The organism is Lysinibacillus sp. FJAT-14745, assembly GCF_001275675.1.
Taxonomy (GTDB): domain Bacteria; phylum Bacillota; class Bacilli; order Bacillales_A; family Planococcaceae; genus Lysinibacillus.
Genome location: NZ_LITM01000005.1, coordinates 1 through 46487, shown reverse-complemented (window position 1 = coordinate 46487; position 46487 = coordinate 1). Strand labels below are relative to the sequence as shown.

At 37.7% G+C, this 46487-nt stretch carries 44 protein-coding genes, 5 pseudogenes and 1 riboswitch; of the genes and pseudogenes, 40 read left to right on the top strand and 9 right to left on the bottom strand.

The window, feature by feature from the left end; all coding sequences use genetic code 11:
* Positions 1 to 258 precede the first annotated feature (258 nt).
* The 3 pseudogenes from AMS59_RS24125 to AMS59_RS24120 all read left to right on the top strand — a co-directional run.
* A pseudogene (locus AMS59_RS24125) lies at positions 259 to 378 on the top strand (MerR family DNA-binding transcriptional regulator); the annotation flags it as partial.
* Positions 379 to 402: 24 nt separating this feature from the next.
* Positions 403 to 768: pseudogene (locus tag AMS59_RS07570) on the top strand (RNA-guided endonuclease InsQ/TnpB family protein); the annotation flags it as partial.
* 189 nt (positions 769 to 957) lie between these two features.
* Positions 958 to 1203: pseudogene (locus AMS59_RS24120) on the top strand (S-ribosylhomocysteine lyase); the annotation flags it as partial.
* Between the two features lie 198 nt (positions 1204 to 1401).
* On the opposite strand, the gene AMS59_RS07565 reads toward AMS59_RS24120, so the two are convergent.
* Positions 1402 to 2373, bottom strand: a complete 972-nt coding sequence (locus tag AMS59_RS07565) for an alpha/beta hydrolase (RefSeq protein ID WP_053483151.1) — start codon at positions 2371 to 2373, stop codon at positions 1402 to 1404.
* 256 nt (positions 2374 to 2629) lie between these two features.
* Between AMS59_RS07565 and AMS59_RS07560 the strand changes: the two genes are divergently transcribed.
* The 10 genes from AMS59_RS07560 (at position 2630) to AMS59_RS07515 (ending at position 12990) form a co-directional block, all read left to right on the top strand.
* Positions 2630 to 3814 carry an acetyl-CoA C-acetyltransferase gene (locus AMS59_RS07560; protein ID WP_053483150.1) on the top strand — a complete coding sequence of 395 codons (1185 nt, stop codon included), beginning with the start codon at positions 2630 to 2632 and terminating at the stop codon, positions 3812 to 3814.
* Positions 3815 to 3837: 23 nt separating this feature from the next.
* The gene (locus AMS59_RS07555; protein ID WP_053483149.1) at positions 3838 to 4104 is read left to right on the top strand and encodes a YqkE family protein; all 267 of its coding nucleotides are present in this window, start codon (positions 3838 to 3840) and stop codon (positions 4102 to 4104) included.
* A 478-nt stretch (positions 4105 to 4582) separates the two neighbouring features.
* Positions 4583 to 5677, top strand: a complete 1095-nt coding sequence (locus tag AMS59_RS07550; RefSeq protein WP_053483148.1) for a sugar ABC transporter substrate-binding protein — start codon at positions 4583 to 4585, stop codon at positions 5675 to 5677.
* A 316-nt stretch (positions 5678 to 5993) separates the two neighbouring features.
* Positions 5994 to 7517: a sugar ABC transporter ATP-binding protein gene (locus tag AMS59_RS07545; protein WP_369814313.1), complete on the top strand. Its 1524-nt coding sequence runs from the start codon at positions 5994 to 5996 to the stop codon at positions 7515 to 7517.
* On the top strand, positions 7504 to 8478 hold the full coding sequence (locus AMS59_RS07540) for an ABC transporter permease (protein ID WP_234007706.1): 975 nt from the start codon (positions 7504 to 7506) through the stop codon (positions 8476 to 8478). Before AMS59_RS07545 ends, AMS59_RS07540 begins: the two co-directional genes overlap by 14 nt.
* A gap of 12 nt (positions 8479 to 8490) precedes the next feature.
* On the top strand, positions 8491 to 9684 hold the full coding sequence (mtnK, locus tag AMS59_RS07535; RefSeq protein WP_082337424.1) for an S-methyl-5-thioribose kinase: 1194 nt from the start codon (positions 8491 to 8493) through the stop codon (positions 9682 to 9684).
* On the top strand, positions 9684 to 10718 hold the full coding sequence (gene mtnA / locus AMS59_RS07530) for an S-methyl-5-thioribose-1-phosphate isomerase (RefSeq protein WP_053483145.1): 1035 nt from the start codon (positions 9684 to 9686) through the stop codon (positions 10716 to 10718). Before mtnK ends, mtnA begins: the two co-directional genes overlap by 1 nt.
* Positions 10719 to 10738: 20 nt before the next feature.
* Positions 10739 to 11527 (top strand): DeoR/GlpR family DNA-binding transcription regulator, encoded by a 789-nt coding sequence (locus AMS59_RS07525; RefSeq protein ID WP_053483144.1) that lies wholly within the window; start codon positions 10739 to 10741, stop codon positions 11525 to 11527.
* A 44-nt stretch (positions 11528 to 11571) separates the two neighbouring features.
* Positions 11572 to 12225: an L-fuculose-phosphate aldolase gene (locus tag AMS59_RS07520; RefSeq protein ID WP_053483143.1), complete on the top strand. Its 654-nt coding sequence runs from the start codon at positions 11572 to 11574 to the stop codon at positions 12223 to 12225.
* Between the two features lie 261 nt (positions 12226 to 12486).
* Positions 12487 to 12990, top strand: a complete 504-nt coding sequence (locus AMS59_RS07515) for a GNAT family N-acetyltransferase (protein WP_053483142.1) — start codon at positions 12487 to 12489, stop codon at positions 12988 to 12990.
* A gap of 224 nt (positions 12991 to 13214) precedes the next feature.
* Here the strand turns inward: AMS59_RS07515 and AMS59_RS07510 are convergent, their stop codons facing one another.
* From AMS59_RS07510 to AMS59_RS07495, 4 genes and pseudogenes are all read right to left on the bottom strand, one after another.
* On the bottom strand, positions 13215 to 14333 hold the full coding sequence (locus tag AMS59_RS07510) for a hypothetical protein (protein ID WP_053483141.1): 1119 nt from the start codon (positions 14331 to 14333) through the stop codon (positions 13215 to 13217).
* Positions 14334 to 15264: 931 nt separating this feature from the next.
* On the bottom strand, positions 15265 to 15897 hold the full coding sequence (locus AMS59_RS07505; protein ID WP_053483140.1) for a type 1 glutamine amidotransferase family protein: 633 nt from the start codon (positions 15895 to 15897) through the stop codon (positions 15265 to 15267).
* Between the two features lie 77 nt (positions 15898 to 15974).
* Entirely contained in the window at positions 15975 to 16937 is a 963-nt protein-coding gene (locus tag AMS59_RS07500) for a YafY family protein (protein ID WP_053483139.1), read from the bottom strand.
* A gap of 60 nt (positions 16938 to 16997) precedes the next feature.
* Positions 16998 to 17483, bottom strand: a pseudogene (locus tag AMS59_RS07495) (recombinase family protein); the annotation flags it as partial.
* Between AMS59_RS07495 and AMS59_RS24930 the strand changes: the two are divergent.
* A pseudogene (locus tag AMS59_RS24930) lies at positions 17484 to 17640 on the top strand (Tn3 family transposase); the annotation flags it as partial.
* Positions 17641 to 17752: 112 nt separating this feature from the next.
* Here the strand turns inward: AMS59_RS24930 and AMS59_RS07490 are convergent.
* Positions 17753 to 18223 (bottom strand): VanZ family protein, encoded by a 471-nt coding sequence (locus AMS59_RS07490; RefSeq protein WP_053483137.1) that lies wholly within the window; start codon positions 18221 to 18223, stop codon positions 17753 to 17755.
* Positions 18220 to 19119 carry an aldo/keto reductase gene (locus tag AMS59_RS07485; protein WP_053483136.1) on the bottom strand — a complete coding sequence of 300 codons (900 nt, stop codon included), beginning with the start codon at positions 19117 to 19119 and terminating at the stop codon, positions 18220 to 18222. Before AMS59_RS07485 ends, AMS59_RS07490 begins: the two co-directional genes overlap by 4 nt.
* 76 nt (positions 19120 to 19195) lie before the next feature.
* Between AMS59_RS07485 and AMS59_RS07480 the strand changes: the two genes are divergently transcribed.
* The 6 genes from AMS59_RS07480 to AMS59_RS07455 all read left to right on the top strand — a co-directional run bounded on the left by AMS59_RS07480 (position 19196) and on the right by AMS59_RS07455 (position 25052).
* Positions 19196 to 19732, top strand: a complete 537-nt coding sequence (locus AMS59_RS07480; RefSeq protein WP_053483135.1) for an NUDIX domain-containing protein — start codon at positions 19196 to 19198, stop codon at positions 19730 to 19732.
* A 73-nt stretch (positions 19733 to 19805) separates the two neighbouring features.
* A complete protein-coding gene (locus tag AMS59_RS07475; RefSeq protein WP_053483134.1) occupies positions 19806 to 20318 on the top strand; it encodes a hypothetical protein in 513 nt (170 codons plus the stop codon).
* A gap of 192 nt (positions 20319 to 20510) precedes the next feature.
* Complete coding sequence (locus AMS59_RS07470; RefSeq protein WP_004232171.1) at positions 20511 to 20975, top strand: Fur family transcriptional regulator; 465 nt, start codon at positions 20511 to 20513, stop codon at positions 20973 to 20975.
* A gap of 638 nt (positions 20976 to 21613) precedes the next feature.
* On the top strand, positions 21614 to 22516 hold the full coding sequence (xerD, locus tag AMS59_RS07465) for a site-specific tyrosine recombinase XerD (RefSeq protein ID WP_053483133.1): 903 nt from the start codon (positions 21614 to 21616) through the stop codon (positions 22514 to 22516).
* Positions 22517 to 22605: 89 nt separating this feature from the next.
* A complete protein-coding gene (gene deoB / locus AMS59_RS07460; protein ID WP_053483132.1) occupies positions 22606 to 23787 on the top strand; it encodes a phosphopentomutase in 1182 nt (393 codons plus the stop codon).
* A 14-nt stretch (positions 23788 to 23801) separates the two neighbouring features.
* Complete coding sequence (locus AMS59_RS07455; protein ID WP_053483131.1) at positions 23802 to 25052, top strand: thymidine phosphorylase; 1251 nt, start codon at positions 23802 to 23804, stop codon at positions 25050 to 25052.
* A gap of 255 nt (positions 25053 to 25307) precedes the next feature.
* Here the strand turns inward: AMS59_RS07455 and AMS59_RS24925 are convergent, their stop codons facing one another.
* On the bottom strand, positions 25308 to 25643 hold the full coding sequence (locus AMS59_RS24925; protein WP_156304581.1) for a hypothetical protein: 336 nt from the start codon (positions 25641 to 25643) through the stop codon (positions 25308 to 25310).
* A gap of 534 nt (positions 25644 to 26177) precedes the next feature.
* Between AMS59_RS24925 and spoIIAA the strand changes: the two genes are divergently transcribed.
* The 6 genes from spoIIAA (at position 26178) to AMS59_RS07420 (ending at position 31365) form a co-directional block, all read left to right on the top strand.
* On the top strand, positions 26178 to 26531 hold the full coding sequence (gene spoIIAA / locus AMS59_RS07445; protein WP_053483129.1) for an anti-sigma F factor antagonist: 354 nt from the start codon (positions 26178 to 26180) through the stop codon (positions 26529 to 26531).
* Positions 26524 to 26964: an anti-sigma F factor gene (gene spoIIAB, locus AMS59_RS07440; protein ID WP_053483128.1), complete on the top strand. Its 441-nt coding sequence runs from the start codon at positions 26524 to 26526 to the stop codon at positions 26962 to 26964. The genes spoIIAA and spoIIAB overlap by 8 nt, the downstream gene beginning before the upstream one ends.
* 10 nt (positions 26965 to 26974) lie before the next feature.
* Positions 26975 to 27766 carry an RNA polymerase sporulation sigma factor SigF gene (sigF, locus tag AMS59_RS07435; protein WP_053483127.1) on the top strand — a complete coding sequence of 264 codons (792 nt, stop codon included), beginning with the start codon at positions 26975 to 26977 and terminating at the stop codon, positions 27764 to 27766.
* A gap of 15 nt (positions 27767 to 27781) precedes the next feature.
* A complete protein-coding gene (locus tag AMS59_RS07430) occupies positions 27782 to 29224 on the top strand; it encodes a spore germination protein (protein WP_053483126.1) in 1443 nt (480 codons plus the stop codon).
* A gap of 247 nt (positions 29225 to 29471) precedes the next feature.
* Positions 29472 to 30791 (top strand): diaminopimelate decarboxylase, encoded by a 1320-nt coding sequence (gene lysA, locus AMS59_RS07425; protein WP_053483125.1) that lies wholly within the window; start codon positions 29472 to 29474, stop codon positions 30789 to 30791.
* Between the two features lie 199 nt (positions 30792 to 30990).
* A complete protein-coding gene (locus tag AMS59_RS07420; RefSeq protein WP_053483124.1) occupies positions 30991 to 31365 on the top strand; it encodes a GNAT family N-acetyltransferase in 375 nt (124 codons plus the stop codon).
* Here the strand turns inward: AMS59_RS07420 and AMS59_RS07415 are convergent.
* Complete coding sequence (locus AMS59_RS07415) at positions 31359 to 31865, bottom strand: DUF309 domain-containing protein (RefSeq protein ID WP_053483123.1); 507 nt, start codon at positions 31863 to 31865, stop codon at positions 31359 to 31361. The genes AMS59_RS07420 and AMS59_RS07415 overlap by 7 nt on opposite strands.
* Positions 31866 to 31920: 55 nt before the next feature.
* Here AMS59_RS07415 and AMS59_RS07410 point away from each other — a divergent pair, with 55 nt between their 5' ends.
* The 14 genes from AMS59_RS07410 to AMS59_RS07350 all read left to right on the top strand — a co-directional run bounded on the left by AMS59_RS07410 (position 31921) and on the right by AMS59_RS07350 (position 46274).
* Entirely contained in the window at positions 31921 to 32700 is a 780-nt protein-coding gene (locus AMS59_RS07410) for a segregation/condensation protein A (RefSeq protein ID WP_053483122.1), read from the top strand.
* A complete protein-coding gene (gene scpB / locus AMS59_RS07405) occupies positions 32672 to 33265 on the top strand; it encodes an SMC-Scp complex subunit ScpB (RefSeq protein ID WP_053483121.1) in 594 nt (197 codons plus the stop codon). The genes AMS59_RS07410 and scpB overlap by 29 nt, the downstream gene beginning before the upstream one ends.
* 91 nt (positions 33266 to 33356) lie before the next feature.
* Complete coding sequence (locus tag AMS59_RS07400) at positions 33357 to 34427, top strand: D-alanyl-D-alanine carboxypeptidase family protein (protein ID WP_053483120.1); 1071 nt, start codon at positions 33357 to 33359, stop codon at positions 34425 to 34427.
* Positions 34428 to 34465: 38 nt separating this feature from the next.
* Positions 34466 to 34993 (top strand): hypothetical protein, encoded by a 528-nt coding sequence (locus AMS59_RS07395; RefSeq protein WP_234007705.1) that lies wholly within the window; start codon positions 34466 to 34468, stop codon positions 34991 to 34993.
* Positions 34994 to 35178: 185 nt separating this feature from the next.
* Entirely contained in the window at positions 35179 to 35304 is a 126-nt protein-coding gene (locus tag AMS59_RS26915) for a hypothetical protein (protein WP_156304580.1), read from the top strand.
* A 603-nt stretch (positions 35305 to 35907) separates the two neighbouring features.
* Positions 35908 to 36639, top strand: a complete 732-nt coding sequence (locus AMS59_RS07390; protein WP_053483118.1) for a pseudouridine synthase — start codon at positions 35908 to 35910, stop codon at positions 36637 to 36639.
* A gap of 350 nt (positions 36640 to 36989) precedes the next feature.
* Positions 36990 to 37523, top strand: coding sequence for a thiol-disulfide oxidoreductase ResA (gene resA, locus AMS59_RS07385; protein WP_053483117.1), 534 nt, complete (start codon positions 36990 to 36992; stop codon positions 37521 to 37523).
* Positions 37524 to 37536: 13 nt separating this feature from the next.
* Entirely contained in the window at positions 37537 to 39201 is a 1665-nt protein-coding gene (locus AMS59_RS07380; RefSeq protein WP_053483116.1) for a cytochrome c biogenesis protein ResB, read from the top strand.
* Positions 39198 to 40385 (top strand): c-type cytochrome biogenesis protein CcsB, encoded by a 1188-nt coding sequence (gene ccsB / locus AMS59_RS07375; RefSeq protein WP_053483115.1) that lies wholly within the window; start codon positions 39198 to 39200, stop codon positions 40383 to 40385. Before AMS59_RS07380 ends, ccsB begins: the two co-directional genes overlap by 4 nt.
* A gap of 165 nt (positions 40386 to 40550) precedes the next feature.
* Entirely contained in the window at positions 40551 to 41267 is a 717-nt protein-coding gene (locus AMS59_RS07370) for a response regulator transcription factor (RefSeq protein WP_049668637.1), read from the top strand.
* Positions 41260 to 43035, top strand: a complete 1776-nt coding sequence (locus tag AMS59_RS07365; RefSeq protein WP_053483114.1) for an ATP-binding protein — start codon at positions 41260 to 41262, stop codon at positions 43033 to 43035. The genes AMS59_RS07370 and AMS59_RS07365 overlap by 8 nt, the downstream gene beginning before the upstream one ends.
* An 83-nt stretch (positions 43036 to 43118) precedes the next feature.
* Positions 43119 to 43652: an RNA polymerase sigma factor SigX gene (gene sigX / locus AMS59_RS07360; protein ID WP_053483113.1), complete on the top strand. Its 534-nt coding sequence runs from the start codon at positions 43119 to 43121 to the stop codon at positions 43650 to 43652.
* Positions 43649 to 44953, top strand: coding sequence for a hypothetical protein (locus AMS59_RS07355; protein ID WP_053483112.1), 1305 nt, complete (start codon positions 43649 to 43651; stop codon positions 44951 to 44953). The genes sigX and AMS59_RS07355 overlap by 4 nt, the downstream gene beginning before the upstream one ends.
* A gap of 316 nt (positions 44954 to 45269) precedes the next feature.
* Positions 45270 to 45467: riboswitch (FMN riboswitch) on the top strand.
* 222 nt (positions 45468 to 45689) lie between these two features.
* Complete coding sequence (locus tag AMS59_RS07350; RefSeq protein ID WP_053483111.1) at positions 45690 to 46274, top strand: ECF transporter S component; 585 nt, start codon at positions 45690 to 45692, stop codon at positions 46272 to 46274.
* Positions 46275 to 46487: the final 213 nt, after the last annotated feature.

The following is a 46487-nucleotide window of genomic DNA, read 5'->3' as shown; positions in this document are numbered from 1 at the left end:
GACTATCTCCTTGAGGGAGAGTAAAACCGCAAGCGAATGGCGGAAGAAAAATGTGGCTCTTATTAGAAGATAAGATGGAGATATAGTCTGCGCTTATGTGAAAGCATAAGAGGTCTACTCGTGAGAGAAAGACTGCATGAAGGGTTGCGCCTTCGTGTGAACAAGAAAATATATACAACTATAAAAATGTTAACAACCTCTCTAAATAGGGTAATGTGATTTTATCCTAGTGAAAGAGAGGTGGTACGCATGGAATGAATGTCCATTGGGGAATTTGCTAAACGTGTTGGTGTAAATGTTGTAACGCTAAGAAGAATGGACGCAAAGGGCGAGTTAATGCATACCCATGTATCTTCTAGTTGTACGAGAGATTACTCAAAAACAAAACACTGAAATCCGTAACGACTTAACAACATCCGAACAAATCATTTACATCAGTGTTCTAATGAGATTGTGAAAACCAAGCCATCTCGTATTGTCATGGAACATTTACATGTAAAAGGGTTGATGAAAAATAAACATCTGGCGAAGGCTGTAGCTGGGCAAAAATTCTATGAATTCAAACGGCAAATTCACTACAAATGTGAAAAGTATGGAATTGAATTTGTGGAAGCTGACAGATGGTTTCCGTCATCAAAAACTTGTTCTAGTTGTGGACAAATCAAATCCGATTTGAGACTGAAAGACAGACTATTTATCTGCTCTTGTGGATTAAAGCTGGATAGAGATTTGAACGCAAGCATTAACTTAGCAAATTATTCAATCTAAGGGGCTTAACTAGAAACTAAACCTTAGATGTGTACGCAACGATACTGCGGAATTTAAGCCTTTGGAGAGTCATACAAAATGGCAGTAGCTTTTTGCGAAACCAGACTCGGAGAATAAGGAAGACACAAATACGAAAATCGGAAGATATAAGTTGTGTCACAGTAGAGATGTCTACATTTTTTAAGAAATGTATATGTTTTTCGTATCGGGTGCCAAACTGGCTTCTATGTATCGCTAATAAATCACAATGATTATGAAGACTTATTAAATATTTTAGAAAAAACATTTACCGATGTAACAAAGGCCACTGCAGTCCCAGCCTGCAATGAAGTGCAGTGCGGCTGGGCAGCTAGCCATAGTCTAGAAGGTGCACAAGCGTTAGCCAAAGAATTTTTAGCCAAACGTGATGAATGGCATATCGTTTTTGCAGAATAAAATAATTTAAAAACCTTGCGTGCTGAACTGCCCCCAAATGTTAGACACCATCTAACAATTAGGAGACAGTTCGTATAGCAAGGTTTTTCATAGTGTCTATGAGAGTTACTGCCACTTTGCTTTTCCACAGATCATTTTGAGGAAGAGCCATACTTTATTTAAATGACACTTATTGACACATTAGTGTTTTCATTTGTCCTAAAAATGAAATGGAATAACATTGGACGAAGAAGATTCACGATTAATTTTTTGGTAGATGAAATTTTCTAAAAAGTCATGGATTAAATCCTCATATTCAGCCATATTTTCATTAAAGGACTGTGCATGAGCACCGTTATCGAATAGCTTCAGCTTCTTAGGACCAGTTTTTTTATTGTATAAATCCAGTGACATGGAAGCTGGGATAAATGTGTCAGGAATACTATGGATAAAGAGCACTGGCTTATTAATATTTGTCACAGCTTCAGAAGGTGTCACACTTTTAAAGGAATAACCGTCTCTCAAGCGGACAAAGAAATCCGCAAAACGAATTGGAATAATCGATCCGTATTTAAATTCTGTCTTCGCAATTTGTTTCAGCAGCATTGAGAAATCAGAGAACGCACAATCAGAAATATAGAAATCCGCACCATCCTCTACAGTTCCTGCATATAGTAACATTGTTGCGGCTCCCATCGATTCACCATGAATACCAAGAATGGCGTCTTCACCAATCATTGCCTTGATAGTTTTGACTACTGCGTCAAGGTCATTTTTTTCATAATAGCCGTAGCTAGTCGTTTTCCCACCTGTCTCGCCATGTCTACGATGGTCAAAAATAACGGAATTGTAGCCAAGTCTTTCAAAAAGTTGAGCATATTTGACGGAGTTGATTTTATTTTCTGTTACGCCATGGCAAATAATGATGGTATTATTTGTTTCCAATGGCTGAAACATAATGCCGCGGATCGTATAGTCATTAGGAGAGTCAATATTTAATTCACATTTTAAATTTTTATTGTACCAAGCTTCGTCAAAACGTTTAGCCGTGGTTTCACGTTCACGAACAAATTCAGGATCCTTTTGCTTAATGTACATTAATTTATTGGAGAGCGCGAAGCCGAACAGACCAGTTGCTGCTGCGGCAATCGTCGTCGTTATACCAGAAAATAAAAGCATTTTCTTTTTCATTATTAGCACCTCCACGTCCTGTTTCTTTTGTTGTCTAGGCATACAAACGACATCATTCGTATGTATGCGCTTTTCTTATTTGTAATGTTCCCAACTGAGATTGTTTAAAACACGTCAACATTTTACAATATCTTTGGCAAAACTGCGATTATTTCTATTATCGAAAATCGTCAAAATATTTGTTAAAATAGATATATCTGCTAGTAGCATATGCATGCAGTGTTCATTTTTGAACGGTGAAAAGGGGAGAATGTTTATGACGAAAGAGGTAGTAATAGTAAGTGCTGTACGAACAGCTATTGGTTCATTCCAAGGAACTTTAAAGGATGTACCAGCGACAAAATTAGGTAGTATTGTTATTAAAGATGCATTAGCACGTGCTGGTGTAGCAGGCGAACAAGTCGACGAGGTCATTATGGGGAATGTCTTATCGGCTGGACTTGGTCAAAATCCTGCTCGTCAAGCAGCAATTGCAGCAGGCTTACCACATGAAGTATCTGCATTAACGATTAATAAAGTTTGTGGCTCAGGTCTAAAAGCAGTTCACTTAGCGACACAAGCCATTTTAGCTGGTGATGCGGATATTGTCGTTGCAGGTGGCTTTGAAAATATGAGCCAAGCACCGTATGTCTTAAAAAATGCACGAGAAGGCTTCCGCATGGGGGATCAAAAAGTAGTCGATACGATGATTCATGACGGACTATGGTGTGCCTTCAATGACTATCATATGGGCGTTACAGCTGAAAATTTATGTGATGTCTATGAGATTTCTCGAGAGGAGCAAGATGCCTTTGCAGCACGTTCACAACAGCGTGCAGAAGCGGCAATGGCAGCAGGGAAGTTTAGCGATGAAATCGTAGCGGTGGAAATTCCTCAACGTAAGGGCGATCCTATTGTTTTTGATAAAGATGAATTCCCGCGTCAAGGCGTTACAGCGGAATCTCTATCAAAACTACGTCCTGCCTTTAAAAAGGATGGCTCCGTAACAGCAGCAAACGCATCAGGCATTAACGATGGTGCAGCGGCTGTCGTTGTCATGTCGAAAGAAAAAGCGGACGAGTTAGGCATTCGACCAATGGCATTAATTACAGCGAACGCAAGCGCGGGTGTTGACCCAGCTATTATGGGAACTGGCCCAGTAACGGCCGTAAAGAAAGCATTGGCAAAGGCTGATGTGACGTTAGATAATATAGATTTAATTGAAGCAAATGAAGCTTTTGCAGCTCAATCTATCGCTGTAGATCGCGAACTAGGCTTTAATCATGATAAACTAAATGTGAACGGGGGCGCAATTGCCCTTGGCCACCCAATTGGTGCAAGTGGAGCACGTATTTTAGTAACGCTTTTACATGAGATGGAAAAGCGTGATGCAAAAACAGGTCTCGCAACACTATGTATCGGTGGTGGGCAAGGTGTGGCAACAGTTGTCAAGCGCCCTTGAAGTGAATAAGAAGGTGAATTGCAATGGGAAAGAAACGAAAACAGCAACAACGCGTGGATAGTAGCGTAACAGCTAGTCTACCAAAGCAGGAGGCAGTTACATTAGCCGATCAGTTAGGCGGTGACGTGCTTGCCAAATTAAAAGCGGCCAAGCAAGATTTAACAGCGAAAGAGCAGGCCGCAGAAGAAGAGCGCCAAGCAAAGCAAGCCTTTGAGCGCAAACAACGCGAAAAAAACAAATCGTTTGAAGAACTATTAAACGAATACGGCGATAAAGGCTCAAAATTTTAAAGAGAAACAGTGAATCCAAATGCGGGTTCACTGTTTTTTATGTTTTATCGGAAAGATTCCGAGATTTATCGGAACAATTTTATGTTTTATCGGAAAGATTCTAAGATTTATCGGAATGATTTTTGTTTTTATCGGAACAATTAGAAAAAGAAATAATTGTTGCCAAATACTATTTTTAAAAACAGTTTTTCTATTATTTAATTTAAGAATCGTGAAAATTACCAAATAGATCTGTATTACTCACGAGGATAAAAGAGTTGATTTAATATATTCTTCTGTATTGTGAAATAATAAACGTTTTGATTAATAATTTAGTTTGAAACAAACAAAATATAATTATCGATGAAAAAAATTAACTAAAAAATGATTTAATTTAACATTTTAAGTTGACAGAAAATGTTCTGAATAATATGATTATTATGAAATTAACGCTTAATCGAGAGTTTTATATCATTTTTAATAGAAAAGGGGGATTATCATGAAAAGATTTGGAGTCTCGTTGATGATGCTTGTGGTAGTACTTGTTTTGACAGCTTGTAGTAACAATAGCGGGAATAACGCTAGAAGTGACACAAACGAAAATATTGAAGGTGTTCCTGAAGGTGTACAAAACGGTAAAAAAATCGCTGTATTACGTAATCTAGCATCAGACGATCATACGAAACAATTTTTAGATGGTGCACGTAAGGAAGGCGAAGCTTTGGGGTTCAAAGTGGATACGCAGATAGTTGAAAATAATGATGCTAAGTTCCAAGAATTAGTTTCGCAAATTATACAGCAAGATTATGACGGTATTATTATTTCACACGGTAAGGAAGATTATTCATATGACATGATTAAGCCTGCTGTTGATAAAGGGATTAAAGTGACATTATTTGATACTGTCGCTAAAAAGAATGGTCAGAGTTTAGATGGTGTTACTGCTACATTCCAAGATGATTATGAGTTAGCACGTTTATCACTTCAAAAAATTGCGGATTTAAGTAAGGAGCCTGTAAAGGTTATTAAACTATGGTTTGGAGGTTTATCTCCTTTAGATAGACGTCAGGAAATATATAAAGAGTTCGAGGATAAAGGTGAAATTGTTACTTTAGAAACAATTGGACCAACTAATTTCCAAGATATTCAAGGTGACATTGCTGCAAAAGTGAATGCAGTTTTAGCAAAGTATCCAGAAGGTACAGTAGATGCCATTTGGGGCTCATGGGATGAGTTAGCAAAAGGGGCTTATAAATCATTAATAGATAACAATCGTTCAGACATTAAATTGGTTTCAATCGATGTATCAAATCAAGATATTAACTTAATGAAAGAAAATAATAGTCAATGGATTTCGACAGCCGCTGTAGACCCAGCACTAATAGGTCGTATGAATATGCGTTTAATGGCGAAAAAATTAGCGGGTGAAGAAACTCCTGCAGAGTATGATTTAGCTGCAAAGTTAATTAAACAAAGTGATTTAAAAGATAACACAACGATGCTCAATCTAAATGAAATTATTGATGGCTGGGGTGTATCTAATGATTTTGATGAGGAATGGATGAAAACATTACGTGAACACTATTCAAAATAATAGAAAGATGACGTCTTGTTTTCAACTTCTTTCAGCAAATGTCTATTAGCGAAAGCAAAGCGTCAGCTACAGAAGTCTCCCACCTCTATAGGTGGGGAGATGAGGCTGAAAGAAGTTAAAGCCTCCGGCGGATGTCACGGAATCGGAAAGGAGTTCAATAAAGGATGTTAGCCTAAAACCATCGCATCCATGCGATAATGGCTAACTGACCTGCATCACGCAGGCCTAAGCACAAAGCCGATTCAGGACGCAATTATGCCGAGGTATAATTGAATAAGACGTTTTCTTTTACATTAATGTGAAAGGGGTGTTAGTTTTGAAAGCCAAGACGGTGATTGAGATGAAAAAAATTTCAATTGAATTTCCCGGTGTGAAAGCCTTAAGTGATGTCGATTTCCAATTAGAATCAGGCACGATTCACGCTGTCATTGGTGCTAATGGGGCTGGTAAATCGACTCTAATGAAAATTCTTTCAGGAGCCTATCCGCATTATACGGGTGATATTTTTATCAACGGTGAACTAGTTTCTATTACTGATGCGAAAAAATCAAAGGAATTAGGTATAGATATTGTTTATCAAGAAGTAGATACAGCGTTAATACCCTATTTAAGTGTTGCGGAGAACATTATGCTAGATCAACTGATATTCGATAAAAAGTCAATTATCAATTGGCGAAAAATCCGTCAATGTGCAAAGGATGTGTTAGATCGGATTGGTATTGAGTTAAATATTGAAAAAAAGGTGCAGGATATCTCTTTAGCGGACAAACAAATGGTGTTAATAGCACGAGCATTAATTCATGAGAGAAAATTTCTTATATTAGATGAACCTACCGCCCCTTTAAGCCAAGCAGAAACGGAGAAATTGTTTTCTATAGTCCGAGATTTAGTTAAAAATCATCATCTTGGAATTGTCTTTATCTCTCACCGGCTACCAGAGCTATTTGAGATCTGCGAAAAAATCACCATTATGAAAGACGGTAGAATCGTAAAAGAAAGCTTAATTGAAAAGATTACTCAAAATCAAGTTATCGAGCAAATGCTTGGTAAAACTTTCGATTTAGTTCATCACAAAAAATTAAAAGAAAAAGGACAAATAGCTTTACAGGTCAACCATCTTGTCGACGATTCAGGATTAGTTAATGACGTATCTTTTCATGTCAATAAACATGAGATTATTGGTCTTGCTGGTTTGGTAGGAGCTGGGAAAACAGAATTATGCAAAGCGATATTTGGCATGTCTAATATTAAAGCTGGTTCCATTGAATTGTATGGAAAACCTATTAAAAACCTAACTCCCTACCATGCTGTTAAAAACCATTTCGGTTTAATTCCTGAAGAACGCCGGAAAGAAGGGATATTTGTTGAAGAGCCGATATTCAAAAATTTATCGATAGCCAATTTACAGCCATTCACACGTTTAGGTAGTTTTATTAAACAAGAGAAAGAACGAGAGGCTGCTCGATTGATGATTCAAAAAATAGGTGCTAAAACACCGAACGAACATCAAAAGGTGGCGAATCTTTCTGGTGGTAATCAACAGAAAATCGCAATTGGTAAATGGTTAATGACCGATGCAGAAATTCTTCTGTTTGACGAACCTACAAAAGGTGTCGATGTCGGAGCTAAAAGCGATATTTTTAATTTAATTGATGAGCAGGCAAAAGAAGGAAAGAGCGTTATCTATGCGACGAGTGAGTTAAGTGAAATTTTGTTAATTACTGATCGAATCTACGTGATGTACGACGGGAAAATTGTGAAAGAGTTAGTCACTAGCGAAACGACAGAAGATGAAGTTATGTTCTATGCTACTGGAGGCGAAGCGTATGCAAGAGCGTAAAAATAATCAAACGCTATTATTTATAAAGGATTGGGCCATTGTATTAGCTGTTATTTTATTGATTATTGTTTTCACTGTTTCTATCCCTAATTTTATGCAGACAAATAATGTCTTAAATATTTTAAGAAGTATTTCAATCGTTACGATTATAGCAGTTGGATTAACAGTTTCTTTATCTGTTAATGGTTTTGATTTATCGATTGGTTCGACAGCTACATTGGCGAACTCAGTTGTTGTATCTATGTTTGTATGGTTTAACATGCCAACAGGTGTATCCATTTTGGTTGCTATTTTAGCCGTACTTTGTGTAGCACTATTTAATGCGTTTTTAATCGTTAAAGTGAAAATACCCGATTTGTTTGCTACATTAGCAACTATGTTTATTGTTGAAGGTGTTGCGATGACCTATACAGGGGGTGGTTCAATCTCTGTTGGGATGCCTCGTTTAGATGGGACACCAACAGAAGGGAGAATTTCGGATTTCTTCTTATTGTTAAGTAAGACACCTTGGATCATTTTAATCATGTTGGTCATCGTTATGTTAGTACATGTATTTTTAACATATACCAAACATGGACGTTTTTTATACGCTGTTGGCGGCAATGAAGAAGCAGCAAAATTATCAGGAATTTCTGTCAACCGTTATAAAATGTTAGCTTATATTTTTTCAGCAGTTTTAGCCGGGATTGGTGGGTTATTACTCGCGTCTCAAATCGGGTCTGCACAAATTAATGCAGGTGCAGGTTATTTAATGCCAGCTGTTGCCGCAGCTTTTATAGGGCAATCATTTGCTGGTCACGGTAAACCAAATGCCATTGGAACATTATTCGGAGCCGCATTAGTCGGTATTTTAGAAAATGGATTAGTCATGTTATCAGTTCCTTACTATTCCTTAAATATTATTAAAGGACTTGTTTTAGCATTTGCGCTAGCTTCAACGTATTACAGTAGAAAAAAATAGGAGGTTATTGTTATGTATTCCAAATATTTTTTAATGAACGAAGAAGATGTTAAAAGCTATGTACAAGCAAAAATTAAAGGTTTTAGTGGAACACTACATAGTGACGAAATTGGTGATGGAAATTTAAATTATGTATTTCGTGTGAAAAATGAGCAAGGTGACTCTGTCATCGTCAAACAAGCTGGTCCACAAGCTCGTATCTCTGATGATTTCGTGCTATCGACAGATCGGAATCGAATAGAAACAGAAGCTTTAATGATTGAGGGTGAGCTAACACCTTCCCTTGTACCGGAAATTTTATTGTTTGATGAAGTTATGAGTTGTTGCGTAATGGAAGATTTAAAAGATTTTGAGATTATGAGAAAGCAATTGAACGTATTTAAAACGTATGATCATTTCGCCGAGTTAATCTCTACTTTTATGGCGGAAAATCTTATTCGAACAACGGATTTTTTACTAGATCCAAAAAAGAAAAAAGAATTCCAAAAGCGATTCATCAACCCTGAGCTGTGTGAAATTACAGAACATCTAGTTTATACGGAGCCTTATATTGATTTCAAAAAGCAAAATATTTTAACGGTTGGAAATGAAGAGTGGATACATTCGTATGTATACGAGGATACAGACTTACATTTAGAAGTTGCTAAACGGAAAATGCAATTTTTAACAGAGGCGCAAGCGCTTTTACATGGTGATTTGCATACAGGCTCTATTTTTATTAATGAGAAAACATTGAAGGTTATTGATCCAGAATTCGCCTTTTATGGACCTGTAGGTTATGATGTGGGGAATTTAATCGCTAACCTAACATTTGCCTGGACAAGAGGATTAGCTTACGAAGAAGACGAATTTGTTTCGTGGATTGAAGAAACATTACTATCTACTATTCAATTATTCCATAAGAAGGCACGAAATATCTTAGCCACATCAACGGAGCAGTTTGCTGTTTACTCAGCCTTTCTTGACGATTATATGGAACGAATTTGTCGAGATGCATTTGCAATTGCAGGGATTGAAATGAACCGTCGAATAATTGGCTTAGCCAAAGTAGCAGATATTACGACCATTGAACCAATTGACGCTCGTATAACAGCCGAAAGACGTTGTTTAAAGATTGCTAAAGAGTGTGTTTTAAATAAGGAGATCAGCCATATTCAAGGCTATATTAAGCTATTACACAAATATAAGAATGGGGTGTTGATTTAATGGAATTGAATACAATAGAATGGAAAAAAGATACACTCATTCTACTAGATCAAACAAAATTGCCAAATGACATTGTGTATGTAGAAGTCCAAACTGTAGAGAAAGTATGGAATGCTATTCATACAATGATTGTACGAGGGGCTCCGGCCATAGGTGTAACAGCAGCTTACGGGGTATATGTGGCGATTCAGCACTATGAAGGTTCTGTTAGAGCGGCAAAGGAAGAGGTACAAAAGCAAGTACAGTATTTAGCAACGTCTCGTCCTACAGCTGTCAATTTATTCTGGGCTTTAGAAAGAATGGAACAGAAAGCCATACAAATAGAGACGAATGATTTAGAAACATTCCAGGACATTTTATTACAAGAAGCGATAGCTATTCATACTGAAGATATCGATATTAATCGTTCCATAGGTGAACATTTATTGACGCTATTGGAAGATGGTCAAGGGGTACTAACTCATTGTAATGCTGGGGCTCTAGCTACAACAAAATACGGCACAGCAACTTCTCCTTTTTATTTGGCAAAGGAGCGGGGGATGAGTTTTAAAGTATTTGCTGACGAGACAAGACCTCGTTTCCAAGGTGCCATGCTGACATCTTTTGAACTCTTTAATGTTGGTATTGATGTTACGTTGATTACGGATAATATGGCAGCGACGGTGATGGCACAAGGCAAAGTGCAGGGAGTTATCGTTGGTTGTGATCGTGTAGCAGCAAATGGCGATGTTGCTAACAAAATTGGGACACTCGGTGTGGCTATTTTAGCTAAATACTATAATATTCCCTTTTATGTAGCGACACCTACACCAACGATTGACTTACATTGCCCAACTGGTGCAAATATCCCGATTGAAGAGCGGAGTGTAGATGAAGTGTTAAAACCAACAGGACAATATGTCGCGCCAGCTGATGTGAAGGTGTACAATCCTTCTTTTGATGTGACACCTGCTGCACTCATAACAGCGATTGTCACAGAAAAAGGGATTATCGAACACCCGACAGAAGAAAAGGTGCGTGCAATTTTTAACTAATCAAAGATAGGATGACACGCATGACAAATTCTCTTAAACGAAGACAAGATGAAATTAATAAACTAGTGAACCAAAAAAATTACGTAGAAATTTCAGATTTAAGTGAACGATTTCAAGTGTCTGAGATGACGATTCGACGCGATTTAGAAAAGATGGAAAGTGAAGGGTTATTAATTCGTGTGTTGGGTGGCGCAAAGCCTATCCAAAAATCCTTTGGTGAAGATAATTTAAATTTACGCGCATCTGAAAATTTAGAAGCTAAGCAATTAATGGCCCAAGAAGCGGTTACATTAATTCAAGATGGTGACGTAGTTGGTATCGATGCAAGTACTTCGGCAGCAGAAGTCGGAAAATTGATTAAAGGAATCAAGAATATAACAGTTGTTACGAATAATATAAGCGTTGCCCTCGATTTAATATCGAGTGAAGTGACGACGATTTTACTCGGCGGTTATGTACGTCCAAACTCTATTTCAACGATGGGAACGTCTTTGAAGAAATATATGGAATCTATCAATATCGATAAACTGTTCATCTCTGCAAGGGGCTTGACATTACAAGAAGGATTAACCGACTCAACAATTGATGAGGGCGAAGCTAAACAAGCGATGATTCACAAATCTAATGAGGTAATAGCACTTATTGATCAGAGCAAGGTTGGCGTCAAAAAACTATTCCAAGTCATGCCAGCTGATGCTATTTCTACAATTATTGTTGATGAAATTAAACCATTTAACGACGAACAGCAAGAAGTCGTTAATGAGTTTTTGAAAAGTAATTTAGATGTACGCATTGTTCGAAAAAAATAAGCGACACCATATTGTGATAGAGCAATGGTGAAAGGTGGAATTAGATGAGACTTCAAACAGAGCGAGAAAAAGTTGTTCGGCATTGTCAATTAATGATTCGAAATGGATTAACAAAAGGAACTGGTGGAAATATTAGTATCTATGTTCCTTCTGAAAATTGCGTCGCCATAAGTCCGAGTGGTATCCCCTACGATGAGCTAACCGCTGCTGATATCGTATTGATTGATTTAGAGGGACAAATAATTGAGGGGCATCATAAACCTTCTAGTGAATGGGCGATGCATACAATGGTGTATAAAAGGCGCACTGAACTTAAAGCGGTTGTGCATACACATTCTATTTTTGCCAAAACACTTTCTTGTTTGCGTGAGCCCTTACCTGCAGTCTCATATTTGGTTGCAGTAGCAGGTAAAGCAGTTCAATGTGCTGAGTACGCAAGCTTTGGCACACCAGCTCTTGGAGAAAATGCACTTAAAGCAATGGAAGGTTCGAAAGCAGTTTTACTAGCTAATCATGGTTTGTTAGCAGCTGGTGCAAATGTGGAAGAAGCCTTTAATATCGCTGAAGAAATAGAACTATGTGCAGAAGTATATATTCGTGCTAGATCTATTGGTACACCAGTTATTTTAGATGATCAAGAAATGACATATATGTTAGAACGATTCAAAAGTTACGGGAAACCAGTAGAAAATAAATAATCATTTAAACCCCTCCTCGAATTATCAACTTTTCGAGGAGGGATATTTTATTTATCGGAAAGATTTCGAGATTTATCGGAAAGATTCTAAGATTTATCGGAATGATTTATGTTTTTATCGGAACAATTAGTCATAAAGATATAGTGATTTACATTATATACCTGTAATGATAAAATTAATCATCTTAAAAAACAGGAGACGTTGCCAATACATATATCTCTTAATAATAGTTTAGTTACAATCTATGATAGGAGAGAAAAAATGATTGAATTAAGCACTAAAAGATTAAGATTAATCCCATTAAATGCAAAGAATTTAGACTTACTAATTAATGAAGAAAAGACATTGGAAATAGAGTTGTCAGTGAGTAGTAAAGCAGTTTTTCTTGATGAAGAATTAAGACAAGCTTTGAAGTTTAGACTATCGAAAGTATTAGAAGAAGAGGAAAATTATATTTGGTACACAAATTGGTTAATCGTATCGATAGAAAAAAACTGTATCGTTGGTGGCATTATGCTAAAAGGTCTACCGAATGAGCAGGGCGAAGTCGTAATCGGGTATTACACATTTCCTCAATATCAGGGAAAGGGATACATGACGGAAACTGTTAGGGTGATGAAAGATTGGTTACTACGTCAATCTACTGTTAATTATGTGGTTGCTGATACAGATAAAAATAATATTGCCTCGCATAAAGTCTTACAAAAAGCGGGGGCAACATTATATTCAGAATCTGAAGAACTATATTTTTGGAGATTCGTCTGACATCAAATTAAAGACAAGTGAATGTATTATAAAACAGAAATATCAAGAGGTTGTCTTTAATGTCACACATTATATTAAATAATTAGTACATCACAGAAGTGGGCTTCCTGAAGCTCACTTCTGCGACCTTGAAAGAGAGTGTATATTTGTGCAGAGCTAGGAAAAGAAAGAGGCTAATCCCTAAATCATTTTTCAATGACGTAAGGAATATAGCCTGAAATCCTTTACTTATGCTGTGTGAGGTAAACTTTGCCGTTTATTGTTACTTTAGAAGCTGAGATTAAAATTTCTTTATTTGCTTCATAATATGGTTTTAAAATTTTGTCGATAGCAGCCCATTTTTCACTAGATTTTTCAGAGTCACCTTTTTTATCAAGAGCTATTGCTTCTTCATAAAGCTTTTTTAATTGTTTTTTATCTGTTGCTTTGATTTCGAAATCAAAGTTAGATAAGTAATCTTCAAAGCTAAGTGGCTTCGTGTATGGATTAATCATTTCATTGAAGTCATTCCATAGCTTTTCAGATAATTGATCATTTTTCTCCTTATCTGCTTTTTGGGCATCTTTATAAATTGTTTTTAGTTTTGGCATTGCTTCAGCTGGAATATTTAATTCCATATCTGAAATGTATTGTTCGAATGTTACTGGTGGATATAGTGCATCTAAGTAAGGTTGAAGAATCTTCTGGAATTCATCAAATTTTTCTTGTGCTTTTTCTTCTTTACCAGATTTCTGTAGTTTGATCCACTGTTGATAAATATCTTTTAGCTGTTTTTTATCGTTTTCTTTAATAACAATATTTTTATCACTAAAACCATAATCTTCTAGGACCTTTTCGAAGGATTCTGGTACCCAGCTAGCTAAAAAATACGGCTTTATGATTTTATCCATTCCAATAATAATTTTATCTAATTCATCATATTTCTCTCCTTTCTCTAACTTTTTCATTTGATTAAACATTTTTTCTAATTTTGCTAAATCTTCTTTTGTTATTTCTTTAGGTAAGCTTTTCTTATATACATCAAACGTATAGAAGTCTGAATAATCTTCTACTAAGCTACCTTCTACAGAGATTTCCTGACCTTCAACTAACTTCATTTTTGCTATTTGCTCATCTGAAAATTTCTGAATTCCGATATAATAGTTTTTACCGTCTTTTCCTTTGATTGTGATGCTATCTTCGAGAACGCTTTTAATAGTTCCTTTAATTTGTTGCTCAGCTTTAACAGTTATTTCATTTGTTGGTTTTGCTGTTGTTGCCTCAGCTTGATGTGGCGTGAAGACAGCCATTCCTATTGATAGTGCCGATACAATCATCCAAGATTTCTTAGTTGTTTTTTTCATAGTGATTTCTCCTTTTATTTAACTTAACAAAATACCATTATATGCTAAAATGCAGTGTTCGTAGTAATGGTTCTTTCGTACCTTGTATCCCTTTCATCAGGATAGTACTAAGTATAAAGAATAATTATTAATAAAAACTTAGGGGATTTCTTAAGATTTTATGAAAATTAAGGAAGGTAATTTATGACAGTAATAATGAAGAGGAATTGATATGAAAGACCACATATAGAAAATACAAAAACACCTACCGAAGTAAGTGTTTTTGATAATTTTTATCTGTCCTAAACTCAATCCAAGTAAATTTGAATTCCTTTTAATTTCTATACATATATTGTGTGACATTAAATAAGAATACCCTATTTAAAGGGGTACCGTCAGGAAAATGCGGATTTACAACGTTAAGGAGCTTTAAATATTACAAGTCCACCGTTGTTCAATAAGATTAAAAAGAGATTTAGTTATTAGTTCTATTTACAATAACTTCGGTAGTGCTTTGTAATTTTTGTACTTCTATAAAATTTTAGGTTATGGACAAAAACCATGCTTTGACATCAAAGCATGGTAATTATTTAACAAATATCAGGCGTGTTGATTAGGAAAAAATAAGTTTATTATTGAGCGATAAAATGATTTTTTCGTTACCACTTTGCCAATATATTTCCATTTTAACTGATTGTAGCGTAGGGCTACTCGACTCCCGCGGGAAAGCGATAGAGGAACGAAGGCTAAAACCATCACATCCTGTGATAACGCCTTCGTGACCAACATCGTGTTGGCCCGAGACCCTGCACGGAGCGAAGCGGAGGAAGCGGCTCGACGCTCGCCCGCAGGAAAGCGAGTAGCCCGTAGCGGAAATCAGCCTCTTTGGATGTATAAAAATGGTTAATCAACACACCTGAACTAATATAAAACTGCTAAGTTGATTTTAAGCTCATCTATTTATTGAATTCATTAACTGGAAGAAGTATTCAGGTTTGTGAGTCTTATTTAGGTTATACCATGAATGTAATGTATCTGGTGCAAATACATCTAATTTTTTCAGTACTTCCATCGCAAATTCCAGAGGTACTACTCCTGATGCAGTAACTAAATTTGCATCAGATACTACAGGTCCTATCTCATAAAATTTTTCTCCTTTATAATTAGGACACACCATTTTAATATACTCTAAGTTATTACTTGTATGCTTTCTAGAATCTAGGTATCCCATATTCGCGAGACCCTCAGTTGCACCACAAATTGCAGCAACAATAGTGCCAAGCTTTAAAGCTTCGCCAATTCTTTCCATGATAGGTTGATGAATATCTTCCCTCCAAGTAGTCCCTCCAGGTAAAATTAAAAGGTCTTTACTCTCAAGAGTACATTCATCAAAGGAAATATCTGGTTTTATGCTCAGTCCTCCCATTGTAGTAATAATTTCTTCATTAGCTCCCACTGTGACTACTTTTAAAGGTGCTAAATCTTTTTTGAAATATCTTCCTGAGTTTAGTTCAGCAATTAAATACCCATATTCCCAGTCTGACATTGTATTAAATACATAAAGATAAACTTTTTTTGTTTGCATTAAATAACACTCCAATCCCAATTGATATAGCCAAGTATAATACAACTTCCCTGACAGCTAACGTCAGGGAAGTTATATTATACTTGATGAAATTTTATTAATTCCGACAGAACTTCAATAAGTCTTTTCTTAAGACTTATTGGCTCAATAACTTTAATAGATTTATTGTACGGTAAAAGTAAATAAGGTACATATGTATGTATCATATCTTTTTCAAGAAGAAAAACAGCTTGATTTGAAGTCCGTTCTTGTAAATAATGTCCTAAAAACCAATGTTGGCAAATATCATCCAACGTACTTGTATTTCCATTAATAACTAAAGAAATAATCCCTTCTTTATCTTCTATAGTTGGAAGGAGGTTTTTCATAAAAAAGTCACGTGCTGAAAAATTTTCTGGCTGGTTAAACTTATTTTTGGTTAGCATTAGACTTTCAATTCGATCTACTCTAAAACTACGGATATCATTCCTGAGATGACAAAATCCAATCAAATACCACTTATTATTCCAATAAATAATTCTGTACGGATCAACCAATCTATACTTTGATTGCTCTTCGCCACTTTTATGGTATAGAATTTTTATAGAGTATCCATCAGCTACAGCCTGCTCTAAGTCCTTTAAGAAAGGTTCCATAGTGTGAGAACTTAATCGACTTATTACTTCAAGACTGGTTAAATGTTGGTTTACCTTTGTTTCCTGCTCTTGATTTGAATATTTGCTTAGCTTTGAAATAGCCCTATTTAGTGCTTCACCTCCATAATATCCGGCTTCTTCTGCAAAAACAGCAGCGTGAAATAGTGAGGTTTGCTCCTCAAAATCAAAAAAAAGAGGAGCTTCAATAAAATTGTTCAATAAAGTGTATCCACCGTTATGTCCTGGTTCTGAAATTATTGGTACACCACTTGTTGAAAGTGTATCAATATAACGATAAACAGTCCTTATATTCATCTCTAACTTTTCTGAAATTTGTTTTGCAGTAATTTTTTCACCTGAACGAAGCATCCATAAAATTGCTAACATATTGTCAATTTTAGGCATATAATTCCACCTCTATATGAAATTTATTTTCTATTATATATTTCCGATTTTTGGTATAACTCATCGACTGTTCCTTTCCGATAGCTTTCTATATAATGAGGCCCTAGACACATTTGTCATTTCACAAATTTGATTTACAGTCATATCTCCTTCTTTATAAAGCTTTACTGCATAATTCATTCCTGCATGATTTTTATGGTACTTCTTTAACCGACCTTTAAACTTTCCTTCTTTCTTAGCCAGTTCAATCCCTTCACGCTGCCGCATACGGATAAGATCACGTTCTAATTGGTTTACACCCGCCATAACCGTCATTAAGAATTGGCTGTAGTGATTATCTTTTGATAAATCTAGCCATGTATCTTTTAAGGATTTTAAATTTGCCTTTTTACTTCGTATGTTATCGATTAATTCAAATAAATCTTGTGTACTACGAGTAATCCGAGTTAAGTCCGTAACATAAATGATGTCACCTTCTTGTATTTCCTCTAACATTTTTTGAAGTTGCTCACGATCTTTTGTTGCTCCGGAAACTTTTTCTTCAAAGTTGAATATCAAAAACGGACAGGTAGTTTTAATGAAGAGTTATTGCACCATATGTCACCTTTAGGCTGGGGAACATATTAATTTACTAGGAGAATACCATTTTAATTCGGAGAAAGTGATCTCATTAGATTCTTTAAGACCACTAAAACATTCTTAACGTTGTTAAAAATGGGGGGATCGTCTTGAAAATAGGCTTAGCGTTGTAAATCCGCATTTTCCTGACGGTACCCCTTAAAGTAGTTTCAGCTTATAACTTGACTTAATAAAATTTAAAGAGCCCTTTGTCTTTTTAAAATTTTCTTCACCAACACTACAATCCCAACAAAAACAATTGCGCCCGCTGTATCCACAATAACATCCTGTCCGCTCATCATGCGTCCTGGTGTAAAGCTTTGACGAAACTCATCAAGCATTGCAATAAGAGCTGTCCCGCCAATAGCGACACCTGCTGCGAGCCGACGCTTTCCCCATACAAAATATATTGCAAGTGCAATGCAGCCGAATCCAACAAAATGCGTTAATTTCCGAATTAAAAATTCTACAAACTTAAAGTAACCACGTTCTTCCACAGAAACAACTGTGTCCCAATAAGGAATTTTTAAAACAGATAATTGCTTTTCAAACGGCTTATTTGCTAATACTTGCTCCAATTCTGGAATAATAGACTGTTGTTGATAGGTCATACTAGAGGAAATCGCAAGTACTACTAAAAATGCTATTAAAATAAGCCATTTTTTCATCGGTGCTCCATATATTGTTCGGCTTTTGTTAGCTCTTTTACTGCTTTAAAATCTGTTATCGAATCCATTTTTTCATAGGCAGCGAGTGTTTGCGCCAGCTGTTCCTGTGAGCTTGCACCAATCACTGTTGAGGCGATAGTAGATTCCGCCAGATTAAAGGCGAGTGCTAGTGCATGTAAATCGTCATAATATGAAGCTAAACCTGTTAATGTTGCTGTTAATTCGTCCACTGTGTAAGTGTTAAAGCCATTGACACGCTGTAACCGCTCTTGCCAGCTATTTGTTAGTATACCTTTTGCAACAGTCCCACGTGTTACAACGGAAGCCCCCTCACTTGCGATAAAATCGAGCCATTCTTCTGGACGACGATCCAAAGCACTATATTGCATCATGACACTTTTTGCAGAGCTTGCTGGTAAAAAACGCTTTAGTACATTTGGTCTGATAGAAGAAATGCCATATTCTCGAATCAAACCATCCTTTTTCAAATCTTCAAATGTGTCGATAATGCCATCCCAATTATCCTGGGTAGTCCCACCGTGTAACTGATAAACATCAATATAGTCAGTACCTAGTCGTTTCAAGCTAGCGTGTACAGCTTCCTTTAGATAAGAAGGGGATGCATCCCAATGCCAACCTTCTACACCTTCTGTCCATCGATTACCAACTTTCGTCGCGACTATTACATTTTGACGACGTTTTCCTAAAATAGCGCCGATCATTTCTTCATTTGCCCCAAAATCATATAAATCGGCTGTATCGATGTAATTAATGCCAGCATCTAATGCCATATCGACGATCTCTGCAGCCTTTTTCTTATCCGTCGAAAGAGACATGCCCCCTAAACTAATTTCTGAAATTAACAATTCACTTGAGCCAAGCTGTCTTTTTTTCATGCCAATGCCCTCCTTCGATTTCTCTACTTGTAATGGTACAATGAACATATCTGAAGAACAAGCGAGGTTATAGTCAATGAAAAAGTTTGAAGAAAAAACGACAAAGACTACACCCATTTATGACGGGAAAATTGTGAAACTACAAGTTGATGATGTCACTTTACCGAATGGTAATGTTGCAAAAAGAGAAATTATAAAGCATCCTGGTGCAGTTGCAGTTATTGCTGTTACCGATGAAGGCAAGTTAGTATTAGTGGAGCAATATCGCAAAGCTTTAGAACGTTCAATTATTGAAATTCCAGCTGGTAAGCTTGAACCTGGTGAGGAACCTATTGTGACGGCGCGCCGTGAATTAGAGGAAGAAACAGGTTACGGTGCACAAAGCTTAACTTATTTACAAGCGTTTGCAACATCTCCAGGCTTCGCAGACGAGATTATCCATCTATTTGTGGCAAAAGATTTATATAAAGTTGAAAATAAAGCAGATCTAGATGAAGATGAATTTGTCGAATTATTAGAAGTTTCGTTGGAAGAAGCGGGGCAAATGGTTGCAGATGAGCGTATATTTGACGCCAAGACAGCGTTTGCAGTACTTTGGCTTGCTGCACAATAAGAAAATAATCTTTAGCATAATAGAAGCGGACGAGCATAAGCTGTACAAACCTTGATAGAAAAGGAGCATGTTTATGTCTCGTACGGTGTCTATATTTTATCACGCTTCCATTATTGCTGTGAGTTTCGTTTGTGGCGTTATCTTATTTCATATTATTGGTGGGCCGAATGCAGAGCCTTTTATTTCATTTATAGAGCCTCGTTTAACAAATGGGGACAGGCATTCTCTATTTCGTTTAGTGTTACCTGTTGCTGTTTCAATAGCTCTTGTACTATTGCTGGCAACACATAGTGTCTTGAAGGTTTTAGTACGTGTAACAGTAGCGATGCGAGCTACCTTTTTTGGTTTTAGCTCGGTTTTTTTATTACAAAAGCTTGAAGCTTTCTGGGTTTATACGATTTGGTGGTTTCCATTTCAGCTCATCTATTGTATATTGTTGCTAAACCTATGCAATTTACTTGTACCAGCTTGGTCGAAGAGAAAAATCGGGAAAATGATAGATGGTCGGACAATTTTGTTGAATTTTATCGCATTTTTCATCATAATAGTGGCTGAGTTTATTGTTATTTCTTATGTAATAAATTGATCAATACACTTTGGAAGTGGCTTATCACCAAAAGCTGTGAATGACATTTGTTAAATCAACCGCATATTATGGTGATGAGCTACGAAAATTTAGCATCAGGAAAAAAACACAGAAGCATATTGAAATCTATTCACTATCTTGTAATAGGATTTACTCCTTTGGTATAATGGAAAGAGTTTAGGGGGGCGTCACATGGAAAGCCGAATTGATCGTATAAAAAAACAGTTGCATAGTGCTAGTTATAAGCTGACGCCGCAGCGAGAAGCAACAGTTGCTGTACTGCTTGAGCACGAGGAAGACCACCTAAGTGCAGAAGACGTTTACCTTTTAGTAAAAGAAAAGGCACCAGAAATTGGTCTTGCTACTGTCTATAGAACGTTAGAATTACTTACTGAGCTCAAAATTGTCGACAAAATCAACTTTGGCGATGGCGTTTCGCGCTATGATCTACGCCAAGAGGGAGCTGCGCATTTCCACCATCATCTTGTTTGTATCGAATGTGGTGCGGTTGATGAAATTCAAGAAGATTTACTTGAAGATGTGGAAGCCGTTGTTGAAAAACGTTGGAACTTTATCATAAAGGATCACCGACTAACTTTCCACGGCATTTGCTGGCGCTGTCATGATAAAAACGACGAATCGAATGAAGAAAAATAACGAGAAGCTGTCTGTTTTAATCTTAAGTTATAGATTGAATCGGGCAGTTTTTTGTTTTATTCAAATAAGATTTAGTAATACTAGGCATGTTGATTGAGAAAAAAGGTTTTTAATAGCCCTTAAAGAATTTTTTATTTTGCTTATGTATGCTCATTTTTAGTTAATTGTAGCGGAGGAAGCGGCTCGACACTCGCCCGTAGTGGAAATTAGCGTCTTTTATTTAACTTATTTCAGCAGAAGTCTCCCACCTCTATAGGTGGTGAGATGAATGCGAATGTAAGCTATTTTTCAGTGGGTGTCCAAACGCCCGCTGAAATAGAAGAACTCAGTCTAAGATCGCCACGTCCTGTGGCGACGACTGAGTGACCAACATCATGTTGGCCTAAAGCCTCCGGCGGATGTCATGGAATCGGAAAGGAGTTCTTAGGGGATGTTAGCCTAAAACCATCGCATCCATGCGATAACGGCTAACTGACCTGCATCACGCAGGCCTAAGCACAAAGCCGATTCCAGACGCAATTATGCCAAGGCACAATTGATTAGATATGGCTAAGAATAGTTATTCAACACTCCTGTTTTAGCACAATTCGAATAGCCGTGCTAAAATAGAGAATAATTGACAGTAAGGGGGCGCTGTGATGAATGAATTTCAATATGCAATAGAGGATTATATCCATTTTATCCAAGTAGAACGACAATTATCTGATAATACATTAGCATCTTATCGCCGAGACTTAGAAAATTACGTGAATTTTTTGCGGGAAGTGGAGGGAATGTCTGATTTTCGTAAAGTGGCAAGGACAACCATTTTGCGTCATTTAGAGCAGTTACGTATGCAAGGAAAGACAAGTCGTACTGTTGCCCGCCATATCTCCTCCATTCGTAGTTTCCATCAATTTTTACTCCGAGAAAAGCGAGCTGAAACAGATCCGACAGTCCATTTAGAAATGCCGATCATTGAGCAGAAGCTACCAAAAGTCCTCTCTATTGAAGAAATTGAAGCTTTATTAGCGGCACCAAACCGCAGCAAACCTCAGGGCATTCGGGATGTAGCAATGCTAGAGCTATTATATGGGTCAGGGATGCGCATTAGTGAGCTGATTGCATTGGATTTAGCTGATATTCACCTAACGATGGGCTTTGTACGCGTTTTTGGTAAGGGAGGCAAGGAGCGTATCATTCCTCTTGGGAAAAGCGCCCTTTCAGCATTAAGTACTTATTTAGATGGTGCACGGAGTCAATTACAAGGGAAATATCCAAAAACAGAAGCTTTTTTTATCAATCAACGAGGAAAACGTTTAACAAGGCAAGGTTGTTGGAAATTAATGAAGGAGCACGCTTTAAAAGCAGGCATTAAGCATGAATTAACGCCACATACATTACGTCATTCCTTTGCAACCCATTTAGTGGAGAATGGTGCGGATTTACGAGCAGTACAGGAGATGCTTGGACATGCCGATATTTCTACAACACAAATTTATACACATATTAGTAAATCTCGACTATCAGAAGTTTATAAGCAATTTCATCCACGCGCTTAAGAGAGAAAATTATTTGTCAGTCGGATGTCTGACCTTTATTTTTCGCTGTTTTTTGGTAAAATAGAGACAAGAGATTAGGAGGCAAAATTATGAATAAACCATTTAATAAAATCCATGTAGTAGTATTGGACTCAGTTGGAATTGGTGAAGCTCCAGACGCAGCGAATTTTGGAGATGTAGGTTCACATACTCTCGGACATATCGCTGAAAAAATGAATGGGCTTACAATGCCACATATGGAGTCTTTCGGCTTAGCGAATATTGAACCATTACAAGGTATGCAAGCTACTGACAAACCAAAAGCATACTACGGAAAAATGCAAGAAGCATCTGTTGGTAAAGATACTATGACAGGGCACTGGGAAATCATGGGGTTAAATATTGATAAACCGTTTAAAGTATATCCAGAAGGATTCCCTGCTGAGCTAATTGCAGAGCTGGAAAAACGTACAGGCCGCAAAGTCCTTTGCAATGAACCTGCAAGTGGAACACAAGTAATTGAGGACTTCGGCAAGGAGCATATGGAGACAGGAGCGATTATTGTCTATACATCTGCTGACCCTGTTTTGCAAATTGCTGCACATGAAGAAATTATTCCATTAGAGGAATTATATAAAATTTGTGAAATTGCTCGTGAGCTAACATTACAACCAGAATATTTAGTTGGCCGTGTTATTGCTCGTCCATTTGTCGGTACACCAGGAAACTTCTCACGTACATCTAATCGTCATGACTATGCGTTAAAGCCATTTGGTCGCACAACGATGAATGTCTTACAGGATGCAGGTTTAGATGTTATCGCAATCGGGAAAATTTCTGATATTTTCAACGGTGAAGGCGTTACGGAAGCAGTACGTACGAAAAATAATAAGGATGGTATGGATAAGTTTGCAGAGGTAGTACGTCGTGATTTCCATGGTATAAGTTTCTTAAACTTAGTGGACTTTGATGCGAATTTTGGACACCGTCGTGACCCTCTAGGTTATGGTAACGCACTACAAGAATTTGATGCACGTTTACCTGAAATTACTGAGGCAATGACTGAAGACGATCTACTAATTATTACGGCGGACCACGGTAATGATCCAACATTCCCTGGGACAGACCATACACGCGAATATGTACCGTTAATTATCTATTCACCACGCTTTAATGGTGGTAGCGAGCTAGCACTTCGTGAAACTTTTGCAGATATTGCAGCGACAGTTGCTGAAAACTTCAAAGTAGAAGCACCGGAGTTTGGTAAAAGCTTTTTAAACGATCTGAAGTAAGGGGGATTTTCGATATGAATATGGCACAGCTATTTGAAAAGAAGAAGCAAGGCAAGGAGCTAACACAGGCCGAAATTCAGTATTTTGTAGAGGGATACACTACTGGTGCAATTCCTGATTATCAAGCAAGCTCCCTACTAATGGCAATCCGTTTATTAGGTATGACATATGATGAAACATTTTATTTAACAAAAGCGATGATAGAATCTGGAGATGTTATTAATTTATCTTCTATTGAAGGTTTTAAAATTGATAAACACTCAACAGGCGGTGTAGGCGATAAAGTTACACTAATTGTCACTCCGATAATTGCTGCACTAGATATTCCGGTGGCGAAATTTAGTGGTAAGGGTCTAGGTATTACAGGTGGTACAATTGATAAATTAGAATCGATCCGTGGCTTTAAAACAGAGCTTTCATCACAAGAATTTATCGACAATGTCAATAAATATAAAATTGCAGTTGCTGGTCAAACAGGCAATCTTGTACCAGCTGACAAAAAATTATATGCGTTGCGAGATGTGACGGGTACTGTCGATTCTATACCACTTATTGCCGCGTCTATCATGAGTAAGAAAATAGCAAGTGGTGCAGACGGCATTGTACTTGATGTCAAATGTGGCTCAGGTGCATTTATGAAAACAGAAAAAGAAGCGCAAGTTTTAGCTGATACGATGACTGCAATCGGTGAAAAGCTAGGACGTAAAGTAGTCGCGCATATTAGTGATATGGATAACCCGCTAGGTAAAATGATTGGCAATAAGCTTGAAGTAGTAGAGGCATTTGCTCTATTAAATGGACGTATGGGCGAAACGCATGAGGATCTTCTAGAGGAATGTATTATGATCTCTTCGCTTATGTACCAAGTTGCAGCAGGAGTAAATGAGTCTGAAGCAACAGCAGCTGTTAAACGAGTATTAGAGGATGGTTCAGCTGCAGCAAAATTTGAGGAATTTATCGTCGCACAGGGTGGCGATTTAACAGATATCTTGCAAAAAGACACAGCAAATAAAGTTGTTGTTAAAGCACCAATTGAAGGCACTGTAGAGACGATTAATGCATTATTAATCGGGGAAGCTAGCGTTGGTCTTGGTGCAGGTCGATTAACAAAGGAATCTGAGCTTGATTATGATGCTGGTATTCAATTGATTGCCAAAAAAGGTGACCATGTTCGTGCTGATGAGACGATTGCTTATTTATATTCAAATCGTCAAATCGATGAGGAAACAATCGAAAAAGTACAAAAGGCTTATACAATTGCATAAAAAATTGGAGCGAGAATTCTCTTTAACAAAGGGGGTTCTCGCTTTTTTCTGTTTTAAAAAGCGGAAGTCGAAGCGGCGGAAAGAAGGGTTCAAGCGGCGGAGAGAAGGGTTCGAGCGATGGAGAGAAGAGCAGAGGGACGGAAAGAAAAGCCGGAGCGACGGAAAGAAGAGCAAGAGCGACGGAAAGAAGAGCAGGAGGGACGGAAAGAAGAGCTGGAGCGACGGAAAGAAGAGCAAGAGCGACGGAAAGAAGAGTCAAAGCGACGGAAGGAAGCCAGAGCGACGGAAAGAAGGGCCGAAGCGACGGAAAGAAGAGCCAGAGCGACGGAAAGAAGGGCCGAAGCGACGGAAAGAAGAGTCAAAGCGACGGAAAGAAGGGCCGAAGCGACGGAAAGAAGGACCGAAGCGACAGAAAGAAGAGCCGGAGCGACGGAAAGAAGGGCCGAAGCGACGGAAAGAAGAGTCAAAACGACGGAAGGAAGCCAGAGCGACGGAAAGAAGGGCCAGAGCGACGGAAAGAAGGGCCGAAGCGACGGAAAGAAGAGTCAAAGCGACGGAAAGAAGAGCCAGAGCGACGGATAGAGCAGCCAAAATCGTGGATAGAACCGCAAGTTGATTGGAGTGAAGATTGTGCGGCGAATTCTTGGGGATTATAGCGACACAGATGAGACCTGGAGCGAGCTAGCAGAGGAACAAATGCTAAGAGCATCACATCCTGTTACAACGCCCTCGTGACAACATCTTGTCACTGCCGCTACGCTTCCACGCCAAAAACAAATGTCGCTGCCCCTTCGCTTTTGCAAATAAAAGCCTTGTCGCCGCTACCGTTACGCTTTCGCACATAAAAAATCTGTTGTGGCCCAAGCGGCTTATATGACGCCACAAAGAATGTGCCCAGTCGGAACAGAAATCAACCTCATGTTATGGTGATGAGCCAATAATAATAATTTATGTAAAAAGAGACTCCCGCGTTTAAAAAATGTTGATTTATCCCATACTGAATTTAACCTAAAAAGCTATAAGTATGTCGATTTTCCACTATTTAGGAAGACTTTGCACTAGTTCTGTCAGCCGCAAGGAATCACCACATTGCATGTGGAATTGCACGAGGAGGAGGCGATATTCATGCATTTTCAATTAGAGATGGTAACAAGAGAGACAGTAGTTATACGTTTGTTTGGGGAGCTCGATCATCATGCAGTAGAGCAAATTCGAGCTAAAATTTCTACAGCAATTTTTCAAGGCACTGTAACGACCATTATTTGGAACTTAGCGGGGCTTTCCTTTATGGATAGTTCAGGTGTAGGTTTAGTGCTTGGTCGGATGCGTGAGTTAGAGGCAGTCGCTGGACGAACAATTTTATTGAATCCATCGCCGACGATGCGAAAAGTATTTCAATTTTCAGGTTTGGGGCCGTGGATGATGGATGCAACTGAAGAAGAAGCGATAGATCGAGTTAGGGGGATTGTAAATGGATAACGAAATGACATTAACTTTTTTAGCACTTAGTGAAAATGAAGCCTTAGCGCGTGTAGCTGTGACAGGTTTTATCGCACAATTAGATCCAACAATTGATGAGCTATCCGAATTTAAAACGGTTGTCTCAGAGGCTGTTTCTAATGCCATTATTCACGGTTATGAAGAGGATGGTAAAGGCGTTGTTACAGTTCATGCAAAACGTGAGGATGATATTGTAACTGTGTCTGTTTTGGATAAAGGTATTGGTATTGAGGATGTAAGCCAGGCAATGGAGCCGTTATTTACGACGAAAAGTGCGATGGAACGTTCAGGTATGGGCTTTACCATTATGGATAGTTTTTCAGATCAATTGACAGTAATGTCCAAGTGGCAAGAAGGTACAACTGTCACGTTTACGAAGAAATTTTACTCGGTTCGCACACCGGTAATGTGAGGCTGCGATATTGAAGCCGCTAGAACAGTCGTCCGATAAGCTATTGTCACAGGGAGAAATGCGGGATTTAATTGCACGTGCACAGCAGGGCGATCATGAGGCTCGTAAACGAATGATTGAAGGGAATACGAGGCTTGTGTGGTCTATCGTCCAACGCTTTACAAGCAGGGGTGTGGAGCTCGAGGATTTATTTCAAATTGGCTGCATAGGGCTCATGAAGTCTGTGGATAAATTTGATCTAACGTATGATGTTAAATTTTCGACATATGCGGTGCCGATGATCATTGGAGAAATTCAGCGATTTCTAAGGGATGATGGTATGGTGAAGGTTAGCCGATCTATTCGTGAGCTTAATTTTAAAATTCGTCATGCAACTGATGAATTCATTAAAAAAAATGAGCATCCACCAACCATTCATGAATTAGCACAGGTTCTTGGTGTCACATCTGAGGAAATTGTAACTGCTTCTGATGCATTAAGAGATCCTGCTTCATTGCATGAACAATTGTATGAAAGCGAAGGGGATTCTATTACATTAATGGATCAGATGAAGGACGAAAAATCTGAGCAGCCATTTGACTATATACCACTAAAAGAGGTGCTTACAAGGCTTGAGCCTAGAGAGCAATCCATTATTTATTTACGATATTTCTCAGATTGTACCCAAACTGAAATTGCTAACAGGTTAGGCATATCACAAGTTCAGGTATCACGATTAGAGAAAAAAATTCTTGCTCAATTAAAAAATTGGATGGCCACAAGTGCCACAGTTGAAGAGGAAGAGGTAAAAAAAGACATCTAAGAAAATGGTGACAGCATGACAGATAAACTATTTAACAACTTAGAAGAAGCCGAAAATTTTCTTAAAGAGCAATTTGGTGACGGCGAATCGTTTGACATTAGTATTACGCATGTATTTGTCAAAGATTTGCCGGTTCTTTGCATATATATAAGCGGACTTGTGGATGGAATAGTGTTAACACAATTACTCTCTAATATGTTGCCTGATGAGGACATTGATATTGAGGATGAAAAGGAGTATTTTGAAGCCTATTTCAATTTCCAAGGTCGCTCAGAGCAAACCAAACGTGAAGCCATTTTATTAGCCGTATTAAGTGGACAGGTAGCCTTTATAACGAAAAGTGGTTACGGCTATGTTGCAGAGATACGAAGCTATCCAGGACGTTCACCAGAGGAGCCTGACAATGAAAAGGTAATTCGAGGATCTCGGGACGGTTTTGTTGAAGGTATTTCACAAAATGCTGCTTTGATTCGTCGACGAATTCGCAATAGTAATTTACGTTTCGAGCTACATAAAATATCCGAAATCGGACAAACCGATGTTGCGCTAGTGTTTATAAAGGGTATTGCGAGTGATGAAACGCTCGATAAATTGCGACAGCGTATTAAACAAATTCATCATGATGGTTTGACTATGACTGATAAATCACTAGAGGAATGGCTGTTTAAACAGAAGTTTCATCCAGTTCCTTTTGTACGTTATACGGAACGACCAGATATTACCGCAGCGCATTTACTTGAGGGACATGTAGCCATTGTTGTCGATACGTCTCCTTCTGTCATTATCGTGCCAGCAACGGCCTTTCATTTACTGCAGCATGCTGAGGAGTATAGGCAGGCACCATCAATCGGAACCTTTGTCCGTTTTATGCGCTATTTTGGAGTAATTACGGGTTTATTATTATTACCTATGTGGTATTTATTTGCAACGCATGGGATACATTTACCAGATGAGTTATCCTTTTTAGGGGCAAAGAAAAAATCACATATCCCGCTTTTACTACAAGTACTTATTGGAGATATTGGGATAGAATTTTTGAGGATGGCCGCCATTCATACCCCATCACCATTATCCACTGCGATGGGGTTGGTTGCGGGTATAACTATTGGTCAGATTGCTATTGATGTTGGGGTATTCTCGCCAGAAGTAGTGTTATATACAGCCGTTTCAGCTCTTCTGACCTTTATAATTCCGTCTTATGAACTGGGTATCTCCATTAAACTCTTTAGAATATTGTTGTTAATAATGACTGGAATTTGGGGAGTTAATGGGTTATTTATTGGGTTTTTTATATTATTTACGTATTTATGTTCATTACGTCCGATGCAAGCGCCTTATTTATGGCCACTTATTCCATTCTTTCCAAATGCGATGCTTCGCGTACTTGTCCGTTTCCCAATGACAGCAAATGCATTAAGACCTTATATAGTCGATTCCGAACATCGAAAAAGATCATAGGAGCCATTGCACTCGTTTTTTTCATGTGATAAAGTTCACATATAGTATTTTGTGATTTTTGCGAAAATTGTCTTTATTCATCAAAAGGTACACCACGACACGGTGTTGGCATATATATGATATAAGCCCTCGTGTTTGTTCGAGCCATTGTTGAATGATAACTCTGAAAGGATAGTAGTACTGCTACTTCCATTTCAGGTGCAATTTTTATCACAAGATGGAACGATGTGAAAAGGGAGAGATGCACATGCATTTATATGGAACACAAGCGATTTCTGAAGATGGTCATTTAACGATTGGACAGGTAGATACATTAGAGCTTGCAAAAGAGTATGGTACACCTTTGTTTGTGTATGATACGGCGCTTATTCGTAAGCGTGCACGCGGCTTTATTGATACGTTTAAAAAACTAGGGGTAAAAGCAGAAGTAGCTTATGCTTCTAAAGCATTTGCATGTGTAGCTGTGTACCAATTAGCGGCAGAAGAAAATCTATCGTTAGACGTTGTCTCTGGTGGAGAATTATTTACAGCTTTAAAAGCTGGATTCCCTGCTGAGCGTATTCATTTCCATGGTAATAATAAAAGCATTGCTGAATTAGAATTAGCCTTTGACTCAAAAATTGGTTGTATTGTCGTGGATAACTTCTATGAAATTCAACTATTACAAGAAATCTCAGAGCGCCGTCAACAAAAAATGCGTATTTTACTACGTGTCACACCAGGTGTCGAGGCACATACGCATGATTTCATTACGACAGGTCAAGCGGATTCTAAATTTGGCTTCGACTTAAATAATGGTCAAGCAGATGAAGCTTTCCACAAAACTTTTAACCATGAATACCTAGAACTTCTAGGATTACACTGCCATATTGGCTCTCAAATTTTTGACACAGCGGGCTTTGGTTTAGCGGGAGAAAAACTAATTGATAAAATTTCTGATTGGAACAAGACTCACGATTTTACGTGTACTGTGTTAAACTTAGGAGGGGGCTTCGGAATTCGTTATACTGAGGAAGATGCACCGCTTGAGCCACAAGTATATGTAGAGGATATGATCACAGTTGTCAAGAACAAAGCGACTCTACTTGGTCTAACTATGCCGGAAATTTGGATTGAACCAGGGCGGTCACTTGTAGGCGATGCAGGAACATCACTTTATACTATTGGTTCACAAAAAACAGTGCCTAATGTTCGTAAATATATTGCTGTTGATGGTGGCATGAGTGATAATATCCGTCCGGCATTATATGATGCGAAGTACGAGGCGGTCATTGCAAATAAAGCAAATGAATCAAAAAGTGAAACATATACAGTGGCTGGTAAACTTTGTGAATCGGGCGATAAATTAATTATTGATGCTAAGCTTCAGGAAGCAGCTTCTGGTGATGTATTAGCAATCTTCTGTACTGGTGCGTATGGATATTCTATGGCGAGTAACTATAATCGTGTACCACGACCAGCAGTTGTATTCGTTGAAAATGGCAAGCATCAATTAGCAATTCGACGCGAAAGTTATGAAGATATTGTACAAAACGATCTCCCGCTAACGTTAAAAAAGGGTGAGTAAATATGAGAAAAAACAAATGGGTATTACTAGCGTCCATTTCAACTTTTGTTTTGTTGTGGGGCATTTTCTATTGGGTATTGGCGTCTAAAGGTATTCTCGGACCTGGTTCGTAAGACAGAAATTGACTTGCGGTAAAAGTACAAATCGTGTAGGATAGTCAAAGATTATGTACAGCTAGAAAAAGAGGGAATAGACAAATATGTTAATTCGATATAAGAAAGCTTTCGAGAAAATAGCAATGGGGCTACTCTCGTTTATGCCTAACGAAAAAGACATAAAAAAGCTCACAGAGACAATCCACTCCTATGAAAATAATGATAATTGGGTTTTATATTTATGGAAAAAGAATGATGAATATGTTGGCATTGTTGGACTTGTAACAGACAGTAATAGTATAGCTACGATTCAACATGTATCCGTTGTCCCTTCCTATAGAGGTGAGGGTGTTGCGAAGGAAATGCTGCAGGAATTAGCTGACCTTGGCCAGTACGAAAGTGTGCGTGCAACAGAGGAAACACGTAATATTGTTAAAAAATGTATAAATTGTATCGATGAAGAAGCAGACGATCATTGACGTCTGCTTTTTCTTTGTTTGCTTTCTTGACGTTCTGCAAGAATATGTGAGCGATCTCGAAGCATATGTTTATGAAGAAGATAGTTAGAGCTACTTGATGGTAAAAGCTGTATGCGAGCAAAAACTAATTCCTCCAATTTGGGTGAAAGAGAAAGTTGAAATGCTTGAAAGGACTTGCCCATTTGGATAGCAGAAAGTGCATCTGTTAGTTGTGTTAGTAGTATTTCGTAGTCGATTTCGTCAAAAAAGATGTGCCCTATATTATATTGAAAATTATTGAGTGCTTTTTCTAGGATTCGCGCAGCGCCAATATAATTGTCACGTCGATAATGATATAAACCTGTTGCGAGCTGTACGTATCCAACGAGAGGGTGCTTTTTATCACCTGGAGCAATATCCTTCCAGTATTCCTCAAGGACTTCATGGCATTCAAAAAAATCTTGATTACCATTGAAAAAAGCACAGTAGTCGATAAATAAAGTATGATGCTGTGGATGCATTTTGGACTCCTTTCTACTATACTAAAAGAACATATAATCTCAGGGTGGTAAAACAATGTCTTATGAAGTAAAATTAGAAGCCTTTTCAGGGCCTCTTGATTTATTATTGCATTTAATTCACAGATTGGAAATTGATATTTATGATATCCCAATGGCTGAAATTACTCAACAATATATCGACCATATACATGCTATGCAGGTACTGGAGTTAAATGAGGCTAGTGAATATTTAGTGATGGCTGCAACATTATTGGCCATTAAAAGTCGTATGCTCCTACCAATTCATGAAGGTGAGCTTGAAGATGCCGAATTAGAAGTCGACGGTCCAGACCCTCGTGAAGAACTAGTGCAACGTTTAATAGAGTATAAGAAATATAAAGAAGCAGCAAGTAGTCTACAAGAGCTTGAAACAGATCGGGCACAGGTATTTTCACGGCCACCAGCAGATTTATCTGAGTTAGCATCAGATGAGCAAATGGCGTTATTTGATTTGAACGTCAACATCTATGACATGCTTGGGGCCTTTCAAAAACTGATGCGTCGAAAAAAATTAAAAAAACCACTAAAGACAACTGTAGCGAGACAGGAACGCTCAGTGAAAGATCAAATGCGTTCAGTTGTCGATTCATTACGATCTACAGGTGGACGTGCATCATTTTCCGAGCTTTTTCCTTATGAAGATAAGCCAACGCTTATTCTGACGTTTTTATCCATTCTGGAACTGATGAAACGTCAGATCGTCATCGTAGAGCAAGATGGTAACTTTGAAGAATTAACAGTTACATTACAGAAGGAGGAATGGGATGATGACGAAAACAATGATGCTACAGAGTAGAATAGAATCCTTATTATTTGTCGTTGGAGACGACGGCTTAACTATTAAACAATTGTCACAACTTTTAGGTGAACCGGAAGAGTTAATCGTACAGACAATGGAAGTGTTGAAAACAACATATGAAGAAGATTTAGCTAGAGGCCTTACTATAAAAGAAATAGCGGGAGTTTATCAGCTTATAACAAAATCTGAACTAGCAGATACCATTCAAAGATTAGTAGAAAATCCGACTGTTCAATCATTATCGCAAGCCTCACTTGAGGTATTGGCTATTGTGGCATACAAACAGCCAATTACACGTGTAGCAATTGAAGATTTACGCGGTGTGAAATGTGAAAGACCTATACAAACGCTTGCTTCGAGAGGGTTAATTAAGGAAGTTGGTCGCTCAGAAGGGACAGGACGTGCAATCTTATATGGTACAACAAAAGAATTTTTAAACTACTTTGGTTTAAATAGTATAGAAGAAATGCCGCCTTTACCTGAAGATGAGCTAGTTGAAACAGAGCAAGAAACAGATTTATTTATGACGAAATTCCAAGAAACCTTTAGTGGAGTAAAGTAAATAAGCAATGCGTAATTGATAGGTATAATACTTTGCTTGAAACATAAATATAATCTATATTTTCCTATTACTTTTAATAAGGAGTGGCTCGTTGCTTCGGTTAGTACGTTTACTATTGTTCATGATCGTTGTGGTAATGTTAATGCTTCCTCAAACCAGTGTAGCACGGGGTGGTAGCGGATATGCTGTCTTAGATGGTGATACAGGCCGTGTTTTATTCGAATCAAATAGTGATGCACGATTACCAATTGCTAGCTTAACAAAAATTTGGACAGCACTCGTTGCTATTGAAAATAGCAATCTTCAAGATGAAGTGGTTATTTCACCGAGGGCTGCAACGGCTGAGGGCTCGTCAATTTACTTGCAGGCAGGGGAAAAAGTTACGGTAGAAACACTGTTATATGGATTGATGTTACGATCAGGAAATGATGCAGCAACAGCTTTAGCAGAGCATGCCGGTGGATCAGTTGAAGGGTTTGTCAAGTTAATGAATGAGCGGGCTGTTGTTGCGGGTCTCACAAATACAGTATTTATGAACCCGTCTGGCTTGCACCATGATGAGCATTTATCGTCAGCAAGAGATACTGCTGAAATGTTGAGAATTGCTCTTCAAAATAAAACTTTCAAGAAGATTGCCTCCACAGTTCTATTTCGTGCCAATACTGAAAACGGGATGTTATGGGAAAATAAGCACCGGTTATTACGAGAAGGGGCAGGGGTTGCTATCGAAATAGGTGATGAGACACAACTACCTGTTAATGCATTAAAATCAGCAAAAGGTTCAGCGTTCGCCGGAAAAACAGGCTTTACAAAGGTGGCTGGCCGGACCCTTGCAACCGCCTTCCAAAAGAACGGGCAAACATGTATCGTCGTCACTTTGAATGAATCCGATGACTGGAATGTACATCGGGGTTTAGCGAACAAGGTTTGGGAAGATTACAGCCTTGAGACAGTGGTGGAAAAAGGTAAATATAAAGTCAATAAAAACCTTTCCATTCGTTTAGAGGAACCAATTCGTTTGCAGTTAAATAAAGAAGAAAAAGAAAGTGTAAGGCAAGTTTTGCATGTTTCACGAAAACGTAAGGAAGGTGTACTGTCCCTCTTTATCGGTGAAGAGCGTATCTATGCAGTACCAGTAAAAGTTGAATCAGCGGATCCTTAAAAGCGATTCGCTGATTTTTTTTATTTATGAACCACATTTTGGATAACGTTTGTGGTCAAATAGGGGTAATAATAATTTTATTGTTATCAAGCTTTATCGCTCCCGTTATCTTTTTATATCCTATTCAAGAATTGTTCTATCGACCTAAGGAATACTACTTTTTTGATCCTTTTTTAACCGCCTATATTATATTGATGGTCGTATTAATCATGTTAGCAGTCACGTTATTAGTCAATTTTTTAGTGACTCCTAAAACAAGAAAAAGGAAGAATATTCAACGAGGAATAGTGGGGATATCGTTTGTAATTGCTGGTGCATTGATATTTTTATGTATTAATAACTATCAATATATTGATACAAAAGAAATTCTTATGAATCCTTTTTTTAGTTTGCAAGAAGATCATACAAGCTGGGAAGATATTGTGAAGGTTGAACAGACTATTGTGGAAGAAAATGGTGTGAGTTTACCAAAAAAATTGATTTTTACATTAAAAGATGGTTCAACAATTGAACAACCTTTAACAGAAAAGTTTCAAGCGCGAAGCAATTTATTAATAAAGAATTAAGTAATTATGGACTTAAAATCGAAAATAAATATAGTGAAAATGATTAGTAATGAAAGGCTGCCGAAAATGGTGGCTTTTTTTGTTTACGCTCGCTATTTGATTAAAAATAATAAGAGGATTTGATTAAAATTGGATCATCACCAAAAGATGGGGATGACATTTGTTACGTAGATAAAGCTTGAAAGGTGGATGTCGATAAAATTCAGAAGTTGGTCGATAAAATTCAAAAGTTGGTAGATAAAACTCAAAAGTTGGTAGATAAAATTCAGAAGTTGGTGGATAAAACTCAAAAGTTAGGTGATAAAACGTAAAAGTGTTCCGATAAAATTCAAAAGTTGGAAGCCATTTTGTTAAAACGTATTCCACGTATATAAATTGATCTTCGTTCCGGTTGGTTGACTCCTTGGGGATTAACGTCACAGATGAGACACTGCCGCAAAGCGGGGAGAGGAACGAAGGCTAAAAGAGTCACGTCTTGTGATAACACCTTCGTGAGCCGCTTCGCTTTCGCGCAAAAAACAACCTGCTGCTGCCGCTTCGCTTTCACGCAAAAAACATCCTACTGCTGCCGCTTCGCTTTCACGCAAAAAACATCCTGTCGCTGCCGCTTCGCTTTCGCACAGAAAACATTTGTTGCCCCGACGCACACTGGAAAGCGTCCAGTCGGAACGGAAATCAATTCCACATTATGGTGAGGATCCTTAGTATTTAAGTGCAAATTATCCAAAAACTAGTTGATAAAAACTATTTCAAATCATTTAATTATTTATCCATAATTAGTTTTTCTTTAATAATGTATAAAAGTATGACATAATTTTCACAGATTAGCGGGAAAAATAACCTTATTCATAATGTGCGAATGAGGTTTAATGCTTGGTGTCAAACCAAGGTGAATGAAAATTAGAGGTGAAAGAATGGAAAGATTACAAAAGGTCATTGCATATGCTGGTGTGGCGTCTAGACGTAAGGCAGAACAATTGATTTTAGAAGGTAAAGTTAAAGTGAACGGAGTCGTAGTACGTGAGTTAGGTACAAAGGTTTCCAACTCAGATACGATAGAAGTAGAAGGCGTGAAGCTTGAGAAAGAGGATAAGGTTTATTATTTACTATATAAACCACGTGCAACGATTTCAGCTGTAACAGACGACAAAGGACGCAAAACTGTCACAGATTTGTTTAAGCATATCCCGCAACGAATTTTCCCAGTTGGCCGTCTCGACTATGATACATCTGGCTTATTGCTATTGACGAATGATGGTGAATTTTCATATATGCTGACGCATCCGAAGTTTAAAATCGACAAAACATATATTGCTCGTGTTAAAGGTGTTCCAACGATTGAAGGTTTAAAAAAGCTTCAACGAGGAATTAAGTTAGAAGATGGTAAAACAGCTCCTGCAATGGTTAGTATGACTTCATTTGATGAAAAAGCAGGTAAGGCAATCTGTGAAATTACGATCCACGAAGGGCGAAATCGTCAAGTGCGTCGTATGTTTGAGGCGATCGGTACTCCAGTTGTTAAACTAAAACGTGAACGCTTTGCCTTTTTAGATTTATTCGGGCTAGCTCCTGGGGAGTATCGTGAACTAACGAAGCATGAAGTGAAGCAATTGCGAGTGTTAGCGGAGACAGGAAAAATCGGATAAATGAGCAATTACTAAGAGAAAGTGAAATACTTCTATGTGCAATAGTAATGTATTCACTTTCTTATTAGTGAAATCGTTCATAAATCATTCATAATTATTAGCTAAGTGTTTGTGTTTCATTTTGCTATAATAGGTGTGAATAGCTTACCTAAATTAATTGCATCCTGATGAAATCGTTTCCACGATTTGTAAGGTAGTGTTTGACGCACAAGTGATTGACAAATATAAAATTTGACAAACATGTAAATGTCGTAAATTAGACAGAAAAAGTATACATATGAATGTTTATATGAAAAGCTTAGCGTCAATAGGAGTTACTCTAAGCCGTAATTGATAGGGGGTTTATTAACTTGGAGAAAAAGAAAAAACGTCTCGTAATTCGTACCATTATTTTAGCAGTCTTAGTATTAGCGATTGGTTACACGGTATACGGAACAGCGACAAAGGATAAAGTAGAGTTAATAGCAGTGGGCTCTCAAGCACCAGACTTCACGTTAGTAGATTTAAACGGTGAAAAACATAAGCTGTCTGATTATAAAGGGCAGGGAGTATTTTTGAACTTCTGGGGAACTTTTTGTCCGCCGTGTGAGAAGGAAATGCCTGCAATAAACCGTCAGTATCAAGTGTATAAAGATCAGGGTGTACAAACATTGTCGGTCAATATTGCGCAAACAGATTTTGAAGTACAGAATTTTGTCGATAGACACGAATTAAAGTTCCCAGTAGTTATTGACAAAACGAAAGACGTTATGACTACCTACAATGTAGGTAATTTACCTGCAACTCTCCTTATTGATCCAGATGGTAAAGTAGTCAAAATTACTACTGGTGAAATGACGGAGGAAAAAATTGCTTCGTACATGGAATTAGTGAAGCCGAAATAAGGAGAAAATGACTATGGAAAACATCATTTGTGCTTGTGGTCATAGTAACCCATATGGCACGAAGCTTTGTGAGAAATGTGGTCGTCCTTTAACTGAGGAAGGTAAACAGACAAAAGTTGTTGATATGCGCTACGATGGAACGGCGATTCGTTCAAAAACGTATAATAAAACAGTCATCGACAAAATTTGGAATTTCTTCTCGAATGTAAAAGTCGGGATTACCCTTATTATTATCACGTTGGTCGCAGCGTCAATCGGAACAATACTACCGCAAGAGATGTATGTAAATGCCCCTGAACCAAGTAAAGCTCAGTATTATGAGAAAGTGTATGGTTTGTTTGGCAAACTCTATAATAATTTAGGACTTTCTAATTTGTATAGTACTTGGTGGTTCCAAATTTTAGTGGGCATGCTTGCGACATCCATTATTGTTGCGAGTTTAGACCGTGGTTTACCATTGCATAAGTCTCTAAAAAATCAACGCGTTAAACGTCATGAAAGTTTCATGAAGCGTCAACGTATCGTTGCGGAAGGACAAGTGCCAAACCCTGATGAAACGCTAGATAAAGTTGAGCAAAAAATGACTGAATTAAAATATCATGTTCGTCGTGATGGTAGTGCATTGCTAGCAGAGCGCGGTCGTTTTGCTCGATATGGCCCATACATAAATCATGTCGGTCTCATTATCTTTTTAGCAGGTGTTATGTTGCGCTTGGTACCTGGTTTTTATGTGGATGAGACGATCTGGATACGTGAAGGTGAGACACGAGCTATACCAGGTATGGACGGCTATTTTATTAAAAATAATAAATTTATTTTGGAAACCCATGGCAATAAGCCGCAGGACGAGAAAATGAACCAAGGTGTCAATGCTATGGCGAAGAACTACCAAACAGACGTCACATTATACAAACAACCTGACGGAGCTCTTCCAGGAGATATAGACAATCTTGAAAAATTGAGAGATTACTCTATTCGTGTCAATCATCCGTTAAAAGAAAACGGTTTTGCGCTGTATCAAATGAATTATCGCCTTAACGAATTGAGACAGATGAATTTTAATTTAGTGAATAAAGCAAATGAAGAAGATTCACTTGGTCAAATTCAAATTGATTTAACGAATCCTAAAAAAGAATATGATTTAGGAAATGGTTCCTCAGTACAGATTCTTGTTTATACACCAGATTTTGCTGGTTTTGAAAATGGTGAACCACAGACAAAAACATCAATACCAAATAATCCAGCCTTTATATTTAAAATGAAAACACCAGAAACTCCAAAAGGTGAAGTGAGCTTTGTAGAAATCAGGAAGCCACCATTTGAACCACTTGGTGAAAACAAATATAGAATGAAATTCGCAGGAGCAGAGATGCGTAATACATCAAACTTTACAATTCGTAAGGATAGTACGATACCAATTTTATTTGTAGGCGGTATTATTTTCATGATTGGTGTAGTAATTGGCTCGTATTGGAACCACCGACGTTTATGGTTACAGGTGGAGCCGGATGGTCGAGTATTGATGGCTGCCCATGTGAATAAAAATATGTACAGTATGAAAAAGGATTTAGATACAGTTACTACATTTGCTGACCTACCACCATATGAAGATCAGTTAGATAAGTCAGAAGATGTCAAGAAATCCACAAAGGAAAAGGAAGGTGACAACACCTTATGAGTTTGATTGACATAAGTGGAAACCTATTATTTGTAGCATTCATAGCCTACCTAGTTGCAACTTTATTATTTGGTGGTTCGATAAAGCAATCGAATGCAACAGGCAAAAATACTGAAAAATGGGGCAAGGTGGCAATTGTTGTCACGATTATAGGTCTACTTTCGCAGCTTGGTTATTTTATCACTCGTTGGATTTATGCAGGCCATGCACCTGTTAGTAATATGTTTGAATTTACAACTGCGTTCGGAATGTTCATTGTTGGGGCATTCATATTGATTTATTTTATTTATCGCGTGCCAGCTCTAGGCTTGGTAGCATTGCCTGTGGCGCTATTAATAATTGCTTATGCGGCGATGTTCCCGAAAGAGGTTACTCCTTTAATGCCGTCTTTACAAAGTTACTGGCTAACAATTCATGTTATTACAGCTGCTTTAGGGCAATCACTTTTAGCAATTAGTGCGGTAGCAGGACTAGTTTATTTATTAAAAGTAGTTGATTTAAAGAAACCTTCTAAACAACGTTTCTGGTTAGAAGCAGTAATGTTCTTCCTTGTGGTAGTCGTTGGTTTCGTAATTGCTACATCTGTTTTTAGTTTGATGGGTTACGATTCAACATATACTTATGTTGATAAAGAGGGTAATGGACGTCAAATTGAATACCAAATGCCGCCACTATTTGGTATGAATGAATATAAGGCAGTAGAAGAACATGGCATGTCTCCGTTAGTAGAAATGCCAGCACTCATTAATGCAAAGAAATTAACATCAGTTGTGTGGTCGTTTTTAGTAGGATCTGTTCTATATTTAGTAATTCGATTAATTGCACAACGTCGAATTAGTGCGATTTTCCAACCTTTTGTCAAACGAGTAAATTTACAATTAGTTGATGAAATTGGTTATCGTTCAGTGTTAATTGGCTTCCCAGTATTTACGTTAGGTGCTTTAATCTTTGCAATGATTTGGGCACAACTTTCGTGGAGTCGTTTCTGGGGATGGGATCCGAAGGAAGTGTGGGCACTTGTTACATGGTTATTTTATGCAGCATTCCTACACTTACGTTTATCAAAAGGCTGGGAAGGTGAAAAATCTGCATGGTTAGCATTAATTGGTTTCGCAATAATATTATTTAACTTAATTGCTGTTAACTTGATTCTTGCAGGTTTACACTCATACGCATCAGCTTAAATTGATTTGATAAAAACTGATTCATTTGAGACATATGAGATTTTTTACGTCGCTAGTATTGGAAAGAAGAGCCTTCTTGCTGTGGCAAGAAGGCTTTCTTTTCAATATATGCTATACCATGTACAATAGTAGGTAGAGAAAGATTAGAAGAGAGGGATCGTGAAAGTGTCAGAAAATATTTCAGTATTAGTTGTAGATGACGAGGATCGTATTCGACGCTTATTAAAAATGTATTTAGAGCGAGAAGGTTACCTTGTTGACGAAGCAGAAAATGGTGAACAAGCGATCGAAAAATCTTTAGAAAAAGAGTATCACTGTATTTTATTAGATATTATGATGCCTGAAAAAGACGGGCTTGAAGTTTGTGCGGAAATCCGTGAACGAGCAGCAACACCCATTATTTTATTAACTGCAAAAGGCGAGGAAGCGAATCGTGTACAAGGCTTTGAGCTAGGAGCAGATGATTATATTGTAAAACCATTTAGTCCTCGTGAGGTTGTGTTACGTGTGAAGGCTATATTACGTCGTTCACAAGCATTCTCACCTTCGACAAATGCTTCTTCTTCAAAAGATTTAGTTGTGTTCCAACATTTAATGATCGATCATGATGCCCACCGTGTAACAGCAGAGGGGATTGAAGTAAATTTAACGCCTAAAGAGTATGAATTGCTTTATTTCCTAGCTAAATCACCAGACAAAGTATTTGACCGTGAACAATTACTAAAAGAAGTTTGGCATTATGATTTCTTTGGCGACTTACGTACAGTTGACACGCATGTAAAACGTTTACGCGAAAAGCTCAACCGAGTATCTGAAAACGCTGCAAAAATGATTGTTACTGTATGGGGCGTTGGTTACAAATTTGAGGTTGTCAATGAATAGAATATGGAACAGTGTTGTCGGGAAGCTATGGGTAACCATATTGCTTCTCGTTTCATTTGTATTGTTTGTTTTCACGGTTTTAATGCTTGAGTTTCTTCAGAATTACCATATGCAACAAGCAGAAAGCTCCTTGCGTCAAACTGCAGCAACGGTTGCTAGTATAGTAGATGATAAAGAAACAGCTGAGTCGACTTCGGAATTATTAAAAGATATTTTACCTGAAAGTACAAATGCACTTATTGCTATTAACCATGACAGAGTTTCTTTTGCTATGCAGGAAGGTGTCAATAAAAAAGAAATCCAGGATATGATTTTAGCTAATAAATCGTTCCAAGAAGTTTTTCAATCAGATAAACCGATTATTAAGGAAATGATGATGCCGTCATCCACAGACGAAGAAAAAATGGAGTCGTATGTTGTGCTAGGTTTCCCACTAAATGTGGAAAATACAGTGCACGGGGCTGTCTTTATTTATCAAAGTCCAGATGCGCTACATAAAACATCGAAAGAAACAACGAAAGTTGTCTTTTTATCTGCGTTCATTGCCTTTGTACTGACGACATTTTTTGCGTTTTTCCTTTCATCACGTATTACATCTCCATTACGTAAAATGCGAGAGTTGGCGTTTGAAATTTCTAAAGGGAATTTTGAAGCGAAGATGCCGACTGCACAAAATGATGAAATTGGCCAGCTTGCAGTTGCCTTTAATCAAATGGGACGTCAATTGAAACACAATCTAGAAGTGATCAATCAAGAAAATGAACAGCTTTCAAATATTTTGACATCGATGACAGACGCAGTTATTACGTTTAATCGTGACCGTACAATATTATTAAGTAATCCGCCAGCTGACCGTTTAATGCAAAAATGGTTTGTCAATAAAGGTTCACAAAGTGCGAAGCCAATTCCGCCAGAGCTTTATCATATGCTTGACCATGTACTGATGTTTGAGGATAAGCTCGAAGAAGAAATTGAGATGGATGGCAATTACTATACGTTTACGATTAGCCCTCTTTATAGTGAGGATTCGATACGTGGAGCAGTTGCGGTAATTCGTGATATGACAGAGCAGCATCGCTTAGAGAAACTGCGTTCAGACTTTATTGCTAATGTGTCTCATGAGCTACGAACTCCAATCTCGATGCTTCAAGGTTATTCAGAGGCCCTAATGGATGATGACTTTATTCGGGATCAAGAAGAACGAAACGAGATTACAAAAATTATTTATGATGAATCGAAGCGTATGGGGCGCCTCGTAACAGATTTATTAGATCTTGCGCGTATGGAATCGGGGCATATGACACTTTACAAGGATGAACTCCCAATTAATTCAACATTTGAACGTATTACGCAAAAATTTGCACAGGTTGCAAAAGAGAAACATGTTCGTCTAATATTTGACAGTGAATTTAATGACGAAGCTACGATTAGTATAGACGAGGATCGGATTGAACAAGTACTAACGAATTTAGTTGATAATGCTCTCCGTCATACGGATGAAGGCTCAGTAACGGTGAAGGTTGAGCAGGAGCCAACTTTTGCCAAGATAGCTGTTCAGGATACAGGACATGGTATTCCTCAAGAGGACTTACCATATGTCTTTGAACGTTTCTATAAAGCAGATAAGGCACGTACGCGTTCTAAGGGCGGAACTGGCCTAGGTTTAGCTATTGCTAGAAATATTGTCAAGGCACATTCAGGCAATATTATGGTAGATAGTGTGCTGAAAGAGGGCACTACCTTCACGTTTTATTTACCATTCGATTAATATTATTAAAGAGTGGTATTAATTGGATGTAACTTCTGTGGGCAATTAGACGACAAATATAAATAGAACGGGGGTGGAGTGCTTTGAATGACTCCGTGTTCCATCGATTATACGATGCATATCATCAAGACGTGTTCCAGTTTCTTATTTATTTAGTAAAAAACCGTACACTTGCTGAGGATTTAGCGCATGAGGTTTATGTTCGCGTATTGCGCTCATATGATCAGTTCGCAGGAAATAGCAGTGAAAAAACATGGCTTTTTGCTATTGCTAAAAATGTCGCTATTGATCATTTTAGAAAGCAGGCTGTACGCCAAAAACATTCACTTGATTTTTTTGACTGGGAAACGGAACAGCTACATTCAACCACACCATCACCGGAAGACGTTTTGCTGGCCAGTGATGAATTTATGCAGGTGCAAGCAGCACTTGAACACTGTACAGGTGACCAAAAAATGGTCATTATTATGCGTTACTTTCAAGATTTATCGATTGCAGAAACAGCGCAAATACTAGATTGGACAGAAGCGAAGGTAAAAACCACTCAGCATCGTGCCATTAAATTTTTAAGGCAACAGCTACAACAGGTTAGAGAACAGGAGGCGAAACGGCAATGACACATAATCAATTTGATGATGATCAACTTGAACATGTATTGAATAATGCCCCTAAGCTTTCTGACCGCCGTTCGAAAGAAGAAATATTAAATCGATTATTGGCAGATGCTCGCTTGCAGGATAATGTCCATCTTCAAGAAGCTATACACGAACCGATAGATGATGAAATAACATTGCAAGAGCAACAACAAAGTATGCATACGCAACAAGAAAGTACCGAGACAGCAACAACAAAGAAGAAAGTTCGTAAATGGCCAATCTTTATGAGTGTTGCAGCAGTTTTCGTTTTAACAGTACTTACAGGCTCCATGTTCATGAATCATAATGATGCAAAAAAAGACCAGGCAAATGCTCCTGAACCTTCTCAATATTCAACATTGCAGGATAATGGTGCAGCAAAAAGCTCTGTCAAACATGATAAAATTATGGAATCCAACATAGTAGCAGACTATTCACAGATCATGTCTCTACGATCATCTGTTTATAAGGAAGATTTAACAGATGCAGTAATGTTCCGTATTGGTTTGGCAAATCGTGATAAGGAAAGTGTTCCGATGACGTATATCATTCCGAATGAACGAGTTACTACTGATTTTGGGAAGAAAAAGCCTACAACATTACAAATGTATGAAAAGTATGCGCCACAAATTGATGAGGAAGCAGATGGTTTTACTAATTATCATCCATATAAAGGAGAATTGAAGGAGAAGGGCGATCAACTGGTTCATGTATTGCCGAAGAATAATGACTATGATGTCGCTTCTAAAGATGCTGGAGAATATGTAGGTACTTTACAGGACACATTCTCAGACTCAGAGTATAAAAGTATTGCAATTGAAAATTCTGACGGTACAGCAAACAAGCTTTCCAAAGAAGAAGAGACAAAAAAGCCTATGGCATTAACACCCTCAAATCATTTTAATTATTATTTATATAAAGATGAAAATGGAGTTGAATATTTATCACCTGATTCTCGTAAAACCTTTTCCACTGTAACAGAAGCTCTTACCGATATGAGAGCTAAAAATGATGATGCATACGTTCCAGTCATCCCGGAAAATATAACATTCACTGTGAAAGAGGTAGCAGAAGGCGTTATTGTTACATTTGATGAACCGCTTGATTTAACGACAATGGACGCGGTTCGTGCAACTCAATTAATGGAAGCTATGATGCTCACTGCTGCAAGCTTTGATAAACAAGTACGTCTAGACAATGTTGTACAGGAGAGCTGGGAAGGATTTGATTTAAAAAATTTCTTGCCAAAGCCTGTAGGAGCAAATAAACGATATATGCCATAAGTAAGAAAACAACAAATAGACGAACAGAACGTAAATAAATTTTTTGGAGCATTCTCGCTGTTGTATGTGCGTGAATGCTCTTGGCGTTTTATAACACCAAGAGCAAAGAAGTTAAGGGAAAGATTAATTACCTGATTGGTGAACACTAATTAGCAATTGGGATGTGGAAAACCCCATACTGATTACAGTTTCACTTTATAAGGAGATTAACCGAGTATCTGTAAAACATACAAGTTTAATCGGAATTTTTTAAGCAAAGCTATTTACTTTTCTTTAATAATTCATTATAGTAAGGCTATGAAATAAAAAAATATTGATTCATCTTCGGGGCAGGGTGAAAATCCCGACCGGCGGTAATAGAGTTGTAAATCGCTAATGTTTCCTTTAAGTCATATTAGCTCGAATGATTTACTAAAGGCTCTTCAGCCCGCGACCTGTGCAAATAATTTTTTGCATGGCTGACTTGGTGCGATTCCAAGGCCGACAGTTAAAGTCTGGATGGGAGAAGATGGAGGTACGATCGTCATTCATTGTTATGAAATTAGCTATGTACGAGCGTTTTTTCGATGTGGCTTCACACAGCGTATGCTCAAAAATAGTTAATTAATGGCGTTTTTTAATCATGCCTATTCTCCCTTATGCTCTTTTGCATAAGGGTTTTTTTCATGATAATAATTGATTAGGTCGTAACCTTTCTTCTTGCGAGATTGAATCAGCAAAGAGGAGAGCGTTTTCTATGAAGAAAAATGTTAAACTTCAATCGTTTATAACGATTGGCATGCTGAGCAGTATTTCGTTTTTATTAATGCTTTTTAATTTCCCTATTCCGCCATTTCCAGCGTTTTTGGAAGTGGACTTCAGTGATATGCCAGCATTGCTTGCAGCGATCACAATGGGACCTGTAGCCGGTATTTTAGTAGAATTCTTTAAAAATATGTTGGACTGGATTTTCTCAGGCACACCAACGGGAGTACCGGTAGGACATTTCGCGAACTTTGCAACAGGTATTTTATTTATTCTACCAGTTAGCTTTGTTTTCAATCGCGTCAAAACAGTTAAAGGTCTTATCGGAGGTTTAGCTGCTGGAACAATCATAATGGCAGTGGGAATGAGCATTCTTAACTATGCAGTATTTTTACCTATGTACACTTACTTTTTAGGTATGGAACCAGTTGTAGGTGATTCACTATATAAAATGATCGTAGCTGGTATCTTGCCATTTAACATTGTGAAAGGTATTTTAATTACTATCATCATGGCATTACTATTCACAACAATGCGTAAATGGATTAATCATCAGCGTTCCATGTATATGAGTTAATTTCGTGAAAAAAGTATGATTTAGGATAGTGTTCAAGTAATGACACCTTATGGACTGTTAAAGTCTAGGAGGTGTTTTTTTGTTGCTTAAATTTGCAATTGCAGATTTTATTTCAGAAAAAGAGTTACAAAATTTAGGCTCATCACCATAACTTGGGGTTGACCATCAATAAATTTCCATTAAAGTATAGAAAAAAAGTGAAAACTCACGTAT

Bases quoted from the DNA above. Each gene is read 5' to 3' on its own strand.
- spoIIAB (WP_053483128.1), top strand. From the start codon at position 26,524: ATGGATAACGAAATGACATTAACTTTTTTAGCACTTAGTGAAAATGAA.
- AMS59_RS07490 (WP_053483137.1), bottom strand. From the start codon at position 18,223: ATGAAAAAATGGCTTATTTTAATAGCATTTTTAGTAGTACTTGCGATT.
- AMS59_RS07525 (WP_053483144.1), top strand. From the start codon at position 10,739: ATGACAAATTCTCTTAAACGAAGACAAGATGAAATTAATAAACTAGTG.
- xerD (WP_053483133.1), top strand. From the start codon at position 21,614: ATGAATGAATTTCAATATGCAATAGAGGATTATATCCATTTTATCCAA.
- AMS59_RS07470 (WP_004232171.1), top strand. From the start codon at position 20,511: ATGGAAAGCCGAATTGATCGTATAAAAAAACAGTTGCATAGTGCTAGT.
- AMS59_RS07565 (WP_053483151.1), bottom strand. From the start codon at position 2,373: ATGAAAAAGAAAATGCTTTTATTTTCTGGTATAACGACGACGATTGCC.
- AMS59_RS07550 (WP_053483148.1), top strand. From the start codon at position 4,583: ATGAAAAGATTTGGAGTCTCGTTGATGATGCTTGTGGTAGTACTTGTT.
- AMS59_RS07515 (WP_053483142.1), top strand. From the start codon at position 12,487: ATGATTGAATTAAGCACTAAAAGATTAAGATTAATCCCATTAAATGCA.
- AMS59_RS07500 (WP_053483139.1), bottom strand. From the start codon at position 16,937: ATGCCTAAAATTGACAATATGTTAGCAATTTTATGGATGCTTCGTTCA.
- AMS59_RS07355 (WP_053483112.1), top strand. From the start codon at position 43,649: ATGACACATAATCAATTTGATGATGATCAACTTGAACATGTATTGAAT.
- AMS59_RS07350 (WP_053483111.1), top strand. From the start codon at position 45,690: ATGAAGAAAAATGTTAAACTTCAATCGTTTATAACGATTGGCATGCTG.
- AMS59_RS07510 (WP_053483141.1), bottom strand. From the start codon at position 14,333: ATGAAAAAAACAACTAAGAAATCTTGGATGATTGTATCGGCACTATCA.
- AMS59_RS07380 (WP_053483116.1), top strand. From the start codon at position 37,537: ATGGAAAACATCATTTGTGCTTGTGGTCATAGTAACCCATATGGCACG.
- AMS59_RS07505 (WP_053483140.1), bottom strand. From the start codon at position 15,897: ATGCAAACAAAAAAAGTTTATCTTTATGTATTTAATACAATGTCAGAC.
- lysA (WP_053483125.1), top strand. From the start codon at position 29,472: ATGCATTTATATGGAACACAAGCGATTTCTGAAGATGGTCATTTAACG.
- deoB (WP_053483132.1), top strand. From the start codon at position 22,606: ATGAATAAACCATTTAATAAAATCCATGTAGTAGTATTGGACTCAGTT.
- AMS59_RS07485 (WP_053483136.1), bottom strand. From the start codon at position 19,119: ATGAAAAAAAGACAGCTTGGCTCAAGTGAATTGTTAATTTCAGAAATT.
- scpB (WP_053483121.1), top strand. From the start codon at position 32,672: ATGACGAAAACAATGATGCTACAGAGTAGAATAGAATCCTTATTATTT.
- ccsB (WP_053483115.1), top strand. From the start codon at position 39,198: ATGAGTTTGATTGACATAAGTGGAAACCTATTATTTGTAGCATTCATA.
- AMS59_RS07520 (WP_053483143.1), top strand. From the start codon at position 11,572: ATGAGACTTCAAACAGAGCGAGAAAAAGTTGTTCGGCATTGTCAATTA.
- AMS59_RS07430 (WP_053483126.1), top strand. From the start codon at position 27,782: ATGACAGATAAACTATTTAACAACTTAGAAGAAGCCGAAAATTTTCTT.
- AMS59_RS07480 (WP_053483135.1), top strand. From the start codon at position 19,196: ATGAAAAAGTTTGAAGAAAAAACGACAAAGACTACACCCATTTATGAC.
- AMS59_RS07415 (WP_053483123.1), bottom strand. From the start codon at position 31,865: ATGCATCCACAGCATCATACTTTATTTATCGACTACTGTGCTTTTTTC.
- AMS59_RS07560 (WP_053483150.1), top strand. From the start codon at position 2,630: ATGACGAAAGAGGTAGTAATAGTAAGTGCTGTACGAACAGCTATTGGT.
- spoIIAA (WP_053483129.1), top strand. From the start codon at position 26,178: ATGCATTTTCAATTAGAGATGGTAACAAGAGAGACAGTAGTTATACGT.
- AMS59_RS07455 (WP_053483131.1), top strand. From the start codon at position 23,802: ATGAATATGGCACAGCTATTTGAAAAGAAGAAGCAAGGCAAGGAGCTA.
- AMS59_RS07540 (WP_234007706.1), top strand. From the start codon at position 7,504: ATGCAAGAGCGTAAAAATAATCAAACGCTATTATTTATAAAGGATTGG.
- AMS59_RS07365 (WP_053483114.1), top strand. From the start codon at position 41,260: ATGAATAGAATATGGAACAGTGTTGTCGGGAAGCTATGGGTAACCATA.
- AMS59_RS07410 (WP_053483122.1), top strand. From the start codon at position 31,921: ATGTCTTATGAAGTAAAATTAGAAGCCTTTTCAGGGCCTCTTGATTTA.
- AMS59_RS07555 (WP_053483149.1), top strand. From the start codon at position 3,838: ATGGGAAAGAAACGAAAACAGCAACAACGCGTGGATAGTAGCGTAACA.
- AMS59_RS07475 (WP_053483134.1), top strand. From the start codon at position 19,806: ATGTCTCGTACGGTGTCTATATTTTATCACGCTTCCATTATTGCTGTG.
- AMS59_RS07420 (WP_053483124.1), top strand. From the start codon at position 30,991: ATGTTAATTCGATATAAGAAAGCTTTCGAGAAAATAGCAATGGGGCTA.
- mtnA (WP_053483145.1), top strand. From the start codon at position 9,684: ATGGAATTGAATACAATAGAATGGAAAAAAGATACACTCATTCTACTA.
- AMS59_RS07390 (WP_053483118.1), top strand. From the start codon at position 35,908: ATGGAAAGATTACAAAAGGTCATTGCATATGCTGGTGTGGCGTCTAGA.
- mtnK (WP_082337424.1), top strand. From the start codon at position 8,491: ATGTATTCCAAATATTTTTTAATGAACGAAGAAGATGTTAAAAGCTAT.